A 57671-nucleotide genomic window follows, 5' to 3' on the forward strand; every position below is an offset into this window, starting at 1 on the left:
TCCAGGTTCCCGCTTTTGTTTCGCGGTTTCCTTTCCGGCGGTTCCGACTTTATCAGGGTTTTCCCGCCTCCCTGACCACCGTCCCGCAGGCATGCGGAAGATGATCCAGAGATTAGGATCTGACAAGTTGGATGCTGCTCGGCAAGTGCGCTCGATCGCGTCGCTCACCCTCAAGCAGGAGTACGACTGTACACGCGGCCGCAGAGCGCGTGCAAATCGATTAGGGTAGTGGTCTAGACCACGGATCGGGAGCTCTCGTGCGGAACCGGTACTTCATATGACATACCCTGCTGCACAGTGCGCCGACCTGGACAGGCAGTAACGGCCCATGTACATCTCCACCCCTGGGAGGCTTCCCATGACCACCGTGACGTCCCCTCTCGCAGGACGCACCATCGGACTGGCAGCCGTGCCGGATCCGGTCTTCTCCGGGGCCATGGTCGGCCCGGGCACGGCGATCGACCCGGTGCGCGAGCCTTCCGAGGCCGTCGCACCCGTGGACGGAGTGATCGTCTCCCTCCACCCGCACGCCTTCGTCGTGGTCGACTCGGAGGGGCACGGCGTGCTCACCCATCTCGGCATCGACACCGTGCAGCTCAACGGCGAGGGCTTCGAGCTCCTCGTGAACAAGGGTGACAACGTGACCCGCGGCCAGAGCATCGTCCGCTGGAACCCGGCTTCGGTGGAAGCGGCCGGCAAGTCCCCCGTGTGCCCGATCGTGGCCCTGGAGGCCACGGCCGACTCCCTCGGCGAACTCCGCGAAGACGGCGATGTCAAAGCCGGCGACGTTCTCTTTTCCTGGCAGTGATGCCCGCGCCGTCCTATGACGGCATACAGGACAACCACCGCGGCGGCGGGACCCGCCGCACTATCGGAGACGGGTGAGATGGAGACAACGCTGCGAGGCGTCGGCGTGAGTCACGGTGTGGCCATCGGCGAGGTTCGGCACATGGGAACGGCGGTGCTCGAACCGCCCGCCAAGCAGATCCCCCCGGAGGACGCGGAGCGCGAGCAGGGGCGCGCCCGCAAGGCCGTGGACGCTGTGGCGGCCGACCTGATGGCGCGCGGCAACCTGGCCGGGGGCGAAGCTCAGGCGGTGCTCGAGGCACAGGCCATGATGGCGCAGGATCCCGAGCTGATGGCGGACGTGGACCGGCGGATCGCCGTCGGGAGCACGGCCGAGCGGGCCGTGTACGACGCGTTCGCCTCCTACCGCGAGCTGCTGGCGGGAGCGGGTGAGTACCTCGCCGGTCGGGTGGCCGACCTCGACGATGTGCGGAATCGTATCGTCGCCCGTCTGCTGGGCGTCCCGATGCCGGGTGTCCCGGACAGCGACGAGCCGTACGTCCTGGTGGCCCGGGACCTGGCGCCGGCCGACACCGCTCTGCTGGACCCGACGCTGGTCCTCGGTTTCGTGACCGAGGAGGGCGGGCCCACCAGTCACAGCGCGATTCTGGCGCGTGCGCTCGGTGTGCCGGCGGTCGTGGCCCTGCCTGGCGCCGGTGAGCTGGCCGAGGGAACGGTGATCGCCGTCGACGGCAGCACCGGCGAGATCTTCGTGAACCCGAGCGAGGAGAAGAAGGCCCAGCTCGAGGCGGCGGCCGCGGAGCGGAAGGCTGCGTTGTCCGCGTCGACCGGACCGGGTGCCACGGCCGACGGTCACAAGGTGCCGCTGCTGGCGAACGTGGGCGGTCCGGCCGACGTGCCCGCCGCCGTCGAGGCGGGTGCGGAGGGCGTCGGTCTGTTCCGTACCGAGTTCCTCTTCCTCGACGACAGCAAGAACGCACCGTCCGAGGAGAAGCAGGTCGAGGCCTACCGGCAGGTGCTCGAGGCGTTCCCGGAGGGGCGCGTCGTCGTGCGGGTGCTGGACGCCGGTGCGGACAAGCCGCTGGAGTTCCTGACCCCGGCCGACGAGCCGAACCCGGCGCTGGGTGTCCGTGGTCTGCGCACCCTGCTGGACCACCCGGATGTCCTGCGCACTCAGCTGACGGCGCTGGCGAAGGCCGCGGAAGGGCTGCCGGTCTACCTCGAGGTGATGGCTCCGATGGTGGCGGACCGTGCCGACGCCAAGGCGTTCGCGGACGCGTGCCGTGCGGCGGGGCTGCGGGCGAAGTTCGGCGCGATGGTGGAGATTCCGTCGGCCGCGCTGCGGGCCCGGTCGATCCTCCAGGAGGTCGAGTTCCTGTCGCTGGGCACGAACGATCTCGCGCAGTACACCTTTGCCGCCGACCGGCAGGTGGGTGCGGTGTCCCGGCTGCAGGATCCGTGGCAGCCCGCGCTGCTCGACCTGGTCGCGCTGTCCGCCGAGGCGGCCAAGGCCGAGGGCAAGAGCTGTGGTGTGTGCGGTGAGGCCGCGTCCGACCCGCTGCTCGCGTGTGTGCTGACCGGTCTGGGCGTCACCTCCCTGTCCATGGGTTCGGCGTCGATTCCTTACGTTCGGGCGGCGCTGGCGAAGTTCACGCTGGCGCAGTGTGAGCGGGCGGCCGCGGCGGCTCGTGCGTCGGACAGTGCCGAGGAGGCGCGCAACGCCGCGCAGGCCGTGCTGTCCGGCGAGTAGCGGTCCGGGCCGGTGACCGGCCGGCGAGCAGGGGCGTTCCGTCTTCGGGCGGAGCGCCCCTGCTGTGTGTCAGTGATGGTGGCCGGGCATCGGTCCTTCCAGGCCGTCCACCCCGAGCTCCGGTGGGAAGCAGTAGTCCACGCCGGACTCGGGTGAGATGAGGTCTCCCGAGTCGATGTCGGTGCAGTAGGCGTCGAAGACCTCGCCTGCGGTCAGGGCTTCGAGGCCGGCTCCGCGCATGCGCCAGCCGTAGATGCGGTCGGGGGTGTCGGGTGCGCTGGTGCGCATGACCAGGCCGCCGGGGCCTCGGGTGGCGAGGCCCAGGGCGAGGACGGTGGTGAATTCGAGGGCTTCGGCGTCGTCGAGCCGGGTGGCGCCGCCTGCCGCCTCGTCCGCCTCTGCGTCCGCGTCCGCGTCCGCGTGGAGGACGGCGACGAGGGTCTCGGGTGTTCCCGTCACGCTGCAGACGAGGTGCCGGTCGCCGGGTGGTGCTGTGGCGAGGATGCGCAGGACGAGGTCGGAGGCGTGTGCGAAGGCCGCGCGGCCGATGTCCTCGCCGCAGGTCGAGCAGGTGCCGAGGCGGGCCAGGAGTGTGGCCGCGTACTCCCAGGTGGCCTGGCGTACGGCCTCGTCGACAAGGGCGGGCACGAGGTCGGCGAGGGGCTGGCCCTCGTAGGGGATCGTGGGGCCGGTCGTGGCGATCCGAGCGGTGAAGCGGGTGCGGTTCGCGGGGAGGTCGGGGTCGAGGCCCTTGGCTGTGCAGTACTCGGCGTACTCCTGGGGGTCGAAGAGGGCCAGTGTGGTGTGGCTGCCCTGTTGGGCGCGTGTCCTGAGGAGGTGTTCGACCTGGCGGAGGTAGGCGAGGTGGTCGTCGAAGGTGAAGCTGCGGTAGCGGCGCATGGCGCGGAAGTCGTGTTCGTCGGTGAGCAGGCCGATGGTGCCGGCGATCTCTCGGCGCAGGACCCGTCCCATGGTCCGGTCGTCGTCGGTGTGTGCCATGTTTCCCCCTGTGTGCACAGTCGATCAATGCTCACTCACAGTAATCGACGGCACTGACAACGGGCTCGGCGTGAGCCGCTCACAGGCCCGGCCACTGGTTAATTGTGCAGGTCAGAGAAACATCTGGGCCGAGGACGGGCCGTTCGGGGGAGCCGGTCGGCGGTGACGACGAGTGGTCGATCCGGTCGGCGGTGTGCGGACGGCCCCGGATTCGCCATGGCCGGGCGAGTCCGGGGCCGCCGTCGGGACAGACAGTGCTGCCGGCTCGGTCAGGCGCGCTTGCGGGCCAGCTCCTCGTAGAAGTGGAGGAGGTCGAGGTTGTCGATGGAGCCGGGGTTGACCGCCTTTTCCAGTGGAGTGCCCTGGAGGAGGCGCTTGACCGGGACCTCGATGCGTTTGCCGGTGAGGGTGTGCGGGACGCCGGGGACCTCGATGACCTCGTCGGGGACGTGGCGCGGCGAGAGCTCTTCGCGGATGGCCTGTTTGATGCGGCCGAGGAGGGCGTCGTCGAGGACGGCCTGGGGAGCGAGGTGCACGAAGAGGGGCATCCAGTAGCCGCCGTCGGGCTGTTCGATGCCGATGACCAGGGATTCCTTGATCTCGGGGAGCCGTTCGACGACCTCGTAGATGTCGGCGGAGCCCATGCGTACGCCCTGGCGGTTGAGCGTGGAGTCGGAGCGGCCGTGGATGACGACCGAACCGCGTGAGGTGACGGTGATCCAGTCGCCGTGGCGCCAGACGCCGGGATACGTGTCGAAGTAGCTGTCGTGGTAGCGGCTGCCGTCGGGGTCGTTCCAGAAGTGGACCGGCATGGACGGCATGGGGTTGGTGACGACGAGTTCGCCGACCTCGTCGATGACAGGCCGGCCGCTCGGGTCCCAGGACTGGAGGTCGGTGCCGAGGCCGGGGGCCTGGAGTTCGCCGGTGTACACGGGGAGGGTCGGGACGGCTCCGGCGAAGCAGGAGCACACGTCCGTGCCGCCGCTGACGGAGGCGATCCACAGGTCGTCCCCGCTCGCTGCGAACTCGTCGTGCAGCCAGCGGAAGCCGTCGGGCGGGAGCGGTGATCCCGTGGTGGCGACGCACTGGACCGTGGAGAGGTCGAAGTCGCGGGAGGGGTGCACCCCGGCCTTGCGGCAGGCCATGACGTAGGCCGCCGAGGTGCCGTAGAGGGTGGCTCCGGTGCGTTCGGCGATGCGCCACTGGGCGGCGGTGTCGGGGTAGCCGGGACTGCCGTCGTAGAGGACGATCGTCGTGCCGGTCAGGAGGCCGGAGACGAGGAAGTTCCACATCATCCAGCCGGTCGAGGTGTACCAGAAGAAACGGTCCTCGGGGCCGAGGTCGCAGTGCAGGCCCAGCTGCTTGAGGTGTTCGACCAGGATGCCGCCCTGGGACTGGACGATGGCCTTGGGCAGGCCGGTCGTGCCGGAGGAGTAGAGCACCCACAGGGGGTGGTCGAAGGGGACCGGCGCGAAGACGGGTTCCTCGTTCGCGGCCGTGAGGGCCGACCACTCCAGGGCGCCTTCGGGGGCCTCGGTGCCCAGGAGCGGGACGTGGACGACGGCGCGCAGGGTGGGCAGCTCGCGGCGGAGTTCGGCGACGGTGTCGCGGCGGTCGTGCTCCTTGCCGCCGTAGCGGTAGCCGTCGACGGTGAACAGGACGACGGGTTCGACCTGCTGGAAGCGGTCGAGGACGCTGCGGGCGCCGAAGTCGGGGGCGCAGGAGGTCCAGACACCGCCGACCGCGGCCGTGGCGAGGAGCGCGACGACGGCCTGCGGGATGTTCGGGAGGTAGCCGCTGATCCGGTCGCCGGGGCGGACGCCGAGGGTGCGCAGCTCGGCGGCGAGGGAGCCGACCTGGCCGCGCAGCTCGCCCCAGGTCACCGGCTGCGGTTCATGGGTCTCGTCGACATACAGCAGGGCCGGTTCGTCCGGGCGGGTGGCGGCGGCGCGCAGGGCGTGCTCGGCGTAGTTGAGGGTGGCTCCGGGGAACCACTGGGCGCCGGGCATGGACCGGTCGCCCAGCACGCGCGTGTGCGGGGTCGAGAACCGTACGTCGAACCATTCCGTGACGGCTTCCCAGAACGTGTCCAGTTCGTCCACGGACCAGCGGTGCAGGGCCGGATAGCCCCCTGCTGCCGGGGCTCCGTGGCGCTCGGCCGCCCAGGTCTGGAATTTGGTGACCTGGGCCTGTGCGATGCGGTGCGGATCGGGCCGCCAGAGCGGCTCGGGGTTCAGGGTCGACATGGGGCGGCTCCGGACTCTGCGCGTCGTGTGCGTCGCCCGCGCACGAGCTGGGGTGGTGCGCGGTGCGCGGCTGACAGGGACGATGCCATGTGATCGACTTCTGCACCAGGGTGAGCCCCACACAGTCCGTGTCGTGAAGATGTGGTCCCGGCATAGGTGAACGGCAGTTGAACGACACGCGCGTGTGGAGCGGCAAGTGGCAGGGTGAGCAGTATGAACGGTCGTGACCTGGTGCGTTCGATGAAGAGGGTCGGTTCGGTGGGAGCGTCCCAGGGGTTGCGCACCGTGCGGGCGGCGTGGCGCAGGAGGCGTGCCGATGCCGCCGGGCTGCCCGCGCGGGGTGCCGAGCGCGCGCGGGTACCGGGTCCGGTGCAGGAGGTGGAGCCGGCGCCCGGTGGCGGGACGCTGCGGTTCAGCCGGTCGGAGCTCAGGATCCTCGTCGCCGTGAACGGGGCGGTGTTCTGGGGCTGGGACGGGGCCGGGCCGGAGCCGTCGTACGCGCTGGCCGGCCGTTGTCCCGAGCCGGACCCGCGGGCGGTGCTGGAGCCGGACAAGGACGGCGGCTGGCGGGTGGTGGCCGAGCGGGTGACGGTGGTGGTCTCGCGGCACGGTGCGATCGAGGTGTGCACGCCGGGCGGTGTGATGTTGCGCCGGGAGATGCCGCCGCGCTGGTGGGAGCCGCAGGACGGGGGTGCGGCGCGCTGGATGCAGCGGTCGGAGGTGGCGGCGGACGCGCGCTTCTTCGGTCTGGGCGGGCGGGCGTCCGGGCCGCGTCTGCGCAGTGGGACGTACCGGCTGTGGAACACGGATCCCGGGCGGGCCTTCGGCCGCGGGGACGACCCGCTGTATCTGACGATGCCGGTGCAGGTGGTGGTGTCCGACGCGGGCACGCATCTGATGTTCCACGACACGTCCTGGGACGGCACGGTGACGCTGCGGGAGGGCGAGGAGGGTGCCGGTTCCGGGCACGACCGGGCCGGGGCGTGCGAGCTGCGGATGGACGGCGGCCCGCTGCGCTGCTGGGTGATGGTGGGTACTCCCGCGCGCGTGCTGCTCGCCTGGGCCTCGCTGACCGGGGCGCCGGCGCTGCCTCCCGCGTGGGCTCTGGGTCACCATCACGCGCGTTGGGGCTTCGGCAGTGAGCAGGAGGTGCGCCGGGTCGTGGCCGGCTACCAGGAGCACGGTCTGCCGCTGGACGCGGTGCATCTGGACATCGACCACTACGACGAGCACCAGGTGTTCACCGTGGACCAGGATCGTTTCCCCAAGCTCGCGGTGCTCGCGGAGGAGCTGCGGCGGGACGGGATCCGGCTGGTGTCGATCGTCGACCCGGCGGTGCGGGCCACGCCGGGCAACGCGGTCTACGACAGCGGGCTCGCGGCGGACGTGTTCGTGCGGGACGCCTCGGGGCAGCTGGTCGAGGGTGTGGTGTGGCCGGGTGAGGCGGTCTTCCCCGATTTCACGCACGCGCGTGTGCGGCGCTGGTGGGGTGGTCTCTACGCGGAGCGGACGGCGCAGGGGTTCTCCGGGTTCTGGCACGACATGAACGAGCCGACGTCGTTCGCCGCCTTCGGCGAGCCGACGCTGCCGCGGTCCGCCCGGCACGCTCTGGAGGGGCGCGGAGGCGATCACCGGGAGGCGCACAACGTCTATGGGCTGTGCATGGCCTGGGCGGCCTACGAGGGGCTGCGGGAGCTGGTGCCCGAGGAGCGTCCGTTCGTCTTCTCACGCTCGGGCTGGGCGGGTCTCCAGCGCTACGGCGGTACGTGGTCCGGTGATGTCGCCACGGGCTGGCCGGGGTTGCGCGCGTCGTTGTCGCTGGTGATGGGGCTCGGGCTGTGCGGGGTGCCGTACTCGGGGCCGGACGTGGGGGGATTCGACGGCAGTCCGTCGCCCGAGCTGTATCTGCGGTGGTTCCAGCTGGGGGCGTATCTGCCGCTGTTCCGTACGCACGCGAGTCTGAAGGCGGGCCGTCGGGAACCCTGGGAGTTCGGGCCCGAGGTGCTGGAGCACGCGCGTGCGGCGCTCGTCGAGCGTCGGCGGCTGCTGCCGTACCTCACGACGCTGGCGTATCTGGCCCGGCGTACCGGGGCTCCTTATGTGCGGCCGCTGTGGTGGGGTTCGCCCGAGGACCGGGCGCTGCGGGACTGTGAGGACGCCTTCCTGCTGGGTGACTGCCTGCTGGTGGCGCCGGTGCTCGACCCGGGGGCGGACCGGCGCGCGGTGCAGCTGCCGCGGGGGCTCTGGTACGACACGGCCACGGGGCGGTCGTACCGGGGGCCGGGGCAGGTGGTCGTGGACGCGCCGCTGTCCCGGATCCCGGTGTTCGCGCGCGCGGGTGCCGTCATACCGGTGCGCGGGGACGAGGGGCTGGAGCTGGAGGTGTGGGCCCCGGCCCGGGGCCGGTCGGGTGGCGGTCTGGTGGTGCGGGGTCTGGGCGACGGCTGGGAGGAGCCCGAGGTCGAGCGGTACGTCACCCGCCGGGCGGGCCGGCGGGTGCTCGTGGAGCGGGAGGGTGAGGACGGCGTGTACGAGCCGTCCCACCCTGTGCGCGTGCGCGGCCTGGACGAGGGCTGACGTCAGATGTAGCGGCCCTCGAAGAACGCGCGTACGGCGTACGCGTGCAGGGGGAAGGCGAGTTCCTCCGGCCGGTGCAGGAGGTGCCAGCCCTCCGTCTCGTCCGTGGCGGCCGATTCCGGCAGCCGGTCCGCGGGGCACTCGGGGAGGAGCCCGAAGAGCAGGATGTGGCCGTCGGGGGAGCTCATGGCGTCGGCGAGCCGTACCTCGCGGCTGGCGGCCTCGATGCCGGTCTCCTCCCGGAGTTCGCGGACGACGGCCTGTCGCCAGTCCTCCCGGTCGTCTATGTAGCCGCCGGGCAGGGCGATGCCTCCGCGCGCGGGGGGCACGGTTCGGGTGATGACGACCAGGGCGGTGCCCTTCGTGTCGTACACGGGCTGGAGCGCGACGGCCACCGGCAGCGGGTTGCGGTAGGCCACGGTGGCGCAGGCCGGACAGGTGCGGGGCCAGCCGGTGACGCCCTCCCCGTAGGGCGCTCCGCAGCTCGAACAGTGGGAGTCGCGCGCGGAGTTCGCGTGGGGGTGCAGAGTTTCGGACACCCGGCGGAGCGTATCCGATCTTGCCGTGGGTGACGTACGCGAACGCCTCCACGGCCCTTGGCCCGTCCGGTGCCTGCCCAATTCCCGGTGCGCGTGCCACACTCCTGACGTTCCGTCAGATCTGGTGCCGGGGAGGGCTCTTGTCACGCACACGTACACCGGTGGTCGCCGGGTGGTTCGCCGGGGACGGGGAGGACTTCAGGCTGCTCGGGACGCGCTGTTCGGCGTGCGGGACGGTCTTCTTCCCGCGCGAGGACACCTGGTGCCGCAACCCTGGCTGCGCGGGCGCCGGCCTGGAGGAGGTCGCGCTGTCGCGGCGTGGGCGGATCTGGTCGTACACGGACAGCCGGTACCGCCCTCCGTCACCCTATGTGACCGACCCGGAACTTCCGTGGGAGCCGTACGCGTTGATCGCTGTGGAGCTGGAGTCCGAGCGGATCGTGGTGCTGGGGCAGGCGTCTCCGGGGATCACCGTCGCCGATCTGGCGGTGGGCATGGAGGTGGAGGTCGTGCCGGGCGTGCTCCACGAAGACGCGGAGACGACCTGGACGACGTGGCGGTGGCGGCCGACGGGGGTGGCGGGATGACGGCGGAGGTGGCGGTGCTCGGCGCGGGGATGCACCCCTGGGGCAAGTGGGGGCGCGGTTTCGTCGCGTACGGGGTGGCGGCGGCGCGTGCGGCGCTCGCCGATGCCGGTCTGGACTGGCGGGACGTCGGCTCGATCGTCGGCGCGGACACGGTGCGTGGCGGCTATCCGGGGTACGTGTCCGGGGCGACGTTCGCGAAGGCGCTGGGCTGGCAGGGGGCCCGGGTCGCGAGCGTGTACGCGGCATGCGCGTCGGGGGCCCAGGCGATCGGTGCCGCGCGGGCGCAGATCCTGGCCGGCCTGGCGGACGTGGTGCTGGTGGTGGGGGCGGACTCGGCACCCAAGGGCTTCTTCCGGCCCGCGGGCGGCGACCGGCCGGACGACCCGGACTGGCTGCGGTTCCGTGTGCTGGGCGCCACCAACCCGACGTACTTCGGGCTGTACGCGCGCCGGCGCATGGCGGTGCACGGGGACACGCCGGAGGACTTCGCCCAGGTCAAGGTGAAGAACGCCGCCATGGGGGCGTTGAATCCGTATGCCCGCTACCGCGCCCGGGTCACCGCCGAGGAGGTGGCCGCCTCCGCGGTGGTCGCCGATCCGCTGCGGCTGCTGGACATCTGTGCCACCTCTGACGGCGGGGCGGCGCTGGTTCTGTCCAGCATGGAGTTCGCCCGCCGGCACGGGGCGGCGGATCCGGTGCGGATCAGGGCGGTGTCCACCGTGACACCCCGCTACCCCACCACGGTGCTGGACCTGCCCGACATCGCCACCGACTCGGCGATCGCGGTGGAACCGTCCGGCGAGCCGTTCCGGGCGTCGATCGCCCGCGCCGCCTACGAGGAGGCGGGCCTCGGGCCCGGGGATCTGTCGCTGGCCGAGGTGTACGACCTGTCCACCGCCCTGGAGTTGCAGTGGTACGAGGATCTGGGGCTGTGCGGCGACGGCGAGGGCGCCAAGCTGCTGAGGGAGGGAGCGACGGCGCCGGGCGGGCGGATACCGGTGAACACGAGCGGGGGGCTGGCCTCGTTCGGGGAGGCGGTACCCGCACAGGCGATCGCCCAGGTCTGCGAGGTGACCTGGCAGCTGCGCGGGCAGGCGGGCGACCGTCAGCTCGCCCACGCGCGCGTGGGCATCACGGCGAACCAAGGCCTGTTCGGACACGGGTCTGCGGTGATCGCCGTGAAGTGAGGGACGGATGGGGCACAACGGGCCGCACGCGAGGTCCGCGTACGCTCCGTGATCGCTCCGGAAGGATGCGTGAACGTCTTATGAACTGCGCCTGGGCGTGCGCCCGCAGCGCCATCATGCTCCCGTGCACTCCTGGACGGACACTCTCCGCTTCGCCTTCCAGCCGGTGGTCAATCTGACGACCGGAGCGGTGGCAGGGCTGGAGATACTCGCCCGCCCCGAGTCCGGTGACATCCTCGCGCAGGCCCGCCGCGATCCCGAACTCGACGGCAGGCTCGCCGTGCTGGCGGTCCGGGCGGCGGCGCGCCGGGAGACGCTGCTGCCGCTGCATGTGAACGTGTTCGCCGGCACCCTGGCCGACCTCGGCGGACTCACGTCGTTGCACGCCGCCGTCCGCGAGGCGGGCCGGCTCCCGTGGGAGGTGACGCTCGACATCGTTCCGCCGTACACGCATGTGCCGCAGCAGCCGCTGCTGGAGGCCCTGGCCGCGCTGCGGGGGCAGGGGTTCCGGATCAGCGCGGACGGGGTGGGGGACGGGGACGTACCGCTGCGGCTGCTCGTGGACATGGCGCCGGACCTGGTGAAGCTGGACGCGTGTCTGCTGGCGCGGCCGGGGGCGGTACGGGCGATGCGGACACTCTGCGACGAGCTGGGGGCACTCCTGGGCGTCGAGGGGGTGGAGACCGAGGCGCAGTGCGCGACCGCGCTGGCGGCGGGGGCGCAGCTGGCGCAGGGTGTGCTGTTCGCGCCCCCGGCACGGCTGCCGGCCGCCGATGTGTACCTGCCGCCGCGCGTCCCCGGCACCTTGTCGGCGCCCGGGGCCGGGCCGTCGGTACGGGAGTTCGTGCGGCCGGCCGCGCTGCTGCCGGTGACCGCCTCCGCCGGGCAGGTGCGGGCGCTGCTCACCGGGTCGCCCGACGTGTCCGGGGTGCTGCTCGTGGACCGGACGGGCGTCCCGGTCCGCTCGGTGCACCGCTCGCGGTTCCTGCTGTCGATGTCGGCGCGGTACGGCCACGCCCTGTACGCGGACCGTCCCGCGGCCAAGCTCGGTGACGCGCCGCGGACGGTGGGCGTCGACGCGACGGCGTGGGAGGTGCTGGACGTGGTCGCGGTCGGCGGCCCGGACCGTACCTCGGACGACGTGGCCGTCGTCGACCGCTACGGGCGGTGCGTGGGCGTCGTCCGGCTGGCGGATCTTGTGCGGGCGTTGGCCGAGAACCGGGTCGAGGAGGCGGTGGGGCTCAATCCGCTCACGCGGCTGCCCGGCTCGGACGCGATCACGGCGGAGGTGGACCGGCGGATCATGGAGGGGCGGGCGTTCGCGCTGAGCTGGCTGGACGTCGACCACTTCAAGCAGGTCAACGACGGGGCGGGATTCGCCGCGGGCGACGAGCTGATCCGGTCGGTCGGGCGGGCGTTGCAGGACGCGGCGTCCGGGAGCACGCGGGTGGGGCACATCGGCGGGGACGACTTCCTGGTGCTGGCCGATCCGGAGCGGCTGGATCCGCTGGCCCACTCCCTGCTGGACGCCCCGTGGTCGGCGGGTGGGCGCCCGGTCACGTTGTCGCTGGCCACGGTGGTGTGTCTGCCGGGCGGCGTGGCGGATCACCGGCAGGCGGCCGCGTGTCTGGCGCCGCTGAAGCAGGCCGCGAAGGCCTTGGACGGGGCGAGTTGGGTGCTGGGGCGCGCCGGGGCGGCGGGGCACGAGATCAGACGCGGGGCACCGCCGATGGCCGCGGCGGGGTCGGAGCCGGTGGGGGCGGAGCCGGGCCCGGGATGAGGGGGCGGCCGGGCCGGCCGGGCCCGGGATGAGCCAGCTGCGGGGCACGGGGTGAGCCGACGGCGGAGCCCGGGGTGAGCCGGCAGCCCGGCCCGGCGTAAGTCGACAGCCGAGCACCGCATGAAGGAACCGCCCAGCCCGGCGCAAGCCGGCAACCGAGCCCCGCATGAAGGAACCGCCCAGCCCAGCTCTCGCCGGAGCGTGTCCACTTGATCCGCTGCCCGCGGAACCGTCTCCCTCCGTGCCCCCGGCTCCCAACCGTTGCCGTCGGGCTCCTTGACGCTCCCTGGGCGCCGGTGAACACTTCCCGGTGTCAGCCGACATCGCCGTACATATTCGGCGTATCCAGGCACGCGCGGCGCGGGCTCCCCCGACCGAGGCCCGCTCTCTCACCGGCGATTCGGCTACGACGGCACGCTCGTCACGGACGCCGGGCGGGGCGCGGGACCTCCCTGCCATGGCCGAAGCAGCCACGCGAACCGCACCCTGCACCGTGCACCGGGGCCGATCGCCCCGGCCGGGCCTAGGAGCAGCCATGAGCAACGGAGACATATTCGTCGGCGAGGTCATCGGTACGGCGATCCTGATCCTGTTCGGCGCGGGCGTCTGCGCCGCCGTCACCCTCAGATACTCCAAGGCGCGGGCCTCGGGCTGGATCGTGATCGCCTTCGGCTGGGGGTTCGGCGTGCTGGCGGGGGCGTACACCGCCGCGCCGCTGTCCGGCGGGCAGCTCAACCCGGCCGTCACCCTGGGGATCGCCGTCGACACGGGCAAGTGGGGGAAGGTCTGGATCTACATCCTGGGCCAGTTGGTCGGGGCGATGCTGGGCGCGGTGCTCGCCTATCTCGTGTATCTCGCGCAGTTCCAGGCGAACGTACGGCAGTCGGGCGCCGAGGGCACTGACGAGGAGCCGACGCCAACCCTGGGCATCTTCTCCACCATCCCGGAGATCCGGAATCCGGTCGCCAACCTGATCACGGAGATCATCGCGACGATCGCGCTCGTCCTGCCGATCCTCGCCTTCGGACTGACCGAGGGGCTCGGCGAGTCCGGCACGCTGGTGCTGATCGTGTCCCTGCTGGTCGTGGGCATCGGGCTCTCGCTCGGCGGGCCCACCGGCTATGCCATCAACCCGGCCCGTGACCTCGGCCCGCGCCTGGTGCACGCCGTGCTGCCGATCCCGAACAAGGGCACGTCGGACTGGGGTTACGCCTGGATCCCGGTCGTCGGCCCGCTGGTCGGCGGAGCGCTCGCGGGTCTGATCTACAACGTGGCCTTCTGAGCGGTCGTCCGGGCATCGGTCGGTCACCGGTCGAGCACCGGCCCGGCCCCGCCGAACCGGCCCGCCGGCGCCCACCGGCGCGACCCCCGCAACCACTGCAACCGCCGCAACCGCCGCAACCGCCGCAACCGGTCCACACAGCCATGCGCGCGTTCACCGCGCGTCCTTCTGATCCCAGCCCAAGGGGTAGCCATGACGGACAACGCCGAGAAGTACGTCGCCGCAATCGACCAGGGCACCACCTCCAGCCGCTGCATCGTCTTCGACCACGACGGCGCGATCGTCGCCGTCGACCAGCGTGAGCACCGCCAGATCTTCCCCAAGCCCGGCTGGGTGGAGCACGACGCCACCGAGATCTGGTCCAAGGTGCAGGCGGTGGTCGCGGGCGCGATCGCCAAGGCCGGGCTGCGCGCCGACCAGATCAGCGCGCTGGGCATCACCAACCAGCGCGAGACGACCGTGCTGTGGGACCGGGCCACGGGCAAGCCGGTGCACAACGCGATCGTGTGGCAGGACACGCGGACCGCGGGGCTCTGCAACGAGCTGGGCGGCTCCGACGGCCAGGACCGGTTCCGCGAGCAGACCGGGCTGCCCCTGGCCAGCTACTTCTCGGGGCCCAAGGCGGCCTGGCTGCTCGACAACGTGCCCGGCCTGCGAGGCCGTGCCGAGCGCGGCGAGATCGCCTTCGGCACCATCGACTCGTGGCTCATCTGGAACCTCACCGGAGGCGTCGACGGCGGCCGGCACGTGACCGACGTGACCAACGCCGGGCGCACCATGCTGATGAACCTGGAGACCCTCCAGTGGGACACCTCCATCCTCGCCGCGATGAACGTGCCCGAGGCCGTGCTGCCGGAGATCCGGTCCTCCGCCGAGGTGTACGGCACGGCGGTCGGCCAGCTGGCCGGCGTACCGGTCGCCTCGGCGCTGGGCGACCAGCAGGCGGCGGTGTTCGGCCAGGCCTGCTACGACGTGGGAACGGCCAAGAACACCTACGGCACGGGCAGCTTCCTGCTGCTCAACACCGGCAACCGGCCGGTGCCCTCCAAGAGCGGGCTGCTGACGACGATGGGGTACAAGATCGGCGGGGAGGCGCCGGTGTACTGCCTGGAGGGCTCCATCGCGATCACGGGCGCGCTCGTGCAGTGGTTCCGGGACCAGCTCGGCATCATCCGCAGCGCCGACGAGATCGAGACGCTGGCGGCGAGCGTCGACGACAACGGCGGCGCGTACATCGTGCCGGCGTTCTCCGGGCTGTTCGCGCCGTACTGGCGCTCCGACGCGCGCGGTGTCGTCACCGGGCTCACCCGCTACGTGACGAAGGCGCATCTCGCGCGCGCGGTGCTCGAGGCGACGAGCTGGCAGACGCGTGAGGTGGTGGACGCCATGTTCCAGGACTCCGGGGTGCAGATCACGACCCTGAAGGTGGACGGTGGCATGACGAAGAACGATCTGCTGATGCAGCACCAGGCGGACGTGCTCGGCGTGCCGGTGATCCGGCCGCGGGTCTCCGAGACGACCTGCCTGGGCGCGGCGTACGCGGCGGGCCTGGCGACCGGCGTGTGGAACGACCTCGACGAGCTGAAGGCGCACTGGCAGAGGGATGTCGAGTGGACTCCGGCGATGGAGGCCTCGGTACGCGACCGGGAGTACCGCAACTGGCGCAAGGCCGTGGAGAAGAGCTTCGGCTGGCTGGAGGAGGGCGAGCAGTAGCCCACGCGCGCGTGCCTCGCGGTGGGCACGCACACGCGTGTGCACCCTCTTTCCGCTTCCGGCCGTACAAGGCCGCGGCCCGTACCCCGGTCGGCGAGGGTACGGGCCGTGCGGAGCTCAGGTGGTGACGGTCTGCCGGCGTTCGGAGCCGAAGTCCATCGCGTGCTGGACGACACCGATCAGGACGTCCCGGACCGACAGCTTGTCGCGGGCGTCGCACAGCACCACGGGTACGTCGTCGTCGAGGTCGAGGGCCCGGCGCACGTCCTCCTCCGGGTAACGGATCGAGCCCTCGAAGCAGTTGACGCCGACGATGAAGGGGATGGAGCGGCGCTCGAAGTAGTCGATGGCGGCGAAGCAGTCCTCCAGGCGACGGGTGTCGGCGAGCACGACGGCCCCGAGAGCGCCCTCGGAGAGTTCGTCCCACATGAACCAGAACCGCTCCTGGCCGGGGGTGCCGAACAGGTAGAGGACCAGGTCCTCGCGCAGGGTGATGCGCCCGAAGTCCATGGCGACGGTGGTGGTGTGTTTCGCCTCGACGCCGGTGATGTCGTCGACCGGGCGGCCCGCCTCGGTGAGGTACTCCTCGGTGCGCAGCGGCCGGATCTCGCTGACCGCGCCGACGAGGGTGGTCTTGCCCACCCCGAAACCGCCGGCCACCAGGATCTTCAGCGTGACGGGCTCCACCGGGGGCTTGCCGCGCTCAGATCGCCCGAAGATCATCGATCACTTCTCCTGCTCGATGGGGGTGTGTGGCGGCGGGCCGTGGCCTCCGCCGCCGGGGGTCTCGATGCCGCGGACGTCTCCGGGGCCGATGACGGTGTCCACACAGTCGCTGTCCGCACAGTCGCTGTCGGGACTCTACGGTGCCGCGACCGTGTGGACACCGTCATCGGTGCCGGTGGGCGGATACGGCGGAGCACGCCGTCCCCGCCGCGCCACCGGCCGGCGCCCCCGACGCCGTTCCGGTGCGCGATCCGCGGGGCGTCGCCGACGCCGCGGGTGGTGATCAGGCGGTCCTGCGGCGGAATGAGCGTCACGTCGTCACCCGGTTTCCACCCCGCTCACAGCGCCCGTAGGCCGCTGATCACGTCGCGCAGGATGCTCTCGTCCGGCAGTTCGGCAGGAGGTACGGGCCGGTTCACATGGACGAATTCCGCGTCCACGAGGTCTCCGACAAGGACCCGTACCACTCCGATGGGCAGGTCGAGTTCGGCGGCGAGTTCGGCGACCGACTGCGGCGCCCGCCGGCACAGGTCCACGATGTCCACGTGCTCCGGTGAGAGCGAGTGGTCCGCTTCGGGATCGTCCGCGTGGGGCTCCACGACGACCACCGCGATCAGGTCGAGGCGGTGCTGGACCGCACTGGTGGTACGGCCGCGTGTCATGGCGTACGGACGGACGACCGGTCCGGCGTCGTCGTCGAACCAGTGGCTGCTTCCCTGACCGTCTGTAGTCATGCCATCCCACTACCCGCCCGCGGACAGATCGGTGCGCGGGGCGGTGCCGAGATGTACGCCGACGCGCTTGACGAGCAGGGTCATCTCGTACGCCACGAGGCCCACGTCCGAGTCGGCGTCCGCGAGCACGGCGAGACAGCTGCCGTCGCCGGCGGCCGTGACGAACAGGAAGGCCTCGTCGAGTTCGACGACGGTCTGACGGACGCTGCCCGCCTCGAAGTGGCGGCCCACGCCCTTGGCGAGGCTGTGGAACCCGGAGGCGACGGCGGCCAGGTGCTCGCTGTCCTCCCTGCTCAGGTCCTTGGACACGCCGGTCGGCAGGCCGTCGCCGGAGAGCACGACGGCTTTGCGGATGCTGGCCACGCGGTCGACGAGTTCGTCGAGGAGCCAGTTCAGCTCGCCGTTGACGGTCGTGGTGTGGCCGGTCGCCTCTGGTGCGGTCATCGACCGTCCCCCTTTGTCGTTCGTTGTGGTGCTGTGCCGCTGTGGGCGTCGTCGCCCGCGGCGTTCTCCTCCCGGCCGCGCTGCCAGCCGCGCTGGAGCGAGGCCATACGGCTGCGCACCTCGTCGGCGTCCCGGTCGGCGGGGTCGGAGTGGTTCTCGGTGCGGGGCGCCGGGCCTTGCCGCAGCTGCGGGGCCAGGTTCGCCTGCCGTACGCGCCGGGGCAGGGATCCCGGGCCGGGGCCCTGGCCGTGCGGCGCGGTGGTCCGGTGAGAGGCGCTGTCGTCGGGGCCGCCGGGCCGGGCGGACGTGATGTCCGCGGCCGCGGGCGCACGGGAGGCGGCCGGGGCCGCCGGCGCACCCTCCCGGCCGCCGGGGCCGTCCGGGGCCTGCCGGGTCCGCTGCGGGAGGGCGGGCGGCCCGGACGGCCGGGACGGCTCGTCGGTGCCGCGTCCGGGTCGCGACGGCAGTACCGGCGGCTGGGCCGGGCCGCCGCTGTGCGGGATCTGGGGCGAGTCGCCGCGGCGGCGCGTGGGCAGGGGCGCCGGGCCGTCGGTCTCCGCACGGCGCGGTCCGGGCCGCGTAGCGGAGTCCTCGCCCGTCTCCGTGCGCCGGGGGCGCTGTTCGGTGACCGGGCGGCCGTGCGAGCTGACCAGCTTGGGGGTGCGGCGGCCGGGGAGCGGTACGGGGGCGGCCACGTCGTCGGCGGACCGGTCCGGTTCGCCGCGGGGGTCGAGCCTTCGGCGCTGGTCGACGGCGCCGACGGCCGGCTCGTCCGCGCGGGTGAGGGAGCGGCGCGGGTGGAACAGGCCACCGTGCTCGTCGTCGTCCTCGTCGAGGGCGGCGGCCGGGAAGTCGCCGAGGGCGTCGAGGCCGACGGGCGCCTCCAGCTCGACCGGGCCGTCCAGCAGCGAGGCGGGCACGCCGGGGAGCTGGACCGAGGAGGAGAGCGCCGGCCTGCGGCTCTCCTTGGGCTCGGCCTCCTTCGGGGCGCGCGGGCGGTCGAGGCGGAAGCCGATGCCGTTGGTGTCGGGGACGTCGTCGGTCAGCAGGGTGTCGGGGATGAAGACGACTGCGGTCGTCCCCCCGTACGGGGAGGGCTGGAGGGAGACCCTGACGTTCTGGCGCTGGGCGAGCCGGCTGACCACGAACAGACCGAGGCGGTCGGTGTCGGACAGCTCGAACTCCGGGGTCTCGGCGAGCCGGAGGTTGGCCTCCAGGAGCGCTTCGGGCGCCATGCCGAGACCGCGGTCGTGGATCTCCAGGGTGAATCCGTTGGCGACCCGCTCGCCCAGGACGTGGACGGCGGTGTGCGGCGGGGAGAACACGGTGGCGTTCTCGAGGAGTTCGGCCACGAGGTGGGTGAGGTCGGCGACGGCCGGGCCGGTGACGGCGAGGCGGGGCAGCCGGCGCACCTCGATGCGCTCGTAGTCCTCGACCTCGGCGACGGCGGCGCGCACGATGTCCATGAGCTGGACGGGCTTGCGCCACTGCCGGGAGGGCGCGGCGCCGGAGAGGATCACCAGACCCTCGGCGTGCCGGCGCATGCGGGTGGTGAGGTGGTCGAGGCGGAAGAGGTCGGCGAGTTCCTCGGTGTCGTCGGTGCGCCGCTCCATGGTGTCGAGCAGGGTGAGCTGCTTGTGCAGCAGGACCTGGCTGCGGCGGGCGAGGTTGACGAAGACCTCGGAGACACCGGCCCGCAGTTCGGCCTGTTTGACCGCGGCCTCGACGGCGGCGCGCTGGAGGGTGTTGAGGGCCTGGCCGACCTCGCCCATCTCGTTCTTGTCGTACTCCAGCTGCGGCACCTCGGTCTCCACGTCGACCTGTTCGCCGGCGGAGAGGCGGCGCATCACACTGGGCAGCCGTACGCCGGAGGCCTCGTGGGCCTCCACCCGCAGCTGGCGCAGATCGCGGATGAGGCCGCGGCCGACGCGCACCGACAGGACGAGGGAGACGATCAGGGCGATCAGCCCGAAGACGACGGCGACGACGGCCTTGACGATGACCTCGGTCGCCACGGGCCGGACGCGGTCCTGGTAGCGGTCGTTGGCCTGCTCGTCCAGGGTGCCCAGTTCGTCGAGGACGTTTGCGGCCGCGGTGTCCCAGTTCCGGGCGGTGACGCCGCGGGGCATGTCGCCGGGCGTGGTGGCGACGACGGCGAGTTCGGCGGTCCGCAGGGGCGCGGTGGTGGCGTTCTTCCAGAAGCTCTCGTAGCGCTCGCGTTCCGCCGCGGGCACCTGGGCGAGGCTGATGTCGTAGACCACGTCGCGCTGGGCCATGAGCTCGGAGACGTCACGGATCTCGTCGCGGCCGAGCCGGCCCACGACCAGCGCGGAGCCCAGCAGCGCGTCCTCCCGGGAGAGCAGCTCCCGCGCGCGGGCGATGCTGACGAGGGCGCGGTACTGCTTGTCCATCTCGACGCTGTCGACCACGTCCAGCTTGGCGAACAGCGCGTAGCACGGGTCGATCAGCTGGTTGTAGAGGCCGAGGGCCTGGACGCGGGTGACCGTGCCCTCCTCGGCGCTGCGCCGCAGGGAGTCCACGCCGTCGAAGGCGTCGAGGACGGCGGTCAGGCCCTCGCCGTCGTCCTGGTCCAGGACGTCGCGTACGTCGGGGTTCCGGGCGTTGGCGCGGAGTTCGGCGAGTGCCTCGTCCGTCGCGGTCCGGGTGCGGCGCAGCGCGGAGAGCGCGTCGGAGGCACGTGGGTCGGCCAGGTAGACGAGGGTCTGCCGGCGTTCCTGCTGGACGACGCGGACGGTGTCCTCGATGGGGTAACCGACCTTCTCCATGAGCGAGGAGACGGTGAACAGCCGGCTCGCCTCACGGCCCGTCAGTACCGTGGCGAAACCCCAGAGAGCGGTCAGGGACACCAGCGGCACGAGAAGCAGCGCCACGATCTTCCGGCGGATCGACTTCCCGCGAAAGCGCATGGCCTCCCCCAGCTCGGACCCCCACCGGACGGGGGTACGCATGTGCGTCAACAACCTGCGCGAGCCTACTACCGACGCACAGTGAACTCGAAGAGCCGTCCGGAACACGAACTTCCGCACCAGGGCCGAGAGATGGGGAGTTGTCCGGGCATTGCGGGAGATTGCATCCCCGAATCCGGGCTGCTCCCGCCGTCCGGATCCGATCGGCTCCGTGGCGGAGTTGGCCAGATTTTTTCGCCGTCCGGGAATCTTCGAGGCGCGTTCTTCGTCCTACTCATTGGGAATTGGGGGCGGAATCAGCCACGGAAGCGGCAGTCCCCACCCGGGCGGCGTAATTCAGAGCAAGGCGGGCAGCCACTGGGGAGCCGGGTCTTCGATCCGGAGGCGAGCGGTCTGCTGGCGGTGGGGAGTGACACGGTGATGGGCACGGCGGAGCGGCGCGGGGCGCCCGAGAACGGCGCGTCGCGCGGTACGGCGGTGCGGACCCCCGAGGAACCGGATCGCGACATTCCGGTGAGCGGGAGCGGAGCGACGGACCGGCGCGGGATCGTGACGGACACAGAGGAAGCGGGTGACCAGGACTCGACGGTGGGCGCGGACCCCCTCGCGGCGACGCACGAGGGCGTCCGGCAGGGCGCCGCGGCGCGGGAGGAGACGGTCGTACGGACCGGTGCCGTCGGCACCGAGGGCGAGCGCGGCAGCGGACAGGAGCGCGTGGCGTACCGGCCGTTGTGGGTCGAGGAGCCCGCGCGCCGGCGCCGGATGCCGGACCCGGTGCGGACGTCGGCCGTGCGGGCGGTGCTCGTCATCGCCGTGACGCTGATTCAGGCGATGGTCGCCTTCCTGTCCACGCTGGCCGGCTCCTGGCTGGCCTTCCCGATGGTGATCAGCAGTGTGTTCAGCACGGTGATGGCCACCTGGGGCGTGCTGGACGTATGGGTGACCCGCCAGGTGTGGAACCAGCGCAACGGCGTGGTCTCCATCCCGAGCAGCACCGCGCGGTCGCTGCGACGCGAGCGCCGTCGTGCGCGCCGCCAGGCACGGACCGCCGAGCGCGCCCAGGAGCGCATACGCCGGCAGGGCGGCACGGGGCAGCTGTCCCACTCCTGAGGGGCGGCTCCCACCACCGAGGTGGGAGCCCCCTCCCCCGCGGCGGGCCGACACGTGGTCGCGGCCGGGCTGTCACGTGCGGATTCCGTGACAGCCACGGCCGGACCGCCGTTTCACACGGTGATCGTGCGGGGCGTCCACACGTGTGAACGAATCGCAACCCGCGATGTCCTCCCGGGCCTGCCGCCAAGGTGGTGTGCTGGTCCCTCACGAGCACCACATCGGGATCTTCCACGAGTGGCTCGTCGACAGGCTCGGAGGCGGCCATGCCCGATCTGTACATCGACGGCGAGTGGCGGGGTGCGCTCGACGGGCGCACCCGGGAGATCCGCTGCCCCGCCGACGGCTCCCTGGTCGGGGTCGTCGACGAGGCCGGCGGCAAGGACACCGTGGAGGCGATCGCCGCCGCCCGCCGCGCCTTCGACTCCGGCCCCTGGCCGCGCACACCCCCCGCCGAGCGCGGTGACCTGCTGCTGCGGGTCGCCGGCCTGCTGGCCCGAGACAAGGCCGCGCTGGCCCGCGCCGAGTCGCTGGACACCGGGAAGCGGCTGGTGGAGAGCGCGTACGACATCGACGACATCGTCAACTGCTTCCGCTACTTCGGGCGACTGGTGGGGGACGAGGCCGGCCGGGTCGTCGACACCGGGCGGGCGGACGTGGACAGCCGGGTGGTGCACGAGCCCGTCGGCGTCTGCGCGCTCATCACGCCCTGGAACTATCCGCTGCTCCAGACCGCGTGGAAGGTCGCCCCGGCCCTCGCGGCCGGCAACACCTTCGTCCTCAAGCCGAGCGAGCTGACCCCGCACACCGCGATCCATCTGACGCGGCTGCTCGCGGAGGCCGGACTTCCGCCGGGCGTCGGCAACCTGGTGCTCGGCGCGGGCCCCGAGGCGGGCGCCCCGCTCGGCGACCACCCCGACGTGGACCTGGTCTCCTTCACCGGCGGCCTGCGGACCGGCCGCGGCCTGATGGCGGCCGCCGCCGGGACCGTCAAGAAGGTCGCCCTGGAACTCGGCGGCAAGAACCCCAACATCGTCTTCGCGGACGCCGACTTCGACACGGCCGTCGACATGGCGCTGACCGCGGTGTTCCTGCACTCCGGGCAGGTCTGCTCGGCCGGGGCACGGCTCCTGGTCCAGGACGCGCTGCACGACCGGCTCGTCGACGAGATCGTCCGGCGCGCCGCGGAGATCCGGCTCGGCGGGCCGTTCGACGAGCGGGCCCAGACCGGACCGCTGATCTCGGCCGCGCACCGGAGCAAGGTCGAGGCGTACGTCGCCCGGGGGCTGGCCGAGGGCGCCGTGCTGCGGTGCGGCGGCGAGCGGCCGTCCGGGCCCGGCCTCGACGAGGGCTTCTACTACCCGCCGACCGTGCTGGACGAGTGCGCGGCAGGGATGTCGGTGGTCCAGGAGGAGTCCTTCGGACCGGTGCTGACCGTGGAGCGCTTCACCGACGAGGCGGAGGCGGTGCGGCTCGCCAACGGAACCGTCTACGGCCTCGCCGGCGCCGTGTTCACGGCCGACGAGGCGAAGGCGGCGCGGGTCGCGGCCCGGCTGCGGCTCGGCACGGTCTGGATCAACGACTACCACCCCTATGTCCCCCAGGCCGAGTGGGGCGGCTTCAAGCAGTCCGGCTTCGGCCGGGAACTCGGGCCCTCCGGGCTCGCCGAGTACCAGGAGGTGAAGCACATCTGGCGCAACACCGACCCCTCCCCGCAGGGCTGGTTCGCCCAGGACCGGTCCCCCTCCCCGTCCTGAGACCTCTCCGGCGGGGTGACTCGCAGGCGGTGCGCCCGACTCCCTCGCCACCGCCCGCACCTGACCTCCCCCTGCCACCGCCCTCACCGATCCAGGCACCCGCAGCTCGACCGGCTCCCCTCCCTCGCCCACCAGGAGTCCGCTGATGACGACGACCGAGCAACCGCCAGGCCCGCACCACGACGACACCGAACTCGCCGAGTTCGGCTACAGACCCGAACTCAAGCGCACCCTCGGCAACTTCCACACCTTCGCCGCGGGCATCAGCTACATCTCGATCCTCACCGGCACCTTCCAGCTCTTCTACTTCGGCTACGGCAGCGGCGGCCCCGCCTACTGGTGGTCCTGGCCGATGGTGTTCGTCGGCCAGTTCACGGTCGCCCTGTGCTTCGCGGAGCTGGCGGCCCGCTATCCGGTGGCGGGGTCGGTCTACAACTGGTCGAAGAAGATAGGCAACCCGCACCTGGGCTGGCTGGCCGGCTGGATGATGCTGATCGCCTCGATCGTGTCGATCGCGGCCGTGGCGCTGGCCTACCAGCTGACGCTGCCGCAGATATCCGACGCGTTCCAGTTCGTCGGGGACGGCACCGGCAGGTACGACGTGGCGACCAACGCGGTCGTCCTGGCCGCGGTGCTGATCCTGTTCACCACGCTGGTGAACGCCTTCGGCGTCAAGCTGATGGCGACGATCAACACGGCGGGCGTGTTCATCGAGCTGATCGCCACCGTCGTCCTGATCGTCCTGTTCGCGGTGCACATCACGCGCGGCCCGCAGGTGGTCATGGAGACGAACGGCACCGGGGCCGGCTACGGCGCCGGGTACCTGGGCGCGTTCCTCGTGGCCTCGCTGGCGTCCGCGTACGTCATGTACGGCTTCGACACGGCCGCCTCGCTCGGCGAGGAGTCCCTGGACCCGACCCGCAACGCACCGCGCGCCATCATCCGGGCGATCGTCGCCTCGTTCGTGCTGGGCGGGCTGGTCCTGCTGCTGGCGCTGATGAGCGTCTCCAGCCTGAAGGGCGAGAAGCTGTCCACGGACGGACTCCAGTACGTCGTCCTCGACGTGCTCGGTCCGACGGCCGGCAAGGCGATGCTGTGGTGCGTCCTGATCGCGGTCACGGTGTGTGCCCTGGCGGTGCACACGGCGGCGGTCCGGCTGGCGTTCGCCATGGCCCGGGACAACAACCTGCCCGCGTCCTCCCGGCTGGCCCGGTGCAGTCCGCGTTTCCACACGCCGATCCTGCCCACCGTGATCATCGGACTGCTGGCTCTGGCGATCCTGGTGGTCAACATCCGCCAGCCGCAGATCTTCACGGTCGTCACCAGCATTGGCATCATCATGATCTACCTCGCCTATCTGGGCGTGACGGCTCCGATGCTGGTGGCGAGGCTGCGCGGCCGGTGGCAGCCCGCGGGGGACGGACGGTTCTCGCTCGGCCGCTGGGGGCTGCCGGTCAACATCCTCGCGGTGGTGTGGGGCGCCGCGATGACGATCAACCTGATCTGGCCGCGCGCCTCGGTCTACAACGCGGCGGCGCCCTTCCACTGGTACCTGAAGTGGGGCGCCGTGCTCTTCGTCGCGATCATCGCGGGCGGCGGTTTCGCCTACTACTGGTTCGTGCAGCGGCACAGGACCGGTGTGCTCGCCGAGCACCGCCTGGACGCCACGGCCGAGCCCGCTCCCCTCCCGGGCCCGGCGACCGACTGACCGGCCCGCCGGGCCCGCCGAGGAGGGCAGCCGCTCATGAGCGGCTGCCCGCGCCCGGTCAGGACGCGCTCGGCGCCGGTCGCTTGTACATCCGCGTCGCGGTGATCTCGCTGTGTCCCGCCTCCCCCGCCTGGGGCTGCTGGGGCAGTCCCGGGCGCAGGTGTTCCTCCACGCTGATGTACTTCAGACCGGCCCTGAGGTCGGCGTCGTTGCGCAGCCGGATGACCAGCGGGAACTCGGCGAGCGCCGTCGTGTCGAACAGGCCGGTGGTGTACAGGAGCTGGACACCGAGGGCGTCCGACACGGCCCGCTGGAGCTCCAGCAGATACGTCGCGTTGGCGCGGCCGATGGGGTTGTCGAGGAACAGGGTGCCGGCGTGCCGGTGCTTGTCCCGGCCCCGGTCGTTCGAGCGCAGGGCGGCCATCGTGCAGTACAGGGCGATGGCGGCGGTGAGCAGCTGGCCGCCGGAGAACACGTCGCCCATCTGCCCGACGGGCACACGCTCGGCGCGCAGCACGGCGTCCGGCTTGAGGATCTCGACGGCGACGCCCTTGGGCTGGAGCGCGGCCCCGACCCCGCGCAGCAGCAGCGACATGCCGTCGCGCCGCAGGTCGGAGTTCTTCTTGACGGCCGCGCGGGTGGCCTCGTCGATGACCTCGCCGAGCCGCTCGGTGAGGGTGGCCTGGTCGGGCTCCTCGAAGCGGATCCGCAGGAACTCCTGGCCGGACCATTCGCCGAGTCCCTCGGGCAGCCGGGACAGCCGCTGGGCCGAGCGGAGGGTCGCGAGCGCGGACTCGACCAGTCCCCGCAGCCGGTCCACGATCGAGTCGCGGTTGCGTTCGAGCTGGGCCAGTTCGTCCGTCAGCACCCGCAGCCGGGGCGCGAAGGCGTCCGCCCACTTCTGCGCGTGCTCGGGCAGCGCGGCGGCGGGCAGTTCACGGATCTGCTGCCGGGCAGGGGTGCGGACCTGCTCGTAGCGGGTGGAGTTGGCGTGCCGGACGAGCACGTCACCGGCCTCGCGGACGGCGGACTCGGCGGCGGACAGGTCGCCGGCGCAGCCGCGCAGGGAGCGGCGGGTCTCGGCGGCCGAACCGCGGGCCTCCTCCAGGGTGCCGGGGTAGGGCTCCGGCGTCTCCTGCTCCTCCTCGGAGTGCTCACGGGTCTGCTCGCGCAGCAGGTCGCGCAGCATCGCGGCGATCTCGTCGAAGCCGCCCGCCGCGTCCTCGGCGGCGCGGTGGGCGTCGAGCAGTTCGGCGTGCGCCTCGCGGGCCTGGGCCAACGCCTCGGTGCGGGAGGCGAGTTCGGCAGTCGCCGTGCGCAGCAGGACCTGTGCGTGCTCGGCGTCGCGCGGCTGGAGTTCCTCGGACAGCTCGGTGTGGGCCTCGCCGTCCTCGGGGGCGTGCCGCTCGGCCTCACCGCGCAGCCGTCCGAGCTGCTCGCTCGCGGTGGACATCCGGGTCTCCAGGAGCTGCACCAGCTCCTCCGCTCGGGCGGCGGCGGCCTGCCGGGAGGGCCCGTCGGATCCGTCGGGCGACTGGAGCAGCTGTTCCGCGCGGGTGCGGACCTTGTTGCTGAGCCGGTCCAGCTCGGCACGGGCGGCGCTCTCGTCGCTCTCCGCACGCGCCTGCTCGGCCCGCAGATCGGCGCCGACGCCGACCTTCTCGTACAGCTGGGAGGCGGCCCGGTGGGCCTCGCGCAGGGCGGGCAGCGACGGCCCCGGCGCGTCGGCCGCCGCCTCCGGTACGTCGTCGGGGGCGCCGGCGATCTCGGAGCGCTCGGCGCGCAGCGCACGCGCGGTGCGGCGGGCGTCGTCGGCGGCGCGCTGGGCGGCGCGGCGGTCCTCGTCGGCGGCGCGGGCCCGCTCCAGGCAGGTCTGGGCGCGGGCTTCCGACTCGGCGGCGTCGTCGGCGAGTTCGCGCAGCTTGACCTGCCAGCCGGCCCGTTCGCGCAGCCGGAAGGCGAGCCCGGCGAGGGCGTCGGCGGCGCGCCGGGCCTTCTGGGCGGCCTCCTGCTTCTCGTCGCGCACCTGCGCGGCCTCGGCGGCGGCCTCGTCGGTCTCCGCGCGCACGGTCCGCGCCTCGGCCAGTTCGGCCTCGGACTCCTCGGCGAACGCGCGCGCCTCGGCGGCTGCCCGCGCCAGTTCGGCGAGCCGCCCGGCGGGGCAGCCGGTGCGCCAGGACGCGAGCCGTGCGGACAGTTCGCGGTCCTTGCCGAGGCGGGCCGCGAGCCGGCGGATGTCCTCGTCCCGCTCGGTCGCCCGTGCGCGCAGCGCCTGCCGCTCCTCGTCCGCGGCGTGCTCGTCGTGCATGGCCGGGTTCGGCGGGACGAGGAAGACGTCACCGCTGTGGGCGTCGGCGGCCGGGGTCGGGGCGAGCAGGGCGGCGGCCGTGCCGACGGCGACGGCGGAGCGCGGCAGCAGCGCGGCCTCGCTGAGCGCCTCACGTGCGCGTGCGTGCGAGTCGGGGTCGGTGATGATCACGCCGTCGACCAGCTCGGGGCGGGCGGCGAGCACGCGCGCGTGGTCGGCGGGGTCGACGGCCTGGGCGAGGTAGCGCCAGCCGGGCAGGGCGGGGATGCCGTGCTCGCCGAGGAACTCGACGGTGGCCAGGACGTCCGGGCCGGGCGGGAGCAGTCCGCCGTCGCCGAGGGCGCCGAGGATGCGGGAGTCGTCGGCGGCGGCCGTACGCAGCTCGAAGAGCTGGCGTTCGGCGGAGGAGACGGCGTCGTCGAGGAGTTCGCGCAGTTCGTCGGCACAGCGGTCGAGGTCCTCGGGGGTGAGGAGCGCCTCGCCCGGGTCGCCCTCCTGGCGGGGCTGCGGGATCGGTCCGCGCGACGTGGGGCCGGTCAGACCGAGCAGCTCCACGAGCCGCTCCTCGCCGGCCAGGTTCTCGGCGAGCCGTCGCTCGGCCTCGTAGGAACGGTGTGCGGCCGTCGCCGCGTCCGCCGCGCGGGCCGCGGTCAGTTCGGCGCGGGACTCGGCGGAGGCGGCCTCGCGCGCGTGCTCGGTGGCCCGCCGCGACTCCTCGCGGACGGTGTCCCAGGCGGCCACGGCGGTCTTCTCGGCGTCGCTGGCGGCGAGGGCCGCGCGCGCGGGGTCGGCGTCGGGCGCGCTGTCGTCCAGCCAGCCCGCGCGGACGGCCTCGGCGGTCTCCTGCTCGACCTCGGCGAGGCGCTGGCGCAGGTGGCCGATCTCGCTGCGGGCGCGCTGCGCCTCGGTGGCGGCGGACGTGGAGTCCCGGTGCGCGCTCTCGCCGGCCTCCTGGAGGGCGGCGGAGCGCTCCTCCCCCTCGTTGGCGACGGTCTCGGCGCTCTCGGCGGCGGCGTGCAGGGCCCGGACGAGGTCGACGGCGGCCCGGGTGCGGGCGGCGAGGGCCGGGGCGGCGTCCCGCTCGGCCTCCTGGATGGCGGCGGACACGCGGGCGACCCGGTCGGCGGCGGCGCGGTGGCGCAGCACGACCTCGGCGGCCTGCCAGGCGGAGTGCAGGGTGCGCGCGTCGGCGAGTTCGCGCTTCTGGGCGGCGGCGGACTTCTCGGTGGCGGCGAGCGCCAGTGAGGCGTGCCGGTAGGCGAGTTCGGCGGCGATCAGCGCGCTGCGTTCGCGCGCTCCCTCGGAGTGCGTGACGGCGTAGGCGGCGGCCGTGACCCGCTGGGCGAGGTCGGTGGCCCGCGCGCGTTCCCGCACGGCCCGGGCGGAGAGCCGGCGGGCCAGCGTGCGCGTACGGCGTTCGGCGCCCGCGTGGACGTCACGCGCGCGTGAGCGGGTCTCGGCGGCCTCGACGATCCGGCCGAGCAGGTCCGCCGATCCGGCGGTGAAGTCCCGTTCGGCGATCAGCTCGGCGCGCCGGCCCAGTTTGTTGCCGAAGCCGCCGACGAGGTCGGCGAGCCCGTCGGTGTCCCGGGTGTCGGTGACCGCCCGCAGCAGCAGGTCGGTGAAGTCGGAGTCCTTCTTGACGGCGAAGAGGCCGGCGGCCTCGCCCTCGTCGGCGTTCATCTCCCGCTGGTAGCGGAAGAGTTCGGGGTCGAGGCCCAGCTCGCCGAGGTGTTCGATCCAGCGGTCGTGGATCTCCTCCCAGTGCACCTCCAGATGCGGGTACGCCTTCCCCGCGTCGGTCAGGGCGTCCCGGAACCCCTTCATGGTGCGGCGGCGCCCCCGCGCCCCGGAGACGCCCTCGACGGGCGGGCGTACGGCGGTGGACTCGGCGACGGGCAGGTTGTCCAGGCTGAGGCCGGGCCCGGGCCGGAAGGAGTACCAGGCCTCGGCGAACTTCCGCGGGTCGTTGGACACCTGCCGGCCGCGCCACTCGCTGGCCTTGCCGACGACGACGCACTCGCCGGTGAGTACGTGCTGCCACTCCAGCGCCACGTGTCCGCAGTCGTCGGCGAGCAGGAACTTGCGCAGCACGCCGGAGCTGGCGCCGCCGAGGGTGTTGCGGTGGCCGGGGAGCATCACCGAGAAGATCAGCTTCAGGAGTACGGACTTGCCGCCGCCGTTCTCCAGGAAGAGCACGCCGGCGGGCGCGGGCCGGCGCGGCGGGCCGACCGGCTCGTCCTGGAAGAACTCCGCCTGCATGGGGGCGGGGTCGGGCACGACGTCGCCGACGCCCCGCAGGTCAAGCACGGTGTCGGCATAGCGCGCACCGGCGGGACCGATGGAGTAGAGGCGGACCCGGGACAGCTCGTACATGGCGGACTCTCGTAAGTCTTCGGCAGATCAGAGGGGGGATCGGTCGGTGGGTTGGCGGATCAGTGGGGTGATCGAGGCGTTCGGGAGGGGAGCGGGTCGTTCAGGAGTGGAACGGCAGTCCGGCGTCGGCCACCAGGTCCAGGTCGTCGCTCTCCTCGGGGGGCAGCAGCGTCGGGGTGCCGTCGGTGACCGGGACGACGCCCAGTTCCAGCAGCTCGGCCAGGGCGGCGCTGCCCGCCATGTCCCGTACCTGGAGCTGGTAGCGGGCCGTGGTGCGGTAGGTGCCGCCGTTGTCGTCGCCGGTCCGCTGGAGGAAACCCGACTCGGTGAGGAAGGCGACGGCCTTGCCGACGATCCCGGTGGTCGAGCCGGCGAGTCTGCGGGCGTCCTTGGTGGCGCCGGCGGCGCTGCGTCTGGCCCAGATCCGCCAGGCGGCCTCAAGCCCCGGCGCGTCGGTGGCCGGGTCGGTGTTCTCGCCCTGTTCCTCGGCCCGCTCCTCCAGGCGGCGGCAGGCCTGCCGGACGAAGGCGTCGACGCCGTTGACGCTGACCCGCCCGATGTAACCGTCGTCGGCGAGGTCCTCGGGGCGCGGGAAGGCCATCGCGGCGACGGCGAGATGGGCGAGCCCGTGCAGGAAGCGGTCGCCGCCGTCGGCGGACGTACGACGCGCGTAGTCGCCCATGCGTACGGCGAACACCGAGTCCTCGGCGGCGGTCACGGCCATCCCCGCGCGCGGGGACACCTCCAGCACGACGAGTCCGAGCCCGGCGGCGATCGCGTCGGCGAGCCGCGCGAACGCCGGGTCCTCGCGGTGGCGGCGCAGCAGCTCGGCGTACTCCTGGTCGCGGGCGGGCTGGAGTCTGGGCTGGAGCCCGAAGGCGACGAGCCGCGCCGCGTCCGCGGCGTCGGCGGGGGTGACGGCGGCGCTCGCCGACGGGGCGGGGGCCTCCGGTTCACTCCGGTCGACGTGCTCGGTCACGGTTTCGGCTCCTCAATGTGCTCGGATGCGGTGGTTCGGTTCACGGGGCGGGTCATGCCGCCTCCGTACGGTCCGCCGCCATCCCCGCGGCGTCGAGCAGGGCGGTGCCCACTATCAGGTCGGCGCCGCCGAACTCGGGGTCGTCCAGTTCGGTGCCGTCGTCCACGGCGAACAGCAGCTTCTCCTCGCCCTGGCGGTAGGCGGTGCCCACGGGCGGGCTGGCGGCGTGCACGGCCAGCAGGGCGACCAGGTAGGCCAGATCGGCGTCGCCCGTGGCCCGTGCCTCCTCCAGCAGCCCCGACAGCCGGCGCGGCGCGTCGGCGGGCAGGTCGAGCAGATCCTTGGCCGTCGCGAGCTGCTCCTCGCTGAACCGGCTGTCGTCCGGGGTGGCGATGAGGTCGGGCTCGGGCATCTCCGCGCCGAGGTGCTCGCGCTCCACCGGCGGGGTCAGCAGCAGGTCGACCAGGTCGCCGATCCGCACGGCGGCCGGTGTGCGCAGGCCGGTCCCGCGGGCGAAGAACGCGCCGGTGACCCGGGTCGCCTGCTCCAGCGGCAACGGCAGGACGGGGGCGACGAGGTGGCCGTAGAGGTCGATCCCGGAGGACGTCATCGGCGTGGCGAAGGCCTGGCGGTCCTGTTCGGCGCGGAACAGCGGGCCGGCCTCCAGCAGGCGGGACTGGAGCTGGGTGTGGCGGCGGATGCAGTCCTTGACGATGTCGACGAGCTCGGCGGCCCGGCGCTTGTTCTCGGCGTCCTCGATCTCGTCGCGGGCCTTGCGGATGTTGGTGAGGATCGCGTTCTCGTGGCGGTAGCGGTCGGCGACGTGATCGAGGGCCTCGGCGATCATGTCGGGGACGGCGTTGAGCCAGTCCACCGCGCGGACGTTGCGGCGGGTGGCCTCCAGGGCCCGGCGGAGGGTCTCGGAGTACTGCACGGTCCGGTAGCGGGCCTGTTCCGCGGCGAGCTGGGCGTCGGCGAGGCGCCCGCGCCGGATGAGGACCTCCAGCTTGACCTCGGCGGCGATCTGCGCGCTGGTGACGTCGGTGTCGAGGGCGCCGACGAGGACGTTGACCGCCTCGTCGGTCGTGCGGAGATAGACCGTGCCGTCGTGGCCGGGGACCTCCTCGACCAGCTTGAAGTCGTAGTCCCGGCGGACATAGGTGCCGTCGGCCGCGAAGGTGCCGTAGACCGCGCGGAAGCCACGGTCGACGCTGCCGACGTTGATGAGGTTCTCCAGGACCCAGCCGGCCACCCGCTCGTGCTCGGCGACGGGCCGGCGGGGCGCCTGTGCGGCGATGCGGGGGATGAGCCGGGCGACGATCTGGTCGTGGTCGGCGCCGGTGTCGAAGTCCATGTTGAGTGTGACCAGGTCGATGGCGGCGAGGGCGATCTCCGCCATGCCGTACACCGAGTACTCGCCGGCGAGGTTCGCCTTGCGCGCGTCGAGGTCGTGCAGCGGTGCCGTGCAGGCGAGCGCGCGCAGCCGCCGCGCCAGCCCCTCGTCGGCGGCCGGGCCCGGAGCCGGGCGCGGCCCCGCGCTGAGCTGGGGCGGAACACGGTCCGTCGAAGCAGGCGAAGTCACGGTGCACAGACTAGGTCCTCGGTCTGACATCGACCCAAACGACCGGAGTTGCGATCACCGTCAGGACGGCGCGAGAAGATCGCCCGGGGCGGACCCTGCCGCGGCCTCCGGCGGACCCTGCCGCGGCCTCCGGCGGACCCTGCCGCGGGATCGGGCGGTCCCTGCCGCGGCCTCCGGCGGACCCTGCCGCGGGCTCGGGCGGTCTCAGCCGCCGGTGAGGTCGTCCCCGACCCGGCGCCGGTAGGCCTCCACCACCCGCTCCAGCGAGTCGCCCAGGTACCCGGCCAGCAGCCGCTCGGCCTCCGTCCGGTCGCCCGCGCGGAGCGTCTGGAGGATCTGCCGGTTGCGGGCGAGGTAGGGCTCGTGCAGCCGGCGCGGATCGTCGACGACGTGGAAGGCGAGGCGCAGCTCGGCGAAGACGCTGCGCATCAGCTCGTCGGTGCGATCGCTTCCGGCCAGGGCGACCAGCGCCCGGTGGAAGTGGATGTTGGCGGTGCCCAGCGTTTTCCAGTCGCCTTCGCGCGTAGCCCGCAGCCCCTCCTCGACGGCCTCGGCGAGCCCGTCGAGCGCGTACGGCGGCTCTCCGAGGCCTCGGACGACGGCGCACTCGACGAGGATGCGGGTGCGGTAGATGTCCTCGACGTCCTCGATGGTCAGGACCCGGACGAAGACACCCCGGTTCAGTTCGTGGACGAGCAGGCGCTCGTGCGTGAGCAGCCGGAACGCCTCGCGGAGGGTGTTGCGGGACACACCGAGCGCCCCGCCGATGCCGTCCTCCGACAGCCGGGTTCCCGGCGGGAAGTACCCCTCGGCGATCCGGCCCCTGAGGATGTCCGAAACCCGCTCGGCCGTGCTCGTGCGGCCCAGGAGGGCGCGGTCGTCGGCCAGTCCCGCCAGCTGCTCTGCCATGCCCGGAATTCAATCGCAGGCACGAGAACGAAACAACACGGGTATTGAAGGATCGTTCAACGATCCTCTACCTTGCTGACACAGGCGCCGCCCCGTCCCCACCGCGGCGCCCCCGCACCCGCTCCCGCACGGCACGGCACAGCACGGCTCAGTCCCAGCACGGCTCAGTCCCAGCACCCTCCGTCATCCCTCTGCGAGGTGCCCGATGAGCACGACTCCTCCACCGCGGACCGCCACCGCCGACCCGCGCCCCTCCTCCGCCGAGCACCTCCCCGACGACGGGGCGTTCGCCTGGCTGCGGGCCCTCGGCCCGCGCGGCCGCCGCGCCTTCGCCGGCGCCTTCGGCGGCTACGCCCTCGACTCCTACGACTACTTCACGCTGCCCCTGAGCATGGTCGCGCTGGCCGCGTACTTCGGCCTGGACAGCGGCCAGACCGGCCTGTTCACCACCGTCACCCTGGTCGTCTCGGCGGTCGGCGGCGCCGTCGCGGGCGTGCTGGCGGACCGGATCGGCCGGGTCAGGGCCCTGATGATCACGGTGATCACGTACGCCGTGTTCACCGTCGCCTGCGGCTTCGCGCCGAACTACGAGACGCTGCTGGTCTTCCGGGCCCTCCAGGGGCTCGGCTTCGGCGGCGAGTGGGCGGTCGGCGCGATCCTGGTCGCCGAGTACGCCGACGCCCGGCACCGGGGCCGCACCATGGGCGCCGTCCAGAGTTCCTGGGCGGTCGGCTGGGGCCTCGCGGCGATCGTGTACACGCTGGTCTTCTCGGTCTTCGGCGACGACGTGGCCTGGCGCGTGATGTTCTGGACGGGCGCCCTGCCCGCGCTGCTCGTGGTGTGGATGCGGCGCCGGGTGAAGGACGCCCCCACGGCCGAGGCCGCACGCGAGCGGAACGCCGGGAAGGGCTCGTTCCCGGCGATCTTCAAGGGCCGGCTGCTGCGGACGACGTTCTTCGCCGCGCTGCTGTCGACCGGCGTCCAGGGCGGCTACTACACCCTGGCGACCTGGGTGCCGACGTATCTGAAGTCGGAACGCGGTCTGTCCGTGGTCGGCACCGGCGGCTATCTGACGTTCCTGATCTCGGGCGCCTTCCTCGGCTATCTGACCGGCGGCCACCTCACCGACCGGCTGGGCCGGCGCCGCAACATCTGGCTCTTCGCCCTGCTGTCGGCGGTCTGCATCCTGGCGTACGCGAACATCCCGGACGGCGCCAACGCCCTGCTGCTCGTGCTCGGCTTCCCGCTCGGGTTCTGCATGTCGGCCATCTTCAGCGGCTTCGGGTCCTATCTGAGCGAGCTGTACCCGACGGCCGTGCGCGGCACCGGGCAGGGCTTCACGTACAACACCGGCCGCGCCGTGGGCGCCGTCTTCCCCACCACGGTCGGCTTCCTGGCCGACAGCTGGGGTGTGGGCGGCGCGCTGGTCTTCGGCGCGATCGGCTACGCAATCGCCGCCCTGGCACTGCTGGGGCTGCCGGAGACGCGCGGCAAGGAGCTCGAGTGAACCGTCCGGCCCCCGCCCCCACCGAGGACCGCCGGCCGGCCCTCACCGAACGCCGCCCGTCCGCCCTCGCCGAAGACGGTCCTTCGCCTCTCGGCGGACACCTGGACGGACACCGTCCGTCGCCCGTCGTCGAGGACCGTCCCCTGACCCTCGTCGACGGCCACGCGCACGCGTGGAGCCCCGTGAGCGCCCGGGCCCGCTTCCGGGCGGGCCTCGCGGGCCCCACGGCCGGGGTCTCGGCGGGCCACACCCAGGTCAACCTGATCTCGGTGCCCGCCGACTGGGCGTACGAGATGCTCCTGTTCTGCCAGCGCAACCCGAAGCCGTGTCCGGTGCTCGACGTCACCGACGCCGGTTCCTGGACGACCGTGCTGGCCGAGGGGGCCGACCTGCGCACCGATCTGCCGCGCTACCGGGTGTGGGAGCACGGCGAGCTGGTGGACGAGCCGACCGACGCGCGCGCGTACTGGCGCGAGGACCTGGTGTCGTTCCTGATCGGATGCAGCTTCACCTTCGAGTGGGCGCTGGCCGGGGCGGGCGTCCCGATCCGCCATGTCGAGCAGGGGCGCAACGTCCCGATGTACGTGACGAACCGTCAGTGCAGGCCGGCGGGACGGCTGCACGGGCCGATGGTGGTGTCCATGCGCCCGGTGCCGCCGGTGCACCTGGCGGCCGCCATCCGGGAGAGCGGTCTGCTCCCGGCGGTGCACGGCAGCCCCGTACACTGCGGCGATCCGTCGGGACTGGGCATCGACGACCTCGGCCGGCCCGACTTCGGCGATCCGGTGGACGCCGAGCCGGACGACATCCCGGTGTTCTGGGCCTGCGGTGTGACCCCGCAGGCCGCCGTGATGGCCTCGCGCCCGCCGTTCGCCCTCACCCACGCCCCGGGGCAGATGTTCCTCACCGACGCCCGCGACGAGCAGTACCGCGTGGCCTGAGCAGGAGACACTTGGGATTCATGAGCACCATCGATCTGAACGCCGACCTCGGCGAGGGCTTCGGCCGCTGGCGGCTCACCGACGACGAACAGCTGCTGTCCGTCGTGACGAGCGCCAACGTGGCCTGCGGGTTCCACGCCGGGGACCCGGTCACCATGCGCCGGGTGTGCGAGCTGGCGGCCGAGCGCGGCGTGACGATCGGCGCGCAGGTGTCCTACCGGGACCTGGCGGGGTTCGGGCGGCGCGCGATGGACGTGCCGCCCGCCGAACTGGCCGCCGAGGTGGCGTACCAGATCGGTGCCCTGGAGGTCTTCGCCCGGGCGGCGGGCGCACGCGTGGCGTACGTCAAGCCGCACGGCGCGCTCTACAACCGGGTCGTGCACGACGAGCGGCAGGCCGCCGCGGTGGTGGACGGGGTGCTCCTCGCCGACGCCACCCTGCCCGTGCTGGGGCTGCCCGGCTCACGTCTGCTGGCGCTGGCCGGGAAGGCGGGGCTGCCGGCCGTCCCGGAGGCGTTCGCGGACCGCGCGTACACCGAGCAGGGCACGCTGGTGCCGCGCTCGGAGGACGGGGCGGTCGTGACCGATCCGGACGCCGTCGTGGAGCGCTCGGTGCGCCTGGCCCGCACCGGTACGGTCACCTCCCGCGCGGGCTCGTCGCTCGCGGTACGCGCGCGTTCCCTGTGCCTGCACGGCGACACGCCCGGCGCGGTGGAGCTGGCCCGCCGGGTCCGGCGCGGCCTGGAGGAGTCGGGCGTACAGGTGGAGGCGTTCGTATGAGCAGGCGCGTCCTGCCCGTCGGCGACGACGCCCTGCTCGTCGAGGTGACGTCGGGCGCGGAGGCCGAGGCGCTGCACGCGGAGCTGCTGCGCCGCCGTGCGGCGGGCCTGCTCGGCGTCCGCGAGATCGTCCCGGCGGCCCGCACGGTCCTGCTGGACGGCCTCGCCGACCCGGCCCGTTGGACTTCCGAACTGACCGGGGCCGAGATCCCGCCCGCCTCAGCACAGGCGGGCGAGGTGATCGAACTGCCGGTGCGCTACGACGGCCCCGACCTGGCCGACGTCGCCGCGCACTGGGGTGTCCCGGAGCAGGAGGTGGCCCGCATCCACGCGGCCACCGAGTTCCGGGTCGCCTTCTGCGGTTTCGCGCCGGGCTTCGGCTACCTCACCGGCCTGCCCGCGCGCTACGACGTGCCGCGCCGGGCCACCCCGCGCACCTCCGTGCCGGCCGGCTCGGTGGCGCTGGCGGGGCCGTACACGGGCGTGTACCCGCGTGCGTCGCCGGGCGGCTGGCAGCTGATCGGCACCACGGACGCGGTGCTGTGGAACCACGCGCGCGTGCCGGCCGCGCTGCTGTCGCCGGGCACGCGCGTACGGTTCGTCCCGGTGGCCGGACCCTCGACAGCCGTGCCGCCGGCCACGCGGGGACCGGGAGGCACCGGATGAGCGACCGCGCACTCGCCGTGGTCCGCGCCGGGGCGCTGACCACCGTGCAGGACCGGGGGCGTCCGGGACACGCCCACCTCGGCGTGCCCCGCTCCGGCGCGCTGGACGCCCCGGCGGCGGCCCTGGTCAACCGGCTGGTCGGCAACCCGCCCGACGCGGCCGTCCTGGAGACCACGGTGACCGGCTGTGCCCTCAGGCCGCGCTGCGACGTGACGGTGGCGGTCGGCGGGGCGCCCTGCCCGGTGAGCGTGGACGGCCGCCCGGCCCCCTGGGGCGCACCCGTGCGCGTGCCCGCCGGGAGGGTCCTGGACATAGGATCGGCACTGTCCGGACTGCGTACGTACGTCGCCGTGGGCGGCGGGATCGCGGTGGAACCGGTCCTCGGCAGCCGCTCCACCGACCTGCTCTCGGGCCTCGGCCCGGTGCCCCTCGCCCACGGCGCGGTCCTCCCTCTGGGCCCCGCGCCGGCCCTGCACACGCGCGTGGACGTGGCCCCGCAGCCGGCGCCGCCCGCCGAGCTCGTCCTGCGGGTCACCCTCGGACCGCGCGACGACTGGTTCACCGCGGCGGCGGTCCATGCCTTCACCGCACGCGCGTACCGCGTGTCCCCGGCGAGCAACCGCATCGGGCTGCGCACGGAGGGGCCCGCCCTGGAGCGGGCCCTGACCGGGGAGCTGGCGAGCGAGGGCATGGTCCTGGGCGCCGTCCAGGTGCCGCCCGACGGCAGACCCGTCGTCTTCCTGGCGGACCACCCGACCACCGGGGGCTACCCGGTGATCGGGATCGTCCGCCCGGCCGACCTCGCGGCCGCCGCCCAGGCGGTCCCGGGCACCCCGGTCCGCTTCGTGGCGGTACGGCGACGCCGGCCCCCGCATACCGGCCGGACGGACGGGACATGGCGCGAGCGCACCTAGGGCCTCTCTTTCGGATCTTGCCGGGGTCGCGGGGCCTGGCACGCACAGCCGCGCCGCCAACTCCCGCGGACCGGAGCCGGCCTGATCCGAAAGAAAGGCCCTAGGCGGCGTCCGGCTGCCGCTCCGCCACCGAGAGCGCGGCCAGCGCCGCGGACACCGCCGCGGTGGCCCGCAGGTCGAGGCGGGCGCTGGTGCCCCGGGCGCGGTGGCGCAGCTCGTCGGCGGCCAGGGTGAGCAGCTGCGGCAGCAGGTCGGTGCAGCGCCGGGCCACCCAGCCGGTGCCGGCGGTCGCCAGCCACCACAGGCTCGCCGACCTGGCGGGCGCCGGGAACTCCGGCTCCGGCGAGGGCGGGGTCCCGGTGGCGAGGCCCGCCCGCGCCAGTTGCGCGTGGAAACGCACGGCCAGCTGCCGGTGCCCCCGCTCGCCGGGGTGGAGCCGGTCCGCGCTCCACATGGCCCGGTCGGTGAGCCAGGCGCCCTCCGAGGCGTGCAGATGGACGGCCCCGTACCGGTCGGACAGCGCGTGGACGACCGCGTTGACCGCGCGCTGCCGCCGGGCCAGCGGGCGGGCGAGCGCTCCCGGCAGCCCGAGCATCGCGCCCGGGTCGGGCAGGCAGGCGGTGAGCAGGACGGCGCCCTGCTCGGTGAACGCGCTGTACACCGCGTCGAGCCGGGTGGCCACGGCGTGGATGTCGAAGGTGCAGCGCAGGGTGTCGTTGACGCCGACGACGACGGACACGACGTCGGGCCGCAGCTCCAGGCCGGCCGGGAGCTGCCGTTCCAGCACGTCCCGCGTCTGCGCGCCGCTCACCGCGAGGTTGGTGAACTCCACGGACGACTCCACGGGCTCCACGGAACCCTCGGATCCTTCGGACCCCTCGGACTCCTCGGACCTTTTGGACCCCACAGACCCCACAGACCCCACAGACCCCACAGACCCCACAGACACCGCCGGCTTCTCGGCGAGCCCGTCGGCGAGCAGCGCGGCCCAGCCGCGCCACCCCTCCCCCACGGGATCCCCCACGCCTTCGGTGAGCGAGTCCCCGAGCGCGACGAACCGCACGGGTCTCATCCGAGCCCTCCGGAGACGAAGGGACGGGTCGGCGTCGACACACCGGTCGCGTCGGGACGGGACGGCACCGTCGCGTCGTGTGCCGCCAGGAACGCCTCCACCGCCGTTCCCCACCCGAAACACTCCGCCCGCGCGCGGGCGCTCTCGCGCCGCTCCCCCTCCGGACGCGCGAGAAGGCACTCCACCGCGTCGGCGAACGCCTCTCCGCGGTCGGCGGCGACGGCCCCCGCGCCGCCGATGACCTCCGGCAGGGCGGACGAGGCGCTCACGACCACCGGCGTCCCGCAGGCCAGCGCCTCCAGCGCGGCCAGGCCGAACGTCTCCGCCGGCCCCGGGGCCAGGCAGACGTCGGCGCAGGCCTGGAGCGCGCCCAGCGCGTCCCGGTCGGTGACGTGCCCGAGGAAGGTCACGGGCAGTGCCCGTTCCCGTGCGCGTTGTGCGAGCCGGGCCCGCAGCGGCCCGTCCCCGGCGACGAGCAGCCGCGCCCGCACGCCCCGCCGCACCAGCGCCTCCAGGGCGTCCAGTGCCGTCGCGGGCCGCTTCTCCACGGACAGCCGGGTGCACGTCACCAGCAGGACCTCGTCCTCGCGCGCGTGGCGGGCCCGCAGCCCGGCGTCGTAGAGCGAGGGGTGCCGTTCGGCCAGGTCGACGCCGAGCGGTGCCCGCACCACGTTCCGGGCGCCGATCCGTACGAACTCCCGCTCGGCGAACTCGGTCGTGCAGACCACGCGCGCGTACGTGTGCGCCGTACGGATGTTGAGCGCGTCGGCGGCCCGCCGGGCGGCCGGCTCCGGCAGGCCCCAGGTGCGCAGCACGCCGTCGGCGGTCTCGTGGGAGACCATCACCGCGGGCACCCGGGCCCGCCGCGCCCATCTGCCGGTCCACCGCAGCGTCGTACGGTCGCAGACCTCCAGGCGGTCCGGGGCGAGGTCCTCCAGCAGGCGGGCGACGCGCCGCTTGTCGGTGAGTACGCGGTAGCCGCCGGTACCCGGCAGCAGCGGCCCGGGCAGGGTGATCACCCGGCCCTGCTCGGTCTCCCGGTCGTCCGCCCGCTCACCGGGCACGATCAGGACGGACTCGTGTCCCGCCGCCCGGTAGCCCTTGCCCAGCTCGCGCAGCGCGGTGCGCAGCCCGCCCGATGCGGGGGCCACGAAGTTGGCGAGCCGCACGATCCGCAACGCCTCACCCTTCGCCGCGGGAGCCCAGGGAGCCCCGGAGGCCCCGGGGGTCCCGGAGGCCCCGGAGACCCCAGAAACCGGGGAAGCCCCGTAGGCCTCGCCACCCGTCGACGCCCGTCCCGCGCTCACGCCGCCACCACCGGTCGGCGCGCGGCGAGCACGTCCGTGTAGTGACCGAGCAGCTGGTCGCCGACGGCGGCCCAGGTACGGCCCTCGACGGTTGCGCGTCCGGCGGCCCCGTACGCCGTCCGCAGTGCGGGGTCGGCGGCCAGGGAGGCCACCGCGTCCCGTACCGCGTCGGCGTCGCGCGGCGGGACGAGCAGGCCGGTGCGGCCGTGCGCGACGAGGTCCAGGGGGCCGCCGGCAGCGGGCGCGACGACCGGCACACCGCTGGCCATGGCCTCCTGCACGGTCTGGCAGAACGTCTCGAAGGGGCCGGTGTGCACGAAGACGTCCAGCGAGGCGAAGATCCGGGCGAGCTCGTCGCCGGTGCGGCGGCCCAGGAGGGCCGCGCCGGGCAGGGCCTCCGTCAGCTGTGCCTGGCTGGGCCCGTCGCCCACCACCACGACCCGTACGCCGTCCAGCCCGCACGCGCCGGCCAGCAGTTCGACCTGCTTCTCGGGGGCGAGGCGGCCGACGTAGCCGACGAGCACCTCACCGTTCGGGGCGAGTGCGCGGCGCAGTGCCTCGTCGCGGCGGTCGGGGCGGAACCGTTCGGTGTCCACACCACGCTGCCACAGCTTCACCCGGGGCACGCCGTGGGTCTCCAGGTCCCGCAGGGCGGGGCCGGAGGGGGCGAGGGTGAGGTCGGCGGCGGCGTGGACGGACCGTATCCGTCGCCAGGCGGCGGCCTCACCGGCGTGCACATAGGTGCGGGCGTATCCGGCCAGGTCGGTCTGGTAGACGGCGACGGCGGGGATGCCGAGCCGGGCGGCGGCGGCCATGCCGCGGACGCCGAGGACGAAGGGGCTGGCCAGGTGCACGATGTCGGCCCGGTGCTCGACGATGGCCGCGGCGACACGTCGGCTGGGGAGGGCGACGCGGACCTGGGGGTAGCCCGGGAGCGGGAGGGAGGGGACACGGACGACGGGGCACGGCGCGAGGGCGTCCGGCCCGGTACCGGCGGCGGTGGCCGGTGCGACGACGAGCGGGGAGTGACCGCGATCTACGAGGTGCCGGGCGGTCTGGAGCGCGCAGTGGGCCACGCCGTTCACGTCGGGGGGAAAGGATTCGGTCACGATGACGACACGCATACCGGTGTTGTCGCCGTGCTGGACGTGCCCGCGTCAACGTGGATCTTTCCGGACGCCGAACGTCCCATGAGCGTTGCGCTGCGCACCCGAGCAGGTCAGACGGCATCCATGCGCGTCTGACCTGCGGGTCACTCCGCGTTCACCCACCGGGTACGCGTGTGTCCGGCGGTTACACGGCGGACGCCGGGTCCGGCCCGATCCGGCTCCGTACGGCCGTCTGCACCTCGGCCTCCTCGGCGGGGTCGGCGGCGAGCCGGCGCAGGCGTTCCACGACCCGGGCGTCGCCGGTCTCGGCGTGCCGGGCGGCGATCTCGCGGGTGGCCTCCTCGCAGTCCCAGAGGCACTCGACGGCGAAGCCGCTGGCGAAGGAGGGGTCGGTGGCGGCGAGGGCGCGGGCGCAGCGCCCGCGCAGATGGGAGGAGGCCGTCTCGCGGTAGATATGGCGCAGGACGGGGGCGGCGCAGACGATGCCGAGGCGTCCGGCGCCGTCGACGAGGGTCCACAGGGTGGGGGCGTCGCAGCCCTCGCCGCGTACGGCCTCGCGCAGGGCGCCGAGGACGAGGTCGCTGTCCTTGGTGCCGCCCAGGCAGGCGAGCATGCGTCCGGCGGCGGCTCCGAGCGCGTCGGGCCGGCGGGCCCAGCCGCGGGCCCGGTCGACGGCGGCCATGCTGCGCATGCGCTCGAAGGCGTCGACGGCGGCCTCGACGACGGGCGTGGTGCCGGTGGCCACGGCCCGTTCGACGAGGGCGAGGGCGGCGGGGTCGTTGCAGTCGGCAAGGTAGCGCAGGGCGGTGCAGCGGGCGCCCTCGGTGCCGTCCTCGGCGGCCCGCACGATCTCCGGCCGGTCCTCGGGGCCGGCCACGGCGACCAGGCACCGGGCGGCGGGCACATGGAGCGCGGCGCCGCGTTCGACGCCCTGCTGGGCCCATTCGAAGACGGCGTTCACGCTCCAGCCGGGGCGTGGTCCGCCCGGACTCATCTGGCGTTGCCAGCGGTCGAAGCAGCCGGCCTCCTGGGCGGCACGCACGCGTGTGGCGACGGGCTCGCGGGGGTCCTCGGCCCACAGCCGCCAGGGCCGTGGCTCGAAGGCGTCGCGGACGGCGGCGGCCAGCTCGGCCTCGCCCTCGGCGTCGGTCGCGAACCGCGCGAGCACCGGCACGGCCAGGGCGCGCAGCCCGGCGTCGTCGTCGCGCAGCGCGAGTTCGTCCAGGGCCCAGGCCCAGTTGGCGCCCGAGGCCGCGTATCTGCGCAGCAGTTCGAGGGCTTCCCGCCTGCCGTAGGAGGCGAGATGGCCGAGGACGGCCAGGGCCAGGCCCGTGCGTGACTCCTCGGTGTCGAAGACGTCCTCGACGTCGAAGAGGTGCGCCTCGATCTCGTCGAGGTCGCCGCCGAGGTCGAGGTAGAGCCGGGCGTAGTACAGGGAGCGGTTCTCCACCTGCCAGTCGTGGCGGGGGTCCCGCAGCACGCAGTGGTTCAGAGCCGCGAGCGCTTCGGCGCGCGGTGCGGTGAGCGCGTGCAGCGTGCCGTCGCCGCGGCCCCTCTGGAGGAGGCCGAGCAGCGTACCGCTGGGCGCTATGACCGGATCGAACATGGGAAACAGCCTCACATCAAGCGTCGACGCAACCGGGGACGTGCACTACCTGGCCGCGTGACAACACGTCGGGGCGCCCGCCGTTTCCTGCTTGCTGTAGACCATCTTCCTCTGCCTCTCGTCGGTGGCCCATGCGGACCGCATCACGGCCCGCGCGGTGCGGCAACACCTGCCCAGCCATCGCGTCCGTGAATCACGTCGTCATGATGACCCGGCTGTTCTGCCTGCCGCGACCGAAATTTCCGGCGGCCTTGTACCGCCTCCCCCGTGGTCGTCGATTTACCTGGTCAGGAACTGCTGTCGCACGTTGCCTGCTCGGACCGTCGGCTCAGTGCGCGCCGAACAGTTCGAGCAGTTCGGTCCTGGCGAACATCCGGGCCGTGTCGACGGCCGAGGGAGTGCCCGCGGCCGGATCGGCTCCGGCCTCCAGCAGGACCTTGATCACCTCGGTCTCGCCCTTGAAGGCGGCCCCGGCGAGCGGGGTCTGGCCCCGGTCGTTGATCCGGTCGGCCTCGGCGCCGCGGGCCAGCAGGGCCCGGACCGCGTCGGCGTGGCCGTGGTAGGCCGCGAGCATCACGAGCGAGTCGCCGCGGTCGTTGGTGAGGTTGGCCGGGACGCCCGCGTCGACGTACGCCACGAGCTCCTCGGTCCGGCCCTGCCGGGCCAGATCGAAGATCTTGGTCGCCAGCTCCACGACCTCGGGGTCGGGGGCTTCAGTCATCGGCCCGGTCCGCCTCTCACTACAACCGTTCAGGTGAATCGTCAGCGTACTGGCTCGTCGCGCACATGGCCGGTGCCCTCCGAGGCAAAGATCCCGAAGAGACCCGTTCGACGCAATTCTCCTGCTCAGGCGGCCCAGCAGACCTTCAGCCACCTGGGGGAAATCGTGGGGATTTCACCCAGTTGCACCTTTTATCGTATAGATACATGCTGTGATCCTGGAAGTACTCATGGTGACTGTCCCCACGAACCAGGAGATCCCCAATGATCCTCTCCGTCTCAGGCGTCGTCCTGCTCGGCATCGTCGTCTTCCTCTTCTTCCGCAAGGACGGCCTCAAGCCGTCGCACTGCTTCGCGTCGACCCTGTTCGGCTTCTACCTGGCGAGCACGGCCATCGCCCCGAGCATCAAGGCAGGCGGCGAGAGCCTGGCCAGCCTCCTCGGCGGCATCAAGTTCTGACGCCGCCACACCCGCCGTCCGTCCGTTCCGTACGCACCATCAGGAGACAGCTGTGGCCCGGCGCCCCCTCCCCCGCATCCTGAGCACAGGCAGCGCCCAGATCGCCCGGAGCCGGGAGCTGGCCCGGACGGCGGCGGACAGTGCCACCGATGTCCTCCATCCGCTGATCACGATCACCCGCGGTCTGGGCCGGCTGGCCTCGGCCGGGCGGCGCAAATGGGCCGACACCCCCAAGGACAGGCGCGGCCCGCTGCTGTTCCTGGTGGCCTCGGTGATCCTGGTCGTGGCCCTGGTGCCGTACGGACCGCTGCTCGCCGTCATCACCCTGATGACGGCGGCAGCCTGGCAGGGCCGGGACCGCACCCCACCGGCTCCCGAAGGCCCCGACGAGTCGCAGACCCAGCGGCTCCAGTCGCTGTACGAGGCCCTGGTCCCGTACTTCTCGACGGCCGAGGACCCTTCTCCCCTGTACGCGCACGGCGGCGAGTGGGAGAAGGCCTTCCCTGCCTACGAGTTCGACGGCTCGGGCCGCCTCACCCACCTGGTGATCCGCTACCCGGCGTACTTCCCGGACGGCGAGGCCGAGCCCCGCGCGCGGATCGAGCTGCTGCTGACCGCGAAGGCGGGCCGCGGCCGCGAGTACCACTTCGGCTGGGAGGAGGAGGGCAACGAACTCACCGTCGGCGTCCTCGCCCCGCTCCCCACCGACCTCTTCGCCCAGCGCTTCGTCACCGCCCCCGGCGAGACGGTCCTGGGCTTCACCGACCCCTCAGGCGTCCAGCGCACGCTCCCCCTCACCCACGGCGAGGAGCTGCGCGACGTCCCGCCGGTCGTCTGGCGCACCGGCGTCCGCTCCACCGAGCCGCATCTGCTGGCGGTCGGCCAGCCCGGCAGCGGCACCTCCACCCTGCTGCGCTCCATCGCCCTCCAGGCCCTTCGGTACGGCGACGTCCTGATCGTCGAGGGCGGCGGCACCGGCGAGTACTCCTGCCTCACCGGCCGGGACGGCGTCCTGGGCGTCGAGGTCGGGCTGGCCGGGGCGGTGGCCGGCCTGGAGTGGGCGGCGCACGAGACGGAGCGCCGGCTGATCAGCGCGAACCGCGCCCGCCAGGACGGCGGGCAGCCGCCGGACGACACCAAGCGCCCCCTGTGGATCCTCCTCGACCGCCCCACGGCCTTCACCCACCTCGCCGAGGCGGACGGCCGCGAGGACCCGCAGGCCCTCCTCCAGGTCCCCCTCCGGCACGGCCGCGCGGCCGCGGTGACGGTGGTGGTCGCCGAGCAGTTCGACAGCCTGGACCTGCTGAGCGACGCCGTACGGCAGCACACACGCGCGCGGGTCGTGCTCGGGCCCGCCTCGACCGGTCAGCTGAAGGCCGTCCTCGGGGCCCCTGCGCACACCACTCCCGTCGACCAGGTCCCCCCGGGGCGCGGCTACGCCCGGCTGGGCACGGGACCGGTGCACCGCCTCCAGGTACCGGCGACCCCGGACCCGCACGACGACGCGACGAGCGACGCCCACCGGCAGGCCGTACTGGACCTGCTGCCCCCACGGACCGCTCCGGCGGACGCGGAGACGACCCCGGCGGACGCGGAGACAACTCCGGCCGACACGGGAAAGACTCCCCCTGACGAGGGGCCGGCTCCCTCCGACCCGGAGACGACGAAGTCGCTCCCGGTGCCGGTCGAGGCGGCGGTCGCCGACTAGGAGCCGCCCGGACCCGGGACCCAGGACATGAGCGGGCGGGCCGACCCTCCGGGGCCGGCCCGCCCGCTCATGTCCCCACGGCCCTCACGGCCCCTACGCCGCCTACGCCGCCTACGCCGCCTACGCCACGAACGTCCGCGGCCCCTCGCCGCCCGCCGTCCCGCCGCTGCGAACGATCCGGGCCGCCGCGGCCAGCCGGAGCGCGGCCTCCTCCGCCACCGCGCCGCCCACGGTGAACGGCAGCCGCACGAAGCCCTCGAAGGCCCCGTCGACCCCGAACCGGGGTCCGGACGGCACCCGTACCCCGACCCGCTCCCCCGCCTCGGCGAGCCGCGACCCGGACAGACCCCCGGCCCGCACCCACAGCGTCAGGCCGCCCTTGGGCACCGCGAACTCCCAGTCGGGCAGCTCCCGCCGCACCGCCGCGACCAGCGCGTCCCGGTTGTCCCGGGCCTGTTCGCGGCGCACCTCGACGGCGTGCTCCCAGCCGCCGGTGCCGAAGAGCCAGTTCACCGCCAGCTGCTCCAGCACGGGCGTGCCCAGGTCGGCGTAGGCGCGGGCCGCGACCAGGCTGCGGATGACGTCCGGGGCGGCCCGTACCCAGCCGATGCGCATCCCCGCCCAGAACGCCTTGCTCGCCGACCCGACCGTGATCACCGTCGACCCGGCGGGGTCGAAGCCGCACACCGGCCGGGGCAGCACCACGTCGTCGTCGAGCCACAGCTCGCTCATCGTCTCGTCCGCGACCAGCACGGTCCCGGCCGAGCGGGCCGCCTCGACCAACCGGCGCCGCTGGTCCTCGTCGGCGAGCGCGCCGGTCGGGTTGTGGAAGTCGGCGACGACGTACGCGATCCGCGGCGCGGCCTCGCGCAGCACCTGGCGCCAGCGGTCCATGTCCCAGCCGGCCAGCCCCTCGGCCATCGCGACGGGCACCAGCCGCGCGCCCGCCTCCCGCATGAGCTGGAGGATGTTGGCGTACGAGGGCGACTCGACGGCGATGCGCTCGCCGCGGCCGCCGAAGAGATGGCAGATGGCGTCGATCGCACCCATCGCGCCCGTGGTCACCATGATCTGCTCGGGCATGGTCGGGATCCCGCGCGCGGTGTACCGGTCGGCGATCATCGCGCGCAGCGCGGGCAGTCCGGCCGGGTAGTCGCCGTGCGTGTGGGCGTACGGCGGCAGCTCCTCGAGCGCGCCCTGGACGGCGCGGGTGAGCCAGGGCTCGGGCGCGGGCAGGGCGGCGCAGCCCAGGTCGATCATCGAACCGAGGGCCTCGGGCGGCAGGGGTTCCAGGCCGCGCGCCGGGAGCGGATTGCCCGCCGGGACGGCCGTCCAGCTGCCGGCGCCGCGCCGGGACTCCAGGAACCCCTCGGCGCGCAGCGCCTCGTAGGCGGCGGCTACGGTGGTCCGGCTCACGGAGAGGGCGAGGGCGAGTTCCCGTTCGGCGGGCAGGCGGGCGGCGACCGGGACGCGGCCCTCCAGCACCAGCAGCCGTACGCCGTCGGCGAGGGAACGGTAGGCGGGTGGGCGGCGCGTGCCCGGGCCGGCCGGGCGGTCCTGCTGGGACTTGAGCAGCCGCGCGAGCTGCGCGGCCCCCACCGCGGAGGTCCACTGCGCCATGGATACCAGTCCACCTTCCCCGAATTGGCCATGGATGACGATTCCATCCACGCCACAGAGTGTCATGGGTCAGGCCACTTCCACTACAGGGGGCATCTCTTGCCGAGCAGGGGACATCTCACACGCCGGCTGGTCCAGCTCTACGCCGGACTGGCCCTCTACGGCGCCAGCTCGGCGCTGCTCGTCGAATCCGGCCTGGGGCTGGAGCCCTGGAACGTGCTCCACCAGGGCCTGGCCGAACTCACCGGTCTGACGATCGGGGTCGTCTCGATCGTGGTGGGCGCGGCGGTGCTGCTCCTGTGGATCCCGCTGCGCCAGCGCCCCGGTCTGGGCACGGTCTCCAACGTCTTCGTGGTCGGCCTCGCGATGGACGGCACGCTGGCCCTGCTCCCCGAGTCGCACCAGCCGGCCGTACGCGGCGCCCTGCTGGTGGCCGGCATCGTGCTCAACGGCGCCGCCACCGGCCTGTACATCTCCGCCGCCTTCGGACCGGGCCCGCGCGACGGGCTGATGACCGGACTGCACCGCCGCACCGGCCGTTCGATCCGTCTGATGCGCACCGCGATCGAGGTGGCGGTCGTCGTCACCGGCTTCCTGCTCGGCGGCACGATCGGGGTCGGAACACTGCTCTACGCCGTGTCGATCGGCCCGCTCGCCCAGGTCTTCCTGCGGGTCTTCGCCGTTCCGACGGCATCCGACGGCAGCACGGTCGTTGCCGGCGGGTCACCCCGAGGGGCGATACTGCGTCCGTGACCACCCTCATACGCCACCCGTACCTCGACCATCCGGGCCCCATCCCGTTCGCGCACCGCGGCGGGGACGCCGACGGCCTGGAGAACACGGTGGCGCAGTTCCGGCGCGCGGTCGAGGCGGGCTACCGCTATGTCGAGACCGATGTGCACGCCACACGGGACGGCAGGCTCGTCGCCTTCCACGACGCGACGCTGGACCGGCTGACCGACGGCGCGGGCCGGATCGCCGACCTGCCGTGGGCGGACGTACAGCAGGCGCGCGTGGCGGGCCAGGAGCCGGTTCCGCTGTTCGAGGAGCTGCTGGAGACCTTCCCCGAGGTCCGCTGGAACATCGACATCAAGGCCGAGCCGGCCCTGCACCCCCTGCTGAACCTCATCGCGCGCACCGACGCCTGGGACCGGGTGTGCGTCGGTTCCTTCTCCGAGGCGCGTGTGGTGCGCGCCCAGCGGCTGGCCGGGCCGCGCCTGGCGACCTCGTACGGCACCCGGGGCGTGCTCAACCTGCGGCTGCGGTCCTGGGGCGTGCCCGCGAGGCTGCGCCGCTCGGCGGTCGCCGCCCAGGTGCCGGAGGCCCAGTCGGGCATCCAGGTCGTGGACTCCCGCTTCGTCCGCGCAGCCCACGCGCGCGGGCTTCAGGTGCATGTGTGGACGATCAACGATCCGGAGCGGATGCACCGGCTCCTGGACCTGGGAGTCGATGGCATCATGACCGATCACATCGACACGTTGCGCAAGGTCATGGAGGACCGGGGCGTCTGGGCCTGACGGTCCGCGCCGCCCTCGCGCGGCTCCTTCAGCGGGGAAGCGAGGGCACGGGTGGGCATCGACACCGTGCGGACGGCTGCGTCCGACGAGACCGCCGGGCGGCGGCGCGAGCAGCGCGGTTGGTACTTCTACGACTGGGCGTGCTCCGTCTACTCGACGAGCGTGCTCACCGTGTTCCTGGGCCCGTATCTGACGTCGGTCGCCAAGGAGGCGGCGGACCCCGAGGGGTATGTGCATCCGCTGGGCGTCCCGGTGCGCGCGGGGTCGTTCTTCGCGTACTCGGTGTCCCTGTCGGTGATCGTGGCCGTGCTGCTGATGCCTCTGGTGGGCGCGGCCGCCGACCGCAGCGGACGCAAGAAGCCGCTGCTGGCCGCCGCCGCGTACACCGGTGCCGCGGCGACGATGTGCATGTTCCTCCTGGACGGCGACCGCTATCTGCTCGGCGGTGCGCTGCTGATCGTGGCGAACGCGGCCCAGTCCGTGTCGATGATGCTCTACAACTCCTATCTGCCCCAGATCGCCCCGCCCGAGGAACGCGACGCGGTCTCCTCGCGCGGCTGGGCCTTCGGGTACGCGGCGGGCTCCCTGGTCCTGGTGGTGAACCTGGTCCTCTATCTCGCCCACGACTCCTTCGGCGTCTCGGAGTCGACGGCCGTGCGGATCTGCCTGGCCTCGGCGGGCCTGTGGTGGGGCGGCTTCACCCTGATCCCGCTGCTGCGGCTGCGGGACCGCCCGCCGGCGGCGCGGGAGGGGAAGACGGCTCCGGGGCTGCGCCAGCTCGCGGCGACGGTCCGGGACATGCGCCGCCACCCGCTGACCCTGGCCTTCCTCCTCGCGTATCTCGTCTACAACGACGGCATCCAGACCGTGATCTCCCAGGCCTCGGTCTACGGCTCGGAGGAACTCGGCCTCAGCCAGTCCACGCTGATCGGTGCCGTCCTGCTGGTCCAGGTGCTGGCCGTCGCGGGCGCCCTCGGCATGGGGCGGCTCGCCCGGACGTACGGCGCGAAGCGCACGATCCTCGGCTCGCTGATCGCGTGGACGCTCACCCTGGGCGCCGGGTACTTCCTGCCCGAGGGGGCGCCCGTGGGCTTCTTCCTGCTGGCGGCGGCGATCGGGCTGGTCCTCGGCGGCAGCCAGGCCCTGTCCCGCTCCCTCTTCTCCCACCTGGTCCCGCCGGGCAAGGAGGCCGAGTACTTCTCGGCGTACGAGATGAGCGACCGCGGGATGAGCTGGCTGGGACCGCTGCTCTTCGGGCTCACCTACCAGCTCACCGGGAGCTACCGGGACGCGATCGTCTCGCTGGTGGCGTTCTTCGTGATCGGGTTCGTGCTGCTCGCGCGGGTCCCGGTGCGGCGGGCGATCGGGGCCGCCGGGAACCCCGTGCCCGAGAAGATTTAGCGCTCAGGACGAAAGGGCGGTAGTGTACGCGTTTGGCCTGCCAGGCGTACCGTTACTGCGCGTCAAAGATGCCGAAACGCTGGGTGACATCTCCTTTCAGATGTGACAAACCGGGCGCCGGTGGGTACTGCACTGGTTGACAAGGCTGCGGCTACGACGGCGACGCATGACCCGGAACGGTCCTCGGAACGGGAATCTTTACCGCCGACCGGACGTTGACCGGATGACGACGACAGCGACACCTGTCCTGTGGGCGACAAGCCCGGGAGGCACGATTCATGAGTGAGCGAGCTCTTCGCGGCACGCGCCTCGTGGTGACCAGCTACGAGACGGACCGCGGCATCGACCTGGCCCCGCGCCAGGCCGTGGAGTACGCATGCGAGAAGGGGCACCGCTTCGAGATGCCCTTCTCGGTCGAGGCGGAGATTCCGCCGGAGTGGGAGTGCAAGGTCTGCGGAGCCCCTGCACTCCTCGTGGACGGCGACGGCCCTGAGGAGAAGAAGGCCAAGCCCGCGCGTACGCATTGGGACATGCTGATGGAGCGGCGGACCCGCGAGGAACTCGAAGAGGTCCTCGAGGAGCGACTGGCCGTTCTGCGGTCCGGGGCGATGAACCTTGCGGTACATCCCCGGGACAGCCGCAAGTCCGCATAGGCGGACAGCAAGGCGGCACACACCAACGCACGCCAGACGACCGCGGGCGCCGTACGTATCTCACGTACGGCGCCCGCGGTCGTCGTGCGTGACGGCGGCGGGAGCGGCTACTGCTCGTCCCGGATGACCTCGCCCTGCACCACCTTGCCGTCGGGGCGGTGGATCCGGACCTGCTGATAGGCGTCACCCAGAGAACCGGGCACGCCCGCGGCGGCCAGCAGCCGGCGCTCGGCGTAGGCGCTGACGGCCTTCTGGACCGGCGGCAGGAGCAGCAGCAGGCCCACCGCGTCGGAGAGCAGGCCGGGGATCATCAGCAGCAGGCCGCCGAGCATCATCAGGCCGTTGCCGCCGCCCCGGGTCGGGGCCGTGCCGCGCTGGAGCGTCTCGTTGAGGTTGCGGAAGGCCCGGCGGCCCGCCCGCTTGATGACCACCGCGCCGAGCACGAAACCGGCCACGAGCAGGAGGAAGACCGAGAGTCCGCCGGCCGCGCCCGCAACCAGCGTCAGCAGCCAGATCTCCAGCACCAGCCACACGGCGAGCCCCAGCGGCAGGAACGTCCGCAGGCGGGAACGCCGGGGCCGGGTCGCGGCGGGGCCGGGGGCACCGGAGGTGGGGTACGTCGGGATCGGAGCGCCAGTCGTCATACGTCCAGTGTGCCTGGGCGAGGCTCAGAGCGGCATAAGAGGACGATCAGTCGTTTCTGTGCGACATCGCGGCCGATCGTTTCCGCAGGCGGCACGGCCTCCACCGGGCTCGCACCGGCTCCTGCCTCCGCGGCTACTTCTGCGGCGCGTCTCCCCGCCCCGTGATCTTGCCGACCCGCTCCCCCACACCCCATGCCGTGACCCGCCACAGCGCCTCGACGAGGATGTCGCGGCTCATCTTGGAGTCGCCGTGTTCGCGTTCGACGAAGGTGATCGGGACCTCGACGACGTGGTAGCCGGCCTTGACGGCACGGCGGGCCAGGTCGACCTGGAAGCAGTAGCCCTGGGAGGCGACCTCGTCGAGACCGAGGCCCTCCAGGGTCTCGCGGCGGAAGGCCCGGTAGCCGCCCGTGATGTCGCGCAGCGGCAGGTCCAGGGCGAGCCGGGAGTAGAGGCTGCCGCCGCGGGAGATGACCTCGCGGGACTTGGGCCAGTTCACGACCCGGCCGCCCGGCACCCAGCGGGAGCCCAGGACCAGGTCGGCGCCCTTGAGGGCGGTGAGCAGCCGGGGCAGTTCCTCGGGCTGGTGGGAGCCGTCGGCGTCCATCTCGACGAGCACGCCGTAGCCGTTCTCCAGGCCCCAGCGGAAGCCGGCGAGGTAGGCGGCGCCGAGGCCTTCCTTGCCCTTGCGGTGCAGCACCTGGACCTGGTCGTCCTCGACGGCGAGTTCGTCGGCGAGCTTCCCGGTGCCGTCGGGGCTGTTGTCGTCGGCCACGAGGACGTGGGCCTCGGGAACGGCCTTGCGCACCCGGCCGACAATGCCCTTGATGTTCTCCGCCTCGTTGTAGGTCGGAATGATCACCAAGGCGGTGCCGAGCGGGCCGAACCGCCTCTCCCGGTCCTGTGCCGCGAGGGTCCCGTCGCCGTCGTTCACTGCTGCCCCTTCGTGTCCGTACGCAGGGGACCACCATAGTGGCCGCCGCCTGCGGTGACGTGACGGGACGTTCGTATGGTGGTGTCGTTTTCCGAAGAGCGGGGTAAGACTGTCGTTTTGGGCTTGTATGTACGCAGTACCCCGGGCGCAGGCGCGCCAAGCGTGCCGCGGCGGGGGGCCCGGCGCTCTTCGGGCCGACCTGGGGCCCGCTGGCTGCGGGTCGACCGAAAGCCGTTGTCTACTGAACGCCCGGGCCCCACCCGGGTCACACCTCCCCGGCCGGACGGAACGTTCCCTCGCTGCGGCGCTGGCGCTGGGCCTGGCTGCCAGCGGCGGTGCCCCGGTGCGGCACACCGCCCCTGACCCAGCGGCGCCGCGGCGAGTGCGCGGACGTTACGCGGCGGGGCGTCCGGTGGTGGACCCGGCCGAACCTACCGGCCCCCCGCCATCCGCTGTCAACAGCCGTTCGACCTGCGCATCTTTGGACAATGCCCAGGTCAGCGGGGAGACGGAACGGGCCGTACGACGGCGCGCGGACGGGTGATCTTCGGCGGCCGGCGTCCCGGGGTCACTCGCCCGGCCGTACGTGCACGGTCCGTCCGCCGACCACCGTGCGCAGGCAGAGCGGCAGGTCCCGGCCGGGGGTGAGGTCGGGCAGGCCGGGGGTTCCGGAGCGAGGGTCGGTGGACCAGCGGGCGACCCGGTCGTCGGGGGCCTGGACGATCAGCTCGTCCGTCCGCCAGACCGCGTAGTCGGCGGGCGCGCCGGGGACCAGGACACCGGCGTCGTCGCGGCCGACCGCCCGCCAGCCGCCGCGGGTGTGGGCGGTGAAGGCGGCCCGGGCGGAGATGCCGTGGCCCGGGGTGCGGTGGAAGGCGGCGGCGCGGACCGTGCCCCAGGGGTCGAGGGGGGTGACGGGACTGTCGGAGCCGAAGGCTAGCGGCACACCGGCCCGCAGCAGGGCCGCGAAGGGGTTCAGGGTGCGGGCCCGCTCGGCGCCCAGGCGCTGGGCGTACATGCCGTCCTCGCCGCCCCACAGGGCGTCGAACGCGGGCTGCACGGAGGCGGTCAGCCCGAGCTCGGCGAAGGCGGCGATCGTCGTGGGGGTGAGCATCTCGGCGTGCTCGACGCGGTGGCGGGCGGCGCGGACACGGGCGAGGCCGACCTTCTCGGCGGCGGCGCGCACACCCTCCACGACGGCGGTCACGGCGGCGTCGCCGATGGCGTGGAAGCCGGCCTGGAGTCCGGCCTCGGTGCAGGCCACCACGTGCGCGGCCACGTCGTCGGCGGTGAGGTAGGCGGTGCCGGTGTGGGCCGCGTCGGTGTACGGGGCGTGCAGACAGGCGGTGTGGGAGCCGAGGGCGCCGTCGACGAACAGGTCGCCTGCGGCGCCGAGCGCGCCCAGCTCCCGCGCCCTGGCCACCCCTTCCTCGCCCTGTTCGGCCCAGTAGCCGACGACCCGCGGTCCCCTCTCCTCGGCGGCGAGCCGCAGCAGGCCGGTGAAGTCGTCCTCGGAGGAGATCTCGGGCCCGCCGCACTCGTGGACGGTGCCGATGCCGAGCGAGGCGGCGTGTGCGAGGGCGACGCGCTGGGCCTCGGTGCGCTGGGCCGGCGTCACGGCCGCGAACGCGGCGGCCCGCACGGCGTGGTGGGCGTCGGCGGTGAGCGGCCCGTCCGGGGCGGCGGCGAGGCCGGGGGTCAGCTCCAGCAGGGCCGTGGTGACGACCGCCGAGTGCACGTCGATCCGGGACAGATACAGGGGGCGGCCGCCGGTGGCCGCGTCGAGTTCGGCGCGCGTCGGGGGGCGGCCGCCGGGCCAGCGGGAGGCGTCCCAGCCGTGCCCCAGCAGCACCTTGTCCCGCGGCCGGACGGCGGCGAAGTCCCGGACCAGGGCGAGGGCCGCCTCCAGGGAGGGGGCGGACGAGAGGTCGAGGCCGGTCAGGGCGAGGCCCGTGGACGTGGTGTGGACATGGGCGTCGGTGAAGGCCGGGGTGACCAGGGCGCCGTCCAGGTCGACCACCTCGTCGACGCCGTCCGCGAAGGCGTCGGCGGCGCCCTCCGAGCCGACCCAGGCGACCTGGCCGCGCTCCACGACCATCGCGGTCGCGAAGGGGTCGGCGGGGCTGTGGACCTCTCCGCGGCGGAGCAGGACGGTCTTCGGCTCGGCGGTGCGCTCACTCATGGGAACAGTCTCGCGCCTCACCGGCACCGCCCGGCACCGGACCCCCTCAGATCCGCGGGGGCCGTGCCTCGTACGGCGTCGACAGGGCGACCGTCGTCCGGGTCGACACGCCCGCGAGGGCCCTCAGCCGCCCCAGCAGCTCCTCCAGCTCGTGCGGGGTCGCCACCCGCACCTTGAGGATGTAGTTCTCGTCGCCTGCGACGCTGTGGCAGGCCTCGATCTCGGGCACTCCGGCGAGGCGGTCGGCGATGTCGTCGGGGGCGCTGGGGTCGAACGGTTTCACCGAGATGAAGGCGGTCAGGGGCAGCCCGACGGCCTCCGGGTCCACGACGGCCGCGTACCCACGGATGACGCCGCGCTGTTCCAGCCGGCGCACCCGCTGGTGCACGGCCGATGTGGACAGGCCCGTGGCCTTGCCCAGATCGGTGTAACTCATCCGCCCGTCCTTGACGAGCAGCTGCACGATTTGTCGGTCCAGCTCCTCCATGACGGAAGAACCTACAGTGCGTCTGATCTCCGCGTATACCTATGCAGCGCAGGTCATACCCGGTTCGTGATGTGGTCGGGGCCGACCGCGCACGGCCCGAACGGTGGTGCCGCGGCTGGGCATCTGCGGTTGGCATGTGACGAAGGCCACAGACTTAGTACGGGCTTCGTGATGTCCTCGTGATTACCGCCGAGACGGGTTGGGAAGTGCTTGCTGTGGTCGAGGCCGCAGCGCCTGAACGGCCCAGCCCGAGGGGGAGAATCCCATGCAGAACCTTAAGCGCCCTGGTCGCACCGCGCCCAAGAGGCTCATGTCCGTGGTCGAGCCCGAGCCGGAGGGCGTCGAACCCGAGTTCGCCGACGACGCCGACGAACTCGACGCGTACGACACCTTCGAGATGTACCGGGTGATCTGCCCGGACTGCGCGCAGCCCATCGCGCTCCTGGCGGACGAGGAGATCCTGCCGGAGCACGCGCTGTGCGCCTCGCCGTGGAATCCGTTCGGGCTCACGGTCTGCGCCGGCACCGGGCGCACGGCGGCCGAGGCCCGGCCCGCCGACGAGTCCTTCGCGCCCCAGGAGCAGGACACCGCGCTGCTGCTGACGCTCCCTCAGGGGCTCGACTGGCGCACCCAGCCCTTCTCGCACGTCGGCGGCCAGGGGTCGCGCCCGATCCGGGTGCCGGCGATGCGCCGCCCGGCCGCCGCCTGAGCCGGTCCGCTCAGTCCCAGTAGCTGCCCTGCACCATGGCCCGCAGGCTGTCGTGGTGCAGGATCAGCGTGTCCGGATCCGCCGGGACGGCCACCTCGCCGAAGTGCGCCCGGCGGTAGGCGATCCGCAGCATGACGATCGCGTGCCGGAGCGCCGCGTACAGGGTGTGGAACTCCATGTCCCGCGGGGTGTGGCCGGTGAGTTCCGCGTATCTCGCCTCCACCCGGTCGCGGCGCAGGAAGCCCGGCAGTCCGCGCTGCCCCGAGGCGACCGTCAGGTCCTGGAAGAAGCGGTGCAGGTAGATCGTCCAGCCGAGATCGACCTCGCGCGGGGCGAGCGCCGCCATCTCCCAGTCCAGTACGGCGGCGGGCGTGAACCCGTCGTAGACGACGTTGCCGATCCGGGCGTCGCCCCAGCTCAGGACCGGTGCGCCCGGGTCGTCCGGCCACAGGTGGTCCAGTCGGTCGAAGGCCGCCTCGATCAGCGGTGAGGGAGCGAGACCGGCCACCACCCAGTCGTAGTAGGCGCGTTGGGCCGTGACATGGCGGCGCAGCGCGTCCCCGTCACCGGCCTCGGCCAGGAACTCGGCCGCCCCGGCGGGCACCTGGTCGTGGAGCCGGGCCAGCAGGCCGACCGTCGCGGCCTCCAGCCGCTCCCGCTCCGCGTCGCTCGCCGCGTGCAGCCAGTTCCCCTCGTAGGTGTAGGGCATCACGTCGGGCGGGACCCGGCCCTCGACGCGTTCCATGACGAAGAACGGCGCGCCGAGCGGACCGGGGTCCTCCTCCAGCCACAGCACCCTGGGCACCGGGAGGTCGGTGCGCTCGGCGACCAGCCGCATCGTGCGGTACTGCCGGACCATGTCGTAGACGGGGAACACGGTGTACGCCGACGGATCGGCCGCCAGCCTCAACGCGCAGCGGCGGAGCGGGGGTTCGGGGTGCTCGATGTCGAAGAGCAGGGTCTCGCTGGACAGGCCGTTGGCGGCCGGGAGGGTCACGCCGGCCGCCTCGGCGCCCGGCAGCCGGGTGCCGAGCCAGGCGGTGAGCCGGCGGGTGAGCTCCTCCGGGTCCCGGGTGGTGGTGCGCGGACGCCGTGTCGTCGTCATGTGTCAGCTCCCCTGCCGTGCCACCGAGTCGAAGCCGGTGAAGCCGCTCGGGTCGTGGCGGCCGAACGAGCCGTGCTCGAAGATGCCGTAGCCGGTCTGGCCGTCCATCCGGAAGCGGGCCGCGTGATCGGTCACGCCGTAGGCGGCCCGGGGGTGCGGGGCCGCCAGGTCGTAGGTGCGGCGGTCGGTCCAGCCGGGGCCCTGCCAGGTGCCGTGCTGCCAGTCCTCGGCGGGCGGATAGCCGGCGCCGATCGCGAGCGGGGAGGAGGTGAGGATCTCCGCCTCCAGCTCCAGGGGCTTACGGACGTCCCCGAGGTGGATCAGGGCGTGTTCGGGGTGGCGGGTGCCGGGCCGGTAGCCGATCTCGGCCCGGGGCCAGCCGAGTTGGCGGTCCCGGCGGCCCGGGCGGACGAGGGTGGCGTCGTTCAGGGAGCGGTGGCCGTCCGCGTCCTCCTGGGTGATCACCATCAGGAAGCGGTCCTCGAAGCGGACCGGGCACCAGATCCAGTGGAACCCCTCGGTCGGGTGGTCCTGGGCCAGCCGCCCGCCCTCCTCGCCCGGCACCGGGCGCACGCCCCAGCTGCGGTCCCGGGTCCCGGTCCAGG

46 protein-coding genes and 1 pseudogene (1 of these 47 running past the window's edge) are annotated in these 57671 nt (G+C 73.2%); 23 read left to right on the forward strand and 24 right to left on the reverse strand.

Annotation, left to right across the window (positions count from 1 at the left end):
- The first annotated feature begins 358 nt into the window (after nucleotides 1-358).
- Together IE275_RS11510 and ptsP are read left to right on the forward strand one after the other, a co-directional pair.
- Nucleotides 359-808, forward strand: a complete 450-nt coding sequence (locus IE275_RS11510; protein ID WP_189710537.1) for a PTS sugar transporter subunit IIA — start codon at nucleotides 359-361, stop codon at nucleotides 806-808.
- Between the two features lie 78 nt (nucleotides 809-886).
- Nucleotides 887-2557: a phosphoenolpyruvate--protein phosphotransferase gene (gene ptsP / locus IE275_RS11515; RefSeq protein ID WP_189710539.1), complete on the forward strand. Its 1671-nt coding sequence runs from the start codon at nucleotides 887-889 to the stop codon at nucleotides 2555-2557.
- A gap of 69 nt (nucleotides 2558-2626) precedes the next feature.
- On the opposite strand, the gene IE275_RS11520 is transcribed toward ptsP, so the two are convergent.
- Complete coding sequence (locus tag IE275_RS11520) at nucleotides 2627-3556, reverse strand: DUF8829 domain-containing protein (protein WP_189710541.1); 930 nt, start codon at nucleotides 3554-3556, stop codon at nucleotides 2627-2629.
- A gap of 269 nt (nucleotides 3557-3825) precedes the next feature.
- A complete protein-coding gene (locus IE275_RS11525; RefSeq protein WP_189710543.1) occupies nucleotides 3826-5802 on the reverse strand; it encodes an acetoacetate--CoA ligase in 1977 nt (658 codons plus the stop codon).
- Between the two features lie 213 nt (nucleotides 5803-6015).
- Between IE275_RS11525 and IE275_RS11530 the strand changes: the two genes are divergently transcribed.
- A complete protein-coding gene (locus tag IE275_RS11530; RefSeq protein WP_189710545.1) occupies nucleotides 6016-8379 on the forward strand; it encodes a glycoside hydrolase family 31 protein in 2364 nt (787 codons plus the stop codon).
- A gap of 2 nt (nucleotides 8380-8381) precedes the next feature.
- On the opposite strand, the gene IE275_RS11535 is transcribed toward IE275_RS11530, so the two are convergent.
- On the reverse strand, nucleotides 8382-8918 hold the full coding sequence (locus IE275_RS11535) for an NUDIX domain-containing protein (RefSeq protein WP_189710547.1): 537 nt from the start codon (nucleotides 8916-8918) through the stop codon (nucleotides 8382-8384).
- A 161-nt stretch (nucleotides 8919-9079) separates the two neighbouring features.
- Here IE275_RS11535 and IE275_RS11540 point away from each other — a divergent pair, with 161 nt between their 5' ends.
- The 5 genes from IE275_RS11540 to glpK all read left to right on the forward strand — a co-directional run bounded on the left by IE275_RS11540 (nucleotide 9080) and on the right by glpK (nucleotide 15467).
- Nucleotides 9080-9505: a Zn-ribbon domain-containing OB-fold protein gene (locus IE275_RS11540; protein WP_189711106.1), complete on the forward strand. Its 426-nt coding sequence runs from the start codon at nucleotides 9080-9082 to the stop codon at nucleotides 9503-9505.
- The gene (locus tag IE275_RS11545; RefSeq protein ID WP_189710548.1) at nucleotides 9502-10692 is read left to right on the forward strand and encodes a lipid-transfer protein; all 1191 of its coding nucleotides are present in this window, start codon (nucleotides 9502-9504) and stop codon (nucleotides 10690-10692) included. The genes IE275_RS11540 and IE275_RS11545 overlap by 4 nt, the downstream gene beginning before the upstream one ends.
- Nucleotides 10693-10816: 124 nt before the next feature.
- Nucleotides 10817-12472 carry a GGDEF domain-containing protein gene (locus IE275_RS11550; RefSeq protein WP_189710550.1) on the forward strand — a complete coding sequence of 552 codons (1656 nt, stop codon included), beginning with the start codon at nucleotides 10817-10819 and terminating at the stop codon, nucleotides 12470-12472.
- A gap of 535 nt (nucleotides 12473-13007) precedes the next feature.
- Complete coding sequence (locus tag IE275_RS11555) at nucleotides 13008-13754, forward strand: MIP/aquaporin family protein (RefSeq protein ID WP_189710552.1); 747 nt, start codon at nucleotides 13008-13010, stop codon at nucleotides 13752-13754.
- Between the two features lie 192 nt (nucleotides 13755-13946).
- Nucleotides 13947-15467, forward strand: a complete 1521-nt coding sequence (gene glpK, locus IE275_RS11560; RefSeq protein ID WP_189710554.1) for a glycerol kinase GlpK — start codon at nucleotides 13947-13949, stop codon at nucleotides 15465-15467.
- Nucleotides 15468-15584: 117 nt separating this feature from the next.
- Here glpK and IE275_RS11565 read toward each other — a convergent pair whose 3' ends face one another.
- From IE275_RS11565 to IE275_RS11585, 5 genes and pseudogenes are all read right to left on the reverse strand, one after another.
- Nucleotides 15585-16190: a GTP-binding protein gene (locus tag IE275_RS11565; RefSeq protein ID WP_189710556.1), complete on the reverse strand. Its 606-nt coding sequence runs from the start codon at nucleotides 16188-16190 to the stop codon at nucleotides 15585-15587.
- Nucleotides 16171-16441, reverse strand: a pseudogene (locus tag IE275_RS11570) (hydantoinase B/oxoprolinase family protein); the annotation flags it as partial. The pseudogene IE275_RS11570 and the gene IE275_RS11565, both read right to left, overlap by 20 nt.
- A 90-nt stretch (nucleotides 16442-16531) precedes the next feature.
- Nucleotides 16532-16927, reverse strand: coding sequence for a DUF742 domain-containing protein (locus tag IE275_RS11575; protein ID WP_189710558.1), 396 nt, complete (start codon nucleotides 16925-16927; stop codon nucleotides 16532-16534).
- 9 nt (nucleotides 16928-16936) lie between these two features.
- The gene (locus IE275_RS11580) at nucleotides 16937-17371 is read right to left on the reverse strand and encodes a roadblock/LC7 domain-containing protein (protein ID WP_189710560.1); all 435 of its coding nucleotides are present in this window, start codon (nucleotides 17369-17371) and stop codon (nucleotides 16937-16939) included.
- On the reverse strand, nucleotides 17368-20298 hold the full coding sequence (locus tag IE275_RS11585) for a nitrate- and nitrite sensing domain-containing protein (RefSeq protein WP_189711108.1): 2931 nt from the start codon (nucleotides 20296-20298) through the stop codon (nucleotides 17368-17370). Before IE275_RS11585 ends, IE275_RS11580 begins: the two co-directional genes overlap by 4 nt.
- A gap of 420 nt (nucleotides 20299-20718) precedes the next feature.
- Between IE275_RS11585 and IE275_RS11590 the strand changes: the two genes are divergently transcribed.
- From IE275_RS11590 to IE275_RS11600, 3 genes are all read left to right on the forward strand, one after another.
- A complete protein-coding gene (locus IE275_RS11590; protein ID WP_189710562.1) occupies nucleotides 20719-21408 on the forward strand; it encodes a hypothetical protein in 690 nt (229 codons plus the stop codon).
- A gap of 266 nt (nucleotides 21409-21674) precedes the next feature.
- On the forward strand, nucleotides 21675-23165 hold the full coding sequence (locus IE275_RS11595; RefSeq protein WP_189710564.1) for an aldehyde dehydrogenase family protein: 1491 nt from the start codon (nucleotides 21675-21677) through the stop codon (nucleotides 23163-23165).
- Between the two features lie 145 nt (nucleotides 23166-23310).
- On the forward strand, nucleotides 23311-24873 hold the full coding sequence (locus IE275_RS11600) for an APC family permease (protein ID WP_189710566.1): 1563 nt from the start codon (nucleotides 23311-23313) through the stop codon (nucleotides 24871-24873).
- Between the two features lie 58 nt (nucleotides 24874-24931).
- Here IE275_RS11600 and IE275_RS11605 read toward each other — a convergent pair whose 3' ends face one another.
- From IE275_RS11605 to IE275_RS11620, 4 genes are all read right to left on the reverse strand, one after another.
- Nucleotides 24932-29557, reverse strand: coding sequence for a coiled-coil domain-containing protein (locus IE275_RS11605; RefSeq protein WP_189710568.1), 4626 nt, complete (start codon nucleotides 29555-29557; stop codon nucleotides 24932-24934).
- Between the two features lie 100 nt (nucleotides 29558-29657).
- Nucleotides 29658-30536 carry a hypothetical protein gene (locus IE275_RS11610; protein ID WP_189710570.1) on the reverse strand — a complete coding sequence of 293 codons (879 nt, stop codon included), beginning with the start codon at nucleotides 30534-30536 and terminating at the stop codon, nucleotides 29658-29660.
- 52 nt (nucleotides 30537-30588) lie between these two features.
- The gene (locus IE275_RS11615; protein ID WP_189710572.1) at nucleotides 30589-32118 is read right to left on the reverse strand and encodes a hypothetical protein; all 1530 of its coding nucleotides are present in this window, start codon (nucleotides 32116-32118) and stop codon (nucleotides 30589-30591) included.
- 204 nt (nucleotides 32119-32322) lie between these two features.
- Nucleotides 32323-33027 carry a GntR family transcriptional regulator gene (locus IE275_RS11620; protein ID WP_189710574.1) on the reverse strand — a complete coding sequence of 235 codons (705 nt, stop codon included), beginning with the start codon at nucleotides 33025-33027 and terminating at the stop codon, nucleotides 32323-32325.
- Between the two features lie 205 nt (nucleotides 33028-33232).
- Between IE275_RS11620 and IE275_RS11625 the strand changes: the two genes are divergently transcribed.
- From IE275_RS11625 to IE275_RS11645, 5 genes are all read left to right on the forward strand, one after another.
- Nucleotides 33233-34534: an MFS transporter gene (locus tag IE275_RS11625; RefSeq protein ID WP_189710576.1), complete on the forward strand. Its 1302-nt coding sequence runs from the start codon at nucleotides 33233-33235 to the stop codon at nucleotides 34532-34534.
- Nucleotides 34535-34635: 101 nt separating this feature from the next.
- Nucleotides 34636-35475 (forward strand): putative hydro-lyase, encoded by an 840-nt coding sequence (locus IE275_RS11630; RefSeq protein WP_189711110.1) that lies wholly within the window; start codon nucleotides 34636-34638, stop codon nucleotides 35473-35475.
- Between the two features lie 20 nt (nucleotides 35476-35495).
- The gene (locus IE275_RS11635) at nucleotides 35496-36254 is read left to right on the forward strand and encodes a LamB/YcsF family protein (RefSeq protein ID WP_189710578.1); all 759 of its coding nucleotides are present in this window, start codon (nucleotides 35496-35498) and stop codon (nucleotides 36252-36254) included.
- Complete coding sequence (locus IE275_RS11640; RefSeq protein ID WP_189710580.1) at nucleotides 36251-36919, forward strand: 5-oxoprolinase subunit B family protein; 669 nt, start codon at nucleotides 36251-36253, stop codon at nucleotides 36917-36919. The genes IE275_RS11635 and IE275_RS11640 overlap by 4 nt, the downstream gene beginning before the upstream one ends.
- Nucleotides 36916-37833, forward strand: a complete 918-nt coding sequence (locus IE275_RS11645) for a 5-oxoprolinase subunit C family protein (protein ID WP_189710582.1) — start codon at nucleotides 36916-36918, stop codon at nucleotides 37831-37833. The genes IE275_RS11640 and IE275_RS11645 overlap by 4 nt, the downstream gene beginning before the upstream one ends.
- A 100-nt stretch (nucleotides 37834-37933) precedes the next feature.
- Here the strand turns inward: IE275_RS11645 and IE275_RS11650 are convergent, their stop codons facing one another.
- From IE275_RS11650 to IE275_RS11670, 5 genes are all read right to left on the reverse strand, one after another.
- Nucleotides 37934-38905, reverse strand: coding sequence for an SGNH/GDSL hydrolase family protein (locus tag IE275_RS11650; RefSeq protein WP_189710584.1), 972 nt, complete (start codon nucleotides 38903-38905; stop codon nucleotides 37934-37936).
- Entirely contained in the window at nucleotides 38902-40083 is a 1182-nt protein-coding gene (locus IE275_RS11655) for a glycosyltransferase (RefSeq protein ID WP_229870208.1), read from the reverse strand. The genes IE275_RS11650 and IE275_RS11655 overlap by 4 nt, the downstream gene beginning before the upstream one ends.
- Nucleotides 40084-40208: 125 nt before the next feature.
- Nucleotides 40209-41336: a glycosyltransferase family 4 protein gene (locus IE275_RS11660; protein WP_189710588.1), complete on the reverse strand. Its 1128-nt coding sequence runs from the start codon at nucleotides 41334-41336 to the stop codon at nucleotides 40209-40211.
- A gap of 169 nt (nucleotides 41337-41505) precedes the next feature.
- A complete protein-coding gene (locus tag IE275_RS11665) occupies nucleotides 41506-42927 on the reverse strand; it encodes a HEAT repeat domain-containing protein (protein WP_189710590.1) in 1422 nt (473 codons plus the stop codon).
- A gap of 328 nt (nucleotides 42928-43255) precedes the next feature.
- Nucleotides 43256-43648: an ankyrin repeat domain-containing protein gene (locus tag IE275_RS11670; RefSeq protein WP_189710592.1), complete on the reverse strand. Its 393-nt coding sequence runs from the start codon at nucleotides 43646-43648 to the stop codon at nucleotides 43256-43258.
- A gap of 263 nt (nucleotides 43649-43911) precedes the next feature.
- On the opposite strand from IE275_RS11670, the gene IE275_RS11675 reads away from it, so the two are divergent.
- Nucleotides 43912-44106: a hypothetical protein gene (locus tag IE275_RS11675; RefSeq protein WP_189710594.1), complete on the forward strand. Its 195-nt coding sequence runs from the start codon at nucleotides 43912-43914 to the stop codon at nucleotides 44104-44106.
- A 52-nt stretch (nucleotides 44107-44158) separates the two neighbouring features.
- The gene (locus IE275_RS11680) at nucleotides 44159-45814 is read left to right on the forward strand and encodes a hypothetical protein (RefSeq protein ID WP_189710596.1); all 1656 of its coding nucleotides are present in this window, start codon (nucleotides 44159-44161) and stop codon (nucleotides 45812-45814) included.
- Nucleotides 45815-45934: 120 nt separating this feature from the next.
- Here IE275_RS11680 and IE275_RS11685 read toward each other — a convergent pair whose 3' ends face one another.
- Nucleotides 45935-47434: an SCO1417 family PLP biosynthesis transcription factor gene (locus IE275_RS11685; protein WP_189710598.1), complete on the reverse strand. Its 1500-nt coding sequence runs from the start codon at nucleotides 47432-47434 to the stop codon at nucleotides 45935-45937.
- A gap of 99 nt (nucleotides 47435-47533) precedes the next feature.
- On the opposite strand from IE275_RS11685, the gene yczE reads away from it, so the two are divergent.
- The 4 genes from yczE (at nucleotide 47534) to IE275_RS11705 (ending at nucleotide 51005) form a co-directional block, all read left to right on the forward strand.
- On the forward strand, nucleotides 47534-48187 hold the full coding sequence (gene yczE / locus IE275_RS11690; RefSeq protein WP_189710600.1) for a membrane protein YczE: 654 nt from the start codon (nucleotides 47534-47536) through the stop codon (nucleotides 48185-48187).
- Nucleotides 48184-48951 (forward strand): glycerophosphodiester phosphodiesterase family protein, encoded by a 768-nt coding sequence (locus IE275_RS11695; protein ID WP_189710602.1) that lies wholly within the window; start codon nucleotides 48184-48186, stop codon nucleotides 48949-48951. The genes yczE and IE275_RS11695 overlap by 4 nt, the downstream gene beginning before the upstream one ends.
- Nucleotides 48952-49002: 51 nt before the next feature.
- Nucleotides 49003-50352 carry an MFS transporter gene (locus IE275_RS11700; protein ID WP_189710604.1) on the forward strand — a complete coding sequence of 450 codons (1350 nt, stop codon included), beginning with the start codon at nucleotides 49003-49005 and terminating at the stop codon, nucleotides 50350-50352.
- A 278-nt stretch (nucleotides 50353-50630) separates the two neighbouring features.
- Entirely contained in the window at nucleotides 50631-51005 is a 375-nt protein-coding gene (locus IE275_RS11705) for an RNA polymerase-binding protein RbpA (protein WP_020128921.1), read from the forward strand.
- Between the two features lie 107 nt (nucleotides 51006-51112).
- Here the strand turns inward: IE275_RS11705 and fxsA are convergent, their stop codons facing one another.
- The 4 genes from fxsA to IE275_RS11725 all read right to left on the reverse strand — a co-directional run bounded on the left by fxsA (nucleotide 51113) and on the right by IE275_RS11725 (nucleotide 55252).
- The gene (fxsA, locus tag IE275_RS11710) at nucleotides 51113-51649 is read right to left on the reverse strand and encodes an FxsA family membrane protein (RefSeq protein WP_189710606.1); all 537 of its coding nucleotides are present in this window, start codon (nucleotides 51647-51649) and stop codon (nucleotides 51113-51115) included.
- Nucleotides 51650-51782: 133 nt separating this feature from the next.
- A complete protein-coding gene (locus IE275_RS11715; protein WP_189710608.1) occupies nucleotides 51783-52583 on the reverse strand; it encodes a polyprenol monophosphomannose synthase in 801 nt (266 codons plus the stop codon).
- Between the two features lie 568 nt (nucleotides 52584-53151).
- Nucleotides 53152-54765 (reverse strand): amidohydrolase, encoded by a 1614-nt coding sequence (locus IE275_RS11720; protein WP_189710610.1) that lies wholly within the window; start codon nucleotides 54763-54765, stop codon nucleotides 53152-53154.
- Between the two features lie 46 nt (nucleotides 54766-54811).
- Nucleotides 54812-55252, reverse strand: coding sequence for an Lrp/AsnC family transcriptional regulator (locus tag IE275_RS11725; RefSeq protein WP_030785712.1), 441 nt, complete (start codon nucleotides 55250-55252; stop codon nucleotides 54812-54814).
- Nucleotides 55253-55517: 265 nt separating this feature from the next.
- Here IE275_RS11725 and IE275_RS11730 point away from each other — a divergent pair, with 265 nt between their 5' ends.
- Complete coding sequence (locus tag IE275_RS11730) at nucleotides 55518-55961, forward strand: hypothetical protein (RefSeq protein ID WP_189710612.1); 444 nt, start codon at nucleotides 55518-55520, stop codon at nucleotides 55959-55961.
- Between the two features lie 10 nt (nucleotides 55962-55971).
- Here the strand turns inward: IE275_RS11730 and IE275_RS11735 are convergent, their stop codons facing one another.
- Both IE275_RS11735 and IE275_RS11740 read right to left on the reverse strand, forming a co-directional pair.
- Nucleotides 55972-57066: a phosphotransferase family protein gene (locus IE275_RS11735; protein WP_189710614.1), complete on the reverse strand. Its 1095-nt coding sequence runs from the start codon at nucleotides 57064-57066 to the stop codon at nucleotides 55972-55974.
- A gap of 3 nt (nucleotides 57067-57069) precedes the next feature.
- Nucleotides 57070-57671, reverse strand: the 3' portion of a protein-coding gene (locus IE275_RS11740; protein ID WP_189710616.1) for an Rv3169 family protein. Its footprint extends 523 nt past the window's final position; 602 of the gene's 1125 nt are visible here — the last part of the coding sequence; the start codon falls outside the window, past its right edge; it ends in the stop codon at nucleotides 57070-57072.

This window comes from Streptomyces phaeofaciens (genome assembly GCF_014648915.1).
Classification (GTDB): Bacteria; Actinomycetota; Actinomycetes; order Streptomycetales; family Streptomycetaceae; genus Streptomyces; species Streptomyces phaeofaciens.

Coding starts and splice junctions, on each gene's coding strand:
- IE275_RS11510 (WP_189710537.1), top strand. CDS start 359: ATGACCACCGTGACGTCCCCTCTCGCAGGACGCACCATCGGACTGGCA.
- ptsP (WP_189710539.1), top strand. CDS start 887: ATGGAGACAACGCTGCGAGGCGTCGGCGTGAGTCACGGTGTGGCCATC.
- IE275_RS11520 (WP_189710541.1), bottom strand. CDS start 3,556: ATGGCACACACCGACGACGACCGGACCATGGGACGGGTCCTGCGCCGA.
- IE275_RS11525 (WP_189710543.1), bottom strand. CDS start 5,802: ATGTCGACCCTGAACCCCGAGCCGCTCTGGCGGCCCGATCCGCACCGC.
- IE275_RS11530 (WP_189710545.1), top strand. CDS start 6,016: ATGAACGGTCGTGACCTGGTGCGTTCGATGAAGAGGGTCGGTTCGGTG.
- IE275_RS11545 (WP_189710548.1), top strand. CDS start 9,502: ATGACGGCGGAGGTGGCGGTGCTCGGCGCGGGGATGCACCCCTGGGGC.
- IE275_RS11555 (WP_189710552.1), top strand. CDS start 13,008: ATGAGCAACGGAGACATATTCGTCGGCGAGGTCATCGGTACGGCGATC.
- glpK (WP_189710554.1), top strand. CDS start 13,947: ATGACGGACAACGCCGAGAAGTACGTCGCCGCAATCGACCAGGGCACC.
- IE275_RS11565 (WP_189710556.1), bottom strand. CDS start 16,190: ATGATCTTCGGGCGATCTGAGCGCGGCAAGCCCCCGGTGGAGCCCGTC.
- IE275_RS11575 (WP_189710558.1), bottom strand. CDS start 16,927: ATGACTACAGACGGTCAGGGAAGCAGCCACTGGTTCGACGACGACGCC.
- IE275_RS11580 (WP_189710560.1), bottom strand. CDS start 17,371: ATGACCGCACCAGAGGCGACCGGCCACACCACGACCGTCAACGGCGAG.
- IE275_RS11585 (WP_189711108.1), bottom strand. CDS start 20,298: ATGCGCTTTCGCGGGAAGTCGATCCGCCGGAAGATCGTGGCGCTGCTT.
- IE275_RS11590 (WP_189710562.1), top strand. CDS start 20,719: ATGGGCACGGCGGAGCGGCGCGGGGCGCCCGAGAACGGCGCGTCGCGC.
- IE275_RS11595 (WP_189710564.1), top strand. CDS start 21,675: ATGCCCGATCTGTACATCGACGGCGAGTGGCGGGGTGCGCTCGACGGG.
- IE275_RS11600 (WP_189710566.1), top strand. CDS start 23,311: ATGACGACGACCGAGCAACCGCCAGGCCCGCACCACGACGACACCGAA.
- IE275_RS11605 (WP_189710568.1), bottom strand. CDS start 29,557: ATGTACGAGCTGTCCCGGGTCCGCCTCTACTCCATCGGTCCCGCCGGT.
- IE275_RS11620 (WP_189710574.1), bottom strand. CDS start 33,027: ATGGCAGAGCAGCTGGCGGGACTGGCCGACGACCGCGCCCTCCTGGGC.
- IE275_RS11625 (WP_189710576.1), top strand. CDS start 33,233: ATGAGCACGACTCCTCCACCGCGGACCGCCACCGCCGACCCGCGCCCC.
- IE275_RS11635 (WP_189710578.1), top strand. CDS start 35,496: ATGAGCACCATCGATCTGAACGCCGACCTCGGCGAGGGCTTCGGCCGC.
- IE275_RS11640 (WP_189710580.1), top strand. CDS start 36,251: ATGAGCAGGCGCGTCCTGCCCGTCGGCGACGACGCCCTGCTCGTCGAG.
- IE275_RS11645 (WP_189710582.1), top strand. CDS start 36,916: ATGAGCGACCGCGCACTCGCCGTGGTCCGCGCCGGGGCGCTGACCACC.
- IE275_RS11650 (WP_189710584.1), bottom strand. CDS start 38,905: ATGAGACCCGTGCGGTTCGTCGCGCTCGGGGACTCGCTCACCGAAGGC.
- IE275_RS11660 (WP_189710588.1), bottom strand. CDS start 41,336: ATGCGTGTCGTCATCGTGACCGAATCCTTTCCCCCCGACGTGAACGGC.
- IE275_RS11665 (WP_189710590.1), bottom strand. CDS start 42,927: ATGTTCGATCCGGTCATAGCGCCCAGCGGTACGCTGCTCGGCCTCCTC.
- IE275_RS11670 (WP_189710592.1), bottom strand. CDS start 43,648: ATGACTGAAGCCCCCGACCCCGAGGTCGTGGAGCTGGCGACCAAGATC.
- IE275_RS11675 (WP_189710594.1), top strand. CDS start 43,912: ATGATCCTCTCCGTCTCAGGCGTCGTCCTGCTCGGCATCGTCGTCTTC.
- IE275_RS11685 (WP_189710598.1), bottom strand. CDS start 47,434: ATGGCGCAGTGGACCTCCGCGGTGGGGGCCGCGCAGCTCGCGCGGCTG.
- IE275_RS11705 (WP_020128921.1), top strand. CDS start 50,631: ATGAGTGAGCGAGCTCTTCGCGGCACGCGCCTCGTGGTGACCAGCTAC.
- fxsA (WP_189710606.1), bottom strand. CDS start 51,649: ATGACGACTGGCGCTCCGATCCCGACGTACCCCACCTCCGGTGCCCCC.
- IE275_RS11720 (WP_189710610.1), bottom strand. CDS start 54,765: ATGAGTGAGCGCACCGCCGAGCCGAAGACCGTCCTGCTCCGCCGCGGA.
- IE275_RS11725 (WP_030785712.1), bottom strand. CDS start 55,252: ATGGAGGAGCTGGACCGACAAATCGTGCAGCTGCTCGTCAAGGACGGG.
- IE275_RS11730 (WP_189710612.1), top strand. CDS start 55,518: ATGCAGAACCTTAAGCGCCCTGGTCGCACCGCGCCCAAGAGGCTCATG.
- IE275_RS11735 (WP_189710614.1), bottom strand. CDS start 57,066: ATGACGACGACACGGCGTCCGCGCACCACCACCCGGGACCCGGAGGAG.